Raw genomic sequence first — 57,671 nt, 5'->3', positions numbered from 1 at the left:
TTTCATTGATTTTTTGCTGAATCAGGCGCGGACGTTTATTTTTCAGACGGCCCTCCCGCCGTCAATTTGTGCGGCTTCGCATACGGCATTTGACATCATATCAGATATGCACGATACGCGCCGTGAGCTGCAGTCGTCTGTCAAAATGATAAAAACGCGTCTGGCCGATATGGGCTTTACCGTAAGAGGCGGAGATACACCGATTATCCCCGTTATCATCGGTGATGCAAAAACAGCGGTTTCAGCCGCTGCACTGCTGGAGAAAAAGGGAATCTGCGCCCCGGCCATCCGCCCGCCCGCCGTTCCGGAAGGCGAAAGCAGAATCAGGCTGACCGTTACGGCGGATCGCAGCTTACAGGATATAGACGAGCTGACAGAAGCATTTGATTCCATTAGAAAAGAGCTGAATATAAACAAATGAGAAGTTTTTTTGTTACAGGAACAGATACCGGCGTCGGAAAAACCATCGTTTCTTGCGGACTTGCCGCGGCATTCCGGCAGAAACAGGCGGATATCGGAGTGTTTAAGCCGTTTTTAAGCGGCGTGCCTCGGACTCATCCGGAAAGTGACACCTCGCTCTTGAAAGACATGTCACAAACCGCACTGTCTCATGAAGAAATCACGCCATTTGAATGGAAAGAGCCGCTTGCCCCGTACACGGCCGCCATGCTTGAGGGGAAATCCGTGAGCATGGCGGATGTCATGGCCCACTGGAGTAAGATCAAAAATCGTCATGAGTGTTTCATCGTTGAGGGGGCAGGCGGCATTTCCGTCCCGCTTGGTGAAAATTATTTAGTCAGTGATCTGATAAAAGCCATGGAATTACCGGCAGTGATTGTCACCAGGCCTGATCTCGGAACCATCAACCACACATATTTAACCGTTGAATATGCGAAAAACATGGGGATAGAGGTTCTCGGCATTATTATCAACGGCGTAAGGAGCAGGCCGGGGCTGGACGAAAAGACAAACCCGAGCATGATTGAAACATTATGCAAAGTTCCGATTTTGGGAATCACACCGAAGCTGGATCACGTTTCATCGGAAAACATTCAACACATGATTGAGAAACATATAGATGTTTCCTCTTTCATGAATCTGACACAAATGGGGAGATAAACATGAATCAATGGATGGATCTTGCAGAGAGAGTGCTGGACGGGGCGGAAGTAACGAATCAAGAAGCGCTGGCCATTTTAAATTGTCCTGATGAGGATCTTTTATTGCTGATGCATGCCGCTTTTCATATCAGAAAACGATTTTACGGAAAAAAAGTAAAGCTGAATATGATTATGAATGCAAAATCAGGCCTGTGTCCGGAAAATTGCGGGTACTGTTCACAATCTTCAATATCAAAAGCGCCGATTGAGTCTTATCGGATGGTGGATAAGCATATATTGCTTAAAGGGGCAAAACGCGCCCACGACCTGAATATAGGGACATACTGTATCGTCGCCAGCGGCCGGGGACCGTCAAACAGAGAAGTGGATCAAGTTGTTGATGCTGTCAAAGAAATTAAAGAAACGTACGGTTTAAAAATCTGCGCATGCCTCGGTCTGCTGAAGCCGGAACAGGCAGAGCGGCTGAAACAGGCAGGAGTAGACCGGTACAATCATAACATCAATACATCCCAAAGAAATCACTCAAACATTACGACCTCCCACACGTATGACGACAGGGTCAATACAGTGGAAACGGCGAAACAATCGGGGATGTCACCTTGTTCTGGTGTCATCGTCGGCATGAAAGAGACGAAACAGGACGTCATTGATATGGCGAACAGCTTAAAAGCGCTTGACGCCGACAGCATCCCGGTTAATTTTCTGCATGCGATTGACGGAACTCCGTTAGAAGGGGTAAGCGAATTACATCCGGTGTATTGCCTGAAAGTGCTCGCCTTGTTCCGTTTTATCAATCCGTCAAAAGAAATCCGTATCTCAGGAGGCCGGGAAGTCAACCTTCGTTCGCTGCAGCCGCTGGGACTTTACGCCGCAAATTCGATTTTCGTCGGAGATTACTTAACGACAGCAGGGCAGCAAGAAACAGAGGATCATCAAATGCTCCATGATTTAGGTTTTGAAGTCGAATCCGTTGAAGAAATGAAAGCCGGCCTGCAATCCGCCTGCAATACGGAGGTATAAGATGACGGCGGACCTATCGATTGCACATCCGTCTCTCCATGCGGATTCGGGTTTTTGGAATGACCCTTACCCGTTTTATGACAAACTGCGATCCATTGATCCTGTTTATAAAGGAACCGTATTAAAATATCCGGGCTGGTATGTCACCGGGTACAAAGAAGCGGCAGCGATTCTGAAAGACATTCGGTTTAAAAACCGCATTCCTCTTCCGGAAGCTTCAACGAAATATCAAAATCTATCGCATATCCAGCACGATATGCTGTTATTTAAAAATCAATCAGACCATAAGCGGATGCGGATGCTTATCGGTAAAGAATTTACCGCAAAGACGGCGGAATCACTTCGCCCTTGTATAAAAGAAACGGTTCATGACTTGTTGGATCAAGTCCAAATCAAAAAAACCGCGGACCTTGTTTCAGAGTTTGCCTTTCCATTGGCAAGCCTTATCATTGCGGAGATACTCGGAGTGCCGAAAGAGGAGAGATATCAATTCAGACAATGGACGGCAGACGTCATTCAGGCCATTGATCTTACCCGATCAAGAAAGACGTTAGTCAGAGCAAGCGACACCGCAGGCAGGCTGACGTCATATTTCAGAGATTTGATTCACAAGCGGGAAGCGCACCCTCAGCAAGACTTGATCAGCAGGTTTATTATGGAGGAACAGCTTTCAAAAGAGGAAGTGCTCGCGACATGTATCTTACTTGTCATAGCCGGACACGAGACGACGGTAAACCTCATAAGCAACGGTGTGTTTACTTTATTGAAACACCCTGAACAGCTTAGCGCACTGAGAGAAAACCCCTCGCTTATTGAAACTGCAGTTGAGGAATGTCTGCGCTACGACAGCCCCGCGCAGCTGACGGCACGCACCGCCTCAGAAGACTGCGAAATAAATGGGAAGACCATAAAAAAAGGAGAGCAGGTATATATCCTTTTAGGGGCAGCCAATCGCGATCCAAGCATATTCGATCAACCTCACAAAATGGATATCCAAAGAAAACCGAATCCGCATCTTGCATTCGGAAGGAACGCCCATTTTTGCATAGGCTCCTCATTAGCGCGCATCGAAGCACAAATTGCAATTCTCACACTGTTTGAGCGGATGCCTAAGCTTCGGCTGGCTGCACACCGCCTTGAATACCGCAAGCTCATTGGTTTTAGGTCGCTCAAAGAGCTCCCGGTTGTCATTGGCTGAATGACCATGCAGGAGGGCCGGATTTTATCGGTTCCTCTTGCAGGAAATAAATGAAAGAAAAAAGAATACATATTTATAAAGCAAAAATCCTCTCTGATCCATCTCACTATCCCTAAAAAAACTCACTGCTCAGCCAATCAATCTAATACAGCAAGAGTCTCCCTTTCTTTCGCCAAAACGGAACATTCATCATGATGCACATTTTTTCAGCCTCAGAAACTGTGCAAAACCGGCATGTTTTTTGCTTTATTTTCTCGATTTTTTGTAAGCGCTTACTAATATTAAGCAGAAAAGAGGGGGATTTGTGGACATTGTTATTATTTTATTGGCATTAGGCATGCTGATGTTTGCGGCTTACCGGGGCTTTTCAGTCATTTTATTCGCCCCGATTTGTGCGCTGTTTGCCGTGCTCCTGACAGATCCAAGCTTCGTACTTCCTTTCTTCTCGAATATATTTATGGAGAAGATGGTAGGATTTATTAAGCTGTATTTTCCCGTATTTCTTTTAGGGGCCGTTTTTGGCAAGGTTGTTGAAATATCCGGGCTCGCCGAGTCGATTGCAAAAACAATCGTCAGACTTGTGGGAGCAAAAAGAGCCATTCTCGCCATCGTCTTAATGGGTGCGATTTTAACGTACAGCGGCGTCAGTCTCTTCGTAGCGGTGTTTGCCATTTATCCGTTTGCTAAAAACCTATTTATTAAAGCTGATATTCCCAAGCGTCTGATACCCGGTACGATTGCATTGGGCGCCTTTACATTTACAATGGATGCGCTTCCCGGCACACCGCAAATTCAAAATGTCATTCCGACCGCTTTTTTTAAAACAAACATTTATGCCGCTCCCTGGCTCGGACTGATTGGTGCAGCATTTGTGCTTACGGCCGGAATGATTTATTTAGAATCCCGGCGCAAAAAAGCGGCCAATGCCGGAGAAGGCTATGCTGGATTTCAACCTGAAGTTTCCGCTGCAGAGGAATCCTCTAGTCTGGCTAATGAAACACATACGCCTGTTTTACCGCAACCCAGCCCCGCGCGGCAAGTGCTCGCCTTTGTTCCGCTTATCCTTGTGGGAGTCATGAACAAATGCTTCACGATGTGGCTCCCGCATTGGTACCCTGACGGATTTGATTTTGCGCCGCTCGGGCTAGAAGCGTTCGGGAAGATTGACCTTTCCTCCGTCACTGCGATCTGGTCAGTAGAACTCGCACTGTTCATCGGAATCATGACAACGATTTTGTTCGATTGGAAAAAAGTCCTCTTCAATTTGAAAGAAGGACTGAATGAGGGCATCGGGGGCGCCTTGCTGGCGTCGATGAATACAGGAGCCGAATACGGATTTGGCGGCATCATTGCGGCGCTTCCCGGCTTTAAAATGGTCAGCAGCGGCATATCGCAGACGTTTACAGATCCGCTCGTCAACGGAGCGGTGACGACCACTGCGCTTGCCGGGATTACAGGATCGGCATCAGGAGGAATGGGCATCGCTTTAAGCACGATGTCAGCAGCGTATACAGAAGCAATCAATACATTCCACATCCCGCCGGAGGTCATGCACCGGGTGATCTCGATGGCCTCCGGCGGGATGGACACTCTTCCGCATAATGGCGCCGTCATTACGCTGCTCGCGGTCACCGGGTTGACCCACCGCCAATCCTACAGGGATATCTTTGCCATTACCGTCATTAAAACAGCCGCTGTGTTTGTCATCATCGCCATTTACAGTCTGACGGGCCTTGTGTAGCCAAAACAGAAAGGGGAAACGAATATGGGAAAAGGAAAAGTGATGGACTCTTATCAAGATGCTGCTGCACTGATCAAGGACGGAGACACCCTCATCGCAGGAGGCTTCGGCCTGTGCGGCATTCCGGAACAATTAATTCTCGCGATCAGGGACAGCGGCGTAAAAAACTTGACCGTTGTCAGTAATAACTGCGGTGTTGATGATTGGGGGTTAGGCCTCTTGCTTGCAAACCGGCAGATCAAAAAAATGGTCGCATCCTATGTGGGAGAAAACAAAACCTTTGAACGGCAGTTTTTAAGCGGGGAGCTGGAAGTCGAATTGGTGCCCCAAGGAACGCTCGCAGAAAGAATTCGCGCGGGAGGGGCGGGCATTCCGGCGTTTTACACACCTGCGGGCGTCGGAACATCAGTAGCCGAGGGAAAAGAACATAAGACATTTGACGGACGCACCTATCTTCTGGAGAAAGGGATTACAGGGAACGCCGCCATCGTAAAGGCCTGGAAAGCCGATCCTCTGGGCAACCTGATGTTCAGAAAGACGGCGAGAAATTTCAATCCGCTCGCTGCAATGGCAGGCAAAGTGACGATTGCAGAGGCTGAAGAAATCGTCGATGCCGGAGAGCTTGATCCGGATCAAATTCATACGCCGGGTATTTTTGTGCAGCACGTGCTGCTCGGCGGGATTCATGAAAAACGGATTGAACGCCGCACCGTCCGGCAAGCATGATAAAGGAGGCTGACAGAATGAGAGATAGCAGAAAACGAATGATCAAACGGGCTGTAAAGGAAATTAAGGACGGAATGAATGTGAACTTGGGGATAGGGATGCCGACGCTTGTAGCCAATGAGATACCGAATGATTATAACGTCCTGCTTCAGTCTGAAAACGGCTTGCTCGGGATCGGGCCTTATCCGGCGGAAGGAACGGAGGACCCCGATCTGATCAACGCGGGAAAAGAAACCATCACCGAAGTAAAGGGAGCCTCGTATTTTGACAGTGCCGAATCCTTTGCCATGATTCGCGGCGGCCACATTGATGTAGCGATCCTCGGCGGGATGGAAGTGTCCGAACGGGGAGATTTGGCGAACTGGATGATCCCCGGAAAAATGATCAAAGGAATGGGCGGCGCAATGGACCTAGTTCACGGAGCAAAACGGATTATTGTCATTATGGAGCACGTTAATAAATATGGGGAATCTAAAGTGAGAACGGAATGTACGCTGCCTTTAACCGGCAGGCAGGTGGTCGATCGGCTGATCACAGATTTGGCTGTATTCGATTTTCATGATGGCCGTATGACGCTCACCGAACTGCAGGAAGGTGTAACAATGGAGGAGGTCTTTGAGAAAACAGAAGGTCATTTTACTGTCAGCCAGTCGTTAAAAAACGGGATCAGACCAAAATGAGGAGGTGCCGTCATGCATTCATTGCTTATTGAAAAAACAGCCGTTGTAACAGGTGCAGCAGGAGGAATCGGGCTCGAAATCGCAAAAGAATTCGCCCGTGAAGGAGCAGCCGTCATCATCTCTGATGTAAACGAACAAGCGGGGAAAGAAGCGGCGGCAAAACTGACAGATGAAGGCTGTGAAGCAGTCAGCATCACATGCGATGTAACAAATGAAAAGCAAGTGGCCGACATGCTCCAGACGGTCGAGAAACAATTCGGACGTCTCGATGTCCTTGTGAATAATGCGGGCATTCAGCATGTCGCGCCCATCGAGGAATTTCCCACCGAACAGTTTGAACGGCTCATTCGTCTCATGCTGACTGCGCCATTTATCGCAATGAAGCATGCATTTCCCATTATGAAAAAACAGCAATTCGGTCGAATCATTAATATGGCGTCTGTCAACGGACTGATCGGTTTTCACGGGAAAGCGGCATATAACAGCGCCAAGCACGGCGTCATCGGTTTAACGAAAGTCGGCGCACTTGAAGGCGCGGCTGACGGCATTACCGTCAATGCGCTTTGTCCGGGATATGTGGACACTCAGCTTGTCCGCAATCAGTTAAAGGACATTTCCGCAACAAGGAATGTACCGTACGAACGGGTGCTTGAGGACGTCATCTTTCCGCTCGTTCCCCAAAAACGGCTGCTGTCAGTGAAGGAAATCGCTGATTACGCCGTATTTTTGGCCAGCGACAAAGCAAAAGGGGTCACAGGTCAGGCCGTAGTCATGGATGGCGGGTATACCGCTCAATAGTTCTTATACTTTTTAAAAAAACAGCCGCTCTGAACGGCTGTTTTTTTATGCCTGAAAACCTTGCTCACTCAATAGGCCGATTTACTGCGTCAATCGGTATCCGGGCAGGGTCATTCGCATGTTCTGCGGCGTATTTCGTCCTTGCGGATTTTCCCCATCCAGATCCATCTCTTGCGCCACATTTATAAACAAGCGCAATCAGTTTACAATCCTTCACAGATATACAAATGATTTTTTACAATAAACAGAAAATATGTAATTTCTGACACAATAATGCCAATAGCCCTAAAACATATGAAACATGAAGAGCGTGTCCGAAGTGAAGAAGAGCCGGTAACAGGCTCCACCCCGGCTTTCATCATCTCTCTTTAAGACTGATTTTCGGTGAAACCCCCATGTTTTATTTTATGAATAAATATATCTAATTCGTTTGTGAAAACGAACAATAACTCCTCCGAAAGTATTCTATACACATTTGTTATAATCATGCTAGGATGTTAGATAAAGGGATATTTTGTAGGATATTGTATCCCCTGTTCAATATGATCGGAGGAATCTCATGAACAATCTTGCCTTTTTATTTCCTGGACAAGGGTCTCAATTTGTAGGAATGGGCAAACAATTTTGGAATGATTTTGTGCTCGCAAAGAGATTGTTTGAAGAAGCGAGCGATGCGATCTCCTTGGATGTAAAAAAACTGTGTTTTAACGGAGATATGAATGAATTGACAAAGACAATGAACGCGCAGCCCGCTATTTTAACGGTCAGTGTGATTGCTTTTCAAGTGTATATGCAGGAAATAGGGGTGAAGCCCCGCTTCCTGGCAGGCCATAGCTTAGGCGAATATTCAGCGCTTGTCTGTGCCGGCGCCCTTTCTTTTCGGGATGCCGTTACACTTGTAAGGGAGCGGGGAATTCTTATGCAAAATGCAGATCCCCAGCAGCAGGGGGCGATGGCCGCCGTGACTCACCTCTCTCTTCAAACGTTGCAGGAAATATGTTCGAAAATATCGACGGAAGACTTTCCGGCAGGTGTAGCCTGCATGAATTCAGAACAGCAGCATGTGATTTCCGGACACCGGCAAGCTGTGGAACGTGTCATCAAGATGGCGGAGGAAAAGGGTGCGGCATACACTTATTTGAATGTCAGTGCGCCTTTTCACAGTTCGATGATACGATCAGCCTCCGAACAATTCCAGACTGTATTACACCAGTATTCTTTCCGGGATGCCGCATGGCCGATTATTTCAAATGTCACCGCGCGCCCTTACAGCAGCGGAAATTCGATCAGCGAACATCTCAAGCAGCACATGACGATGCCGGTTAGATGGACAGAATCGATGCATTACTTGCTTTTACATGGAGTCACAGAAGTCATCGAAATGGGTCCGAACAATGTCTTAGCCGGTCTGCTGAGAAAAACAACGAATCACATTGTACCTTATCCCTTAGGACAGACATCTGATGTTCCCCCGCTTTCCAATTCAGCGGAAAGAAAGAAACATATTGTCCATTTACGCAAAAAACAACTGAATAAATTGATGATTCAATCCGTCATAGCGCGAAATTACAACAAGGATTCAGCGGCTTATTCCAATATGACGACGCCATTATTTACGCAAATCCAAGAGCTGAAAGAGAGAATGAAAAGGCATGAAGACGTGCTTTCAGAACAAGAACTCGAACATTCGATCCATTTATGCAAATTAATTTGTGAAGCTAAACAGCTTCCGGCTTGGGAAGAATTGCGGATTTTAAAATAAAGCGCCCAGGAGGGGACCTATGTATACCAGTCAATTCCAAACCTTAGTAGACGTCATTCGGGAAAGAAGCAATATCTCTGATCGCGGGATCCGTTTTATCGAATCCGATAAAAACGAGACGGTTGTCTCTTATCGCCAATTGTTTGAAGAGGCGCAAGGGTATCTTGGCTATTTACAGCATCTCGGCATTAAGCCGAAGCAGGAAATTGTATTTCAAATCCAAGAAAACAAATCATTTGTCGTTGCTTTTTGGGCTTGTATATTAGGAGGAATGATCCCGGTTCCGGTCAGTATCGGAGAAGATGATGACCATAAACTGAAGGTCTGGCGCATTTGGAATATATTAAATCATCCGTTTCTGATTGCCTCTGAAAAAGTATTGGACAAAATAAAGAAATACGCTGCAGAACACGATTTACAGGATTTCCATCATCAATTAAACGAAAAATCTGACGTCATTCAAGATCAAATCTACGATTACCCCGCTTCGTTTTATGAACCTGATGCGGATGAACTCGCCTTTATCCAATTTTCTTCCGGATCGACAGGAGATCCAAAAGGAGTCATGTTAACGCATCACAACTTAATACATAACACGTGCGCCATTGGGAATGCCCTACACGTTCATTCGAAAGACTCTTTCTTATCATGGATGCCTTTAACGCATGATATGGGGCTCATCGCCTGCCACCTTGTTCCCTTCATAACCGGAATCAATCAAAATCTAATGCCTACAGAGTTATTTATTCGCAGACCTATTCTTTGGATGAAAAAAGCTCATGAACACAAAGCCAGTATTCTATCATCTCCTAATTTCGGGTACAACTATTTCCTTAAATTTCTGAAAAACGAACCAGACTGGGATTTATCCCACATCAAGGTCATCGCAAACGGTGCAGAACCGATATTACCGGAGCTGTGTGACGAATTTTTGAAAAGATGCGCAGCATTCAATCTGAAAAGATCCGCCATTTTGAATGTTTACGGTTTAGCGGAAGCTTCGGTTGGCGCAGCGTTCTCTAAAATAGGTAAAGAATTCGTTCCCGTTTATTTGCATCGTGACTATTTAAATCTTGGTGAAAGAGCTGTAAAAGTCAGCAAAGAGGACCAAAATTGCGCTTCATTCGTCGAGGTGGGACAACCTATTGACTATTGTCAGCTTCGGATCTCCGATGAAACAAATGAAAGAGTAGAAGACGGAATCATCGGCCATATCCACATCAAAGGAGACAATGTGACGCAAGGGTATTATAACAACCCAGAGAGTACGGAAAAAGCGCTGACTTCTGACGGCTGGGTAAAAACGGGAGACCTCGGATTCATTAGTGAAAGTGGTAACTTAGTCGTAACCGGAAGAGAAAAGGACATTATTTTCGTGAACGGAAAAAATATCTACCCGCACGATATTGAACGGGTCGCGATTGAAATGGAAGAGGTTGACTTAGGAAGGGTTGCCGCCTGCGGTGTATATGATCAAAAGACACAAAGCGGAGAAATCGTGCTCTTTGTTGTTTACAAAAAATCACCTGAAAAATTCGCACCGCTTGTCAAAGAGATAAAAAAGCATTTGTACAAGCGGGGCGGCTGGAGCATAAAAGAAGTCCTTCCGATCCGAAAACTCCCTAAAACAACCAGCGGAAAGGTTAAACGCTACGAACTTGCCAGACAGTATGAGGCAGGGAATTTTTCAACAGAGTCTGCCGCTATCAATGAATGTTTGGAGAGCAGCCCGGAAACATCCGGACAGACACCCATTCATGAGATAGAAACGGAATTGCTGTCTATCTTTTCCGAAGTGCTCAACGGGAAAAAGGTTCACCTCGCTGACAGTTATTTTGATATGGGAGCAAATTCATTACAGTTATCGCAGATTGCCGAGCGCATAGAACAGAAATTCGGATGCGAGCTTGCCGTTTCAGATCTCTTTACGTATCCTTCTATCACTGATTTAGCGGCATATCTGTCTGAAAGCCGGGCTGAAATCAAACAGGACGCGGCAGCGAAACCAAGCCATGTGACACCGAAAGATATCGCCATTATCGGGATGTCGCTCAATGTCCCGGGAGCGTCAACGAAAAGTGATTTTTGGAATCTGCTTGAAAAAGGTGAGCACAGCATTCGAGAATACCCCGAATCCCGGCTGAAAGATGCGGCGGATTATTTAAAGTCCATCCAAAGCGAGTTCAATGAGAGTCAGTTTGTGAAGGGCGGCTATTTAGATGAAATCGACCGCTTTGATTATTCGTTCTTCGGTTTAGCTCCTAAAGCGGCTCAGTTTATGGACCCTAACCAAAGACTGTTTTTGCAGTCTGCATGGCATGCGATTGAAGATGCGGGCTATGCCGGCGGCAGCATGAACGGGAGCCGTGTCGGGGTATATGCGGGGTACTCGAAGGTGGGCTACGATTATGAACGTCTCCTTTCTGCGAATTATCCGGAGGAACTTCATCAATATATCGTGGGCAATCTCCCTTCCGTGCTAGCCAGCCGAATCGCTTATTTCTTAAATTTAAAAGGGCCGGCGGTCACAGTGGATACGGCATGCTCCTCATCGCTTGCCGCCGTTCATATGGCATGCAAATCTTTAATATCCGGCGATTGTGAAATGGCTCTTGCCGGCGGTATCCGGACATCGCTCTTGCCGATCTGTATCGGGCTTGATATGGAATCTTCGGACGGGTACACGAAAACGTTCAGCAAAGATTCAGACGGCACGGGCACAGGTGAAGGCGCGGCCGCAGTCCTGCTAAAACCTTTGCAGGATGCTGTTCGCGACGGAGACCATATTTACGGCGTAATCAAGGGAAGCGCGATGAATCAAGACGGAACAACCGCCGGGATTACAGCACCGAATCCGGCAGCTCAGACTGAGGTCATTGAGACGGCTTGGAAAGACGCGGGCATTGCCCCTGAAACACTGTCTTTCATCGAAGCGCATGGCACCGGAACGAAGCTCGGTGATCCGGTTGAATTTAACGGACTTTGTAAAGCGTTTGAAAAGTATACGGCAAAAAAACAATTTTGTGCGATTGGTTCTGTTAAATCGAACATCGGTCATTTGTTTGAAGCGGCAGGCATCGTCGGGCTGATCAAATCTGTCCTCATGCTGAATCACAAGAAAAATCCGCCGTTAGCGCACTTTAATGAACCTAATCCGCTCATTCATTTTCACTCATCACCATTTTATGTGAATCAGGAAGCTGCGGAGTTCACATCCGGTGATGAGCCGCTGCGAGGCGGAGTCAGCTCATTTGGCTTTAGCGGAACGAACGCTCATGTGGTATTGGAAGAATATATTTCTCAAAGTGAGTATGCGCCCGAGGATGAACATGGGCCGCACCTATTTGTTTTATCCGCTCATACTGAAAAATCACTCTATGAACTCGCACAGCAGTACCGGCAATATGTATCGGATGACAGCCAAGCCTCATTAAAGTCCATTTGCTATACAGCCAGTACGGGCAGGGCTCATTTGGATCATGGCATTGCCATGATTGTATCCGGTAAACAAGAACTATCGGATAAGCTGACCCGCCTGATTCAGGGAGACAGAAACCTTCCCGGTGTATACATCGGTTACAAGAATATGAAGGAAATGCTGCCTGCTCATAAAGAAGAGCTGAATCAACAAGCAGCCGCTCTGATTAAGCAGCGTTTACGTACGCAAGATGAACGGATCACATGGCTGAATCGCGCAGCCGAATTATTTGTGCAAGGAGCCGTTATCGATTGGCGCGCGCTTTATTCCGGTGAAACTGTACAAAAGACGCCATTGCCCCTGTATCCGTTTGAACGGAGCCGATGCTGGGCTGAAGCTGACCAATTGCGCTTAAACGAGGGCGAAAAGAAAGGAGGAGCAGCATTGAATATCAATCAATCGAAAGCGCACATTGAATCCTTCCTGAAAACTGTAATCAGCAATGCTTCAGGGATCAGAGCGGAGGAACTCGATCTGAATGCTCATTTTATCGGGCTCGGAATGGATTCTATCATGCTGTCACAGGTCAAAAAAGCCATTGCGGACGAATTTGGGGTAGACATCCCGATGGATCGTTTTTTTGATACGATGAACAACCTTCAAAGTGTCATAGATTACTTGGCTGAGACCGTTCCATCGTCCTTTGCATCCGCTCCGCCTCAAGAGAATGTTCCGGCGCAGGAAATACAGGTCATTTCAGAAGCGCAGTCTGAATCGGATCGCAGAGAAGGTCATCAAGAGCATATGCTCGAAAAAATAATCGCTTCTCAGAATCAATTAATTCAGGATACCTTGCAAGCTCAATTAAATAGCTTTAATTTGTTGAGAAACAGCGGACATCATTCCGATGAGAAAGAATACGCTAAAGCGCAAGAGAAATCAATTCCTTCTGTCAAGCAGGGGCATCCGACCGTCACTGCAGAAAAGAAAGCGGCTCAAGAAGCGAAACCCTATGTTCCTTTTCAGCCTCAGAACCTGAATGATCAGGGGCACTATACCGCACGGCAAAAACAATACTTAGAAGATTTCATCAAGAAATACGCCGATAAAACGAAAGGTTCCAAACAATATACGGACAACACCCGATTTGCTCATGCAAACAACCGCAATTTGTCCAGCTTCCGTTCGTATTGGAAGGAAATCGTATACCCGATTATCGCCGAACGTTCTGACGGTTCTAAAATGTGGGATATTGACGGAAATGAATATATCGATATCACCATGGGATTCGGGGTTAACCTGTTCGGGCATCATCCTTCCTTTATTACACAGGTTATCGATGATTCAACCCGTTCATCATTGCCTCCGCTCGGCCCGATGTCAGATGTCGCCGGTGAAGTTGCCGACCGGATCCGCACATGTACCGGAGTGGAAAGGGTCGCTTTCTATAATTCCGGAACAGAGGCCGTCATGGTTGCCCTGCGTTTGGCGCGGGCGGCAACAGGAAGAAAGAAAGTTGTGGCGTTCTCGGGATCTTATCACGGCACGTTTGACGGCGTATTAGGGGTTGCCGGCACAAAAGGCGGGGCTGCGTCTGCGAATCCGCTGGCTCCGGGCATACTGCAGAGCTTTATGGATGATTTGATTATTTTACATTACAACAATCCCGATTCGCTGGACGTGATCCGCAGTCTTGGTGATGAATTGGCAGCCGTACTGGTGGAACCGGTACAAAGCCGCAGACCGGATTTGCAGCCGCAGGCATTTTTGAAAGAATTGCGGGCGATCACGCAGCAATCCGGAACAGCTCTGATTATGGATGAAATTATTACCGGATTTCGGATCGGTCTTGGCGGCGCACAGGAATGGTTCGGCATTCAGGCTGATTTAGTGACCTACGGAAAAATCATCGGCGGCGGACAGCCGTTAGGGGTAGTTGCCGGAAAAGCTGAGTTCATGAATGCGATCGACGGGGGTACCTGGCAGTATGGGGACGATTCCTACCCGCAAGACGAGGCGAAACGCACGTTTGTGGCCGGCACCTTCAATACTCACCCGCTTACCATGAGGATGTCATTGGCCGTCCTTCGCCATTTACAAACCGAAGGAGAGCATCTGTATGAGCAGCTTAATCAAAAAACAGCCTACCTGGTCGATGAGCTGAATCGCTGCTTCGAACAAGCGCAAGTGCCTATCCGCATGGTTCGATTCGGTTCTTTATTCCGGTTTGTCTCATCGCTTGATAATGACTTGTTCTTTTACCATCTCAACTATAAAGGGGTCTATGTGTGGGAGGGACGCAACTGCTTCTTGTCTGCGGCGCATACCGCGGATGATATCGAAAATATTATTCAAGCGGTGAAAGACACGGTGGAGGATCTTCGCCGAGGCGGATTTATTCCGGAAGGCCCGGATTCCCCTGATGGCGGAGGCCGTAAAAAGTCCGGGACGCGCGAGCTTTCACCTGAACAAAAGCAGTTGGTTATGGCATCCCATTACGGGAATGAAGCTTCCGCCGCTTTAAACCAGTCCATTATGCTGAAAGTGAAGGGCGAACTGCAGTATACATCATTAAAACAAGCCGTCCGGCATATCGTTGACCGTCATGAAGCTTTACGTACGGTGATTCATCCCGATGACGAGGTACAGCAAGTGCTGGAACGGATGAATATAGATATACCTGTCATTGATTTTACCGGTCACCCGCATGAACATCGGGAGCCGGAAATCCAAAAATGGCTGACAGAAGATGCCAAGCGGCCGTTTCATTTCCATGAACAAAAGCCTTTGTTTAGAATCCATGTGCTTACATCGGCTCACAATGAACATCTGATTGTGCTCACGTTCCATCATATCATTGCCGATGGATGGTCAATCGCCGTTTTTGTTCAAGAACTGGAGAGCAACTACGCGGCAATAGTACAAGGAAAACCGATTTCACCGAAAGAGGCAGATGTTTCGTTTCGCCAATACTTAGACTGGCAGCAGGCACAGATTGACAGCGGCCATTATGAAGAAGGGGTCCGTTATTGGCGGCGTCATTTCTCTGAACCGATACAGCAGCCAATTCTGCCAAGCACAGCTTCTGTCCGTTATCCGAACGGGTATGAGGGAGACCGGTGTACCGTCAGGCTTGGACGGCCATTGAGCGAGGCTTTAAGGTCATTAAGCATTCAGATGAAAAATAGCGTATTTGTGACGATGCTGGGTGCATTTCATCTTTTTCTGCACCGGCTTACCAAACTGTCAGGCCTTGTGATTGGGGTCCCCGCAGCAGGTCAATCGCATATGAAACAGCATGATCTGATTGGAAATTGCGTCAATATGATTCCGGTGAAGAACACGTCTTCTTCAGAAAGCACTTTATCCGGTTATCTTGGCAGTATGAAAGAAAGCGTGAATCTTGCAATGCGGCACCAAGCCGTCCCGATGACACTGGTGGCCAGAGAGCTTCCGCACGATCAAGTGCCGGATATGCGTATTATCTTTAATTTAGACAGGCCTTTTCGAAAGCTGCATTTCGGAAAGGCGGAGGCGGAGCCCGTTGCATACCCGGTAAAATGCACCCTGTACGATTTATTTCTGAACATAACAGACGCGCATCAAGAATATGTTCTTGATTTCGACTTTAATACGAACGTCATCAGTCCGGAAATCATGAAAAAGTGGGGAACGGGTTTTACAAAATTGCTGCAAAAAATGGTTGAGGGAGATTCAATCCCTCTTAACGCCATGATGATGTTTTCCGATGAAGAACAGCATGATTTACAAGCACTTTACGCCGAACACCAGAAGCGGATCTCTTCAATAGGAAGCAATACGGCAAATTTTACTGAAGCCTATGAGGCGCCGGTAAATGAAACGGAACGGCAGCTGGCGCGGATTTGGGAGGAACTTTTCGGCCTTGAACGGGTTGGCAGATCAGATCGCTTCCTGGCTCTGGGGGGAAACTCACTCCAGGCAACGCTTATGCTTTCCAAAGTTCAGAAGACATTTCATCAAAAGGTTTCCATCGGACAATTTTTCAATCACCAGACTGTTAAGGAATTAGCAGGTTTCATTCAGAACGAAACGAAAGTCGTGCACCTCCCGATGAAGGCTGCCGAGAAAAAAGCGTATTACCCGACATCGCCGGCACAGCAAAGAGTATATTTCCTGCACCAACTGGAACCGGATCAGCTGGCGCAAAATATGTTCGGCCACATATCAATAACAGGGAAGTACGATGAGCAGGCCCTGATCTCATCTCTTCAACAAGTGATGCAGCGGCACGAAGCGTTTCGCACGTATTTCGACATTATAGATGGCGATATCGTTCAGAAACTTGAGAACGAAGTTGATTTTAACGTTCATGTCCGGACAATGAGCCGGGACGAATTTGATGCCTATTCAGACCGGTTTGTAAAACCGTTCCGCCTTGATCAAGCTCCGTTAGTTCGTGCGGAGCTGATCAAGATTGAAAACGAGCAGGCCGAACTGCTCATCGATATGCATCATATCATTTCGGACGGTTATTCCGTCAACATCCTTACAAATGAATTGCTGGCTTTATATCATCAGAAACCATTACCGGACATTGAATTTGAATATAAAGATTTCGCAGAATGGCAAAACCAACGGCTGAATGACGATGCCATGAAGCGGCAGGAGACATATTGGCTGGAACAATTTCAAGACGAAATTCCCATCCTTGACCTGCCGACAGACGGTTCAAAAGCGGCAGAACGGTCTTCTGAGGGACAGCGTGTGACATGCTCCTTACAGCCGGATGTCATCCGTTCGCTTCAAGACTTGGCGCAAAAGGCGGAAACGACTCTCTATACAGTGCTTCTGGCCGCCTATAATGTGCTGCTTCATAAATATACGGGACAAGAAGACATTGTCGTTGGCACGCCTGCATCAGGAAGAAATCATCCGGATATCGAAAAGATCATCGGTATTTTCATACAAACCATCGGAATCCGGACGAAGCCGCACGCCAATAGAACGTTTACGGATTATCTGGAAGAAGTAAAGCGGCAGACGCTTGACGCTTTCGAAAACCAAGACTATCCATTCGACCGGCTTGTGGAGAAATTAAATGTGCAGCGGGAAACAACCGGAAAGTCTTTGTTTAACACGATGTTTGTGTTTCAAAACATTGAATTTCATGAAATCCGGCACAATGAATGTACATTTAAAGTGAAAGAACGAAATCCAGGAGTCTCTTTGTATGATTTGATGCTCACGATCGAAGATGCCGGTCAACAGATAGAGATGCATTTTGATTATAAACCGGGACAATTCACAAAAGACACCATTGAACAGATTACCAGACACTATACCGCCATTTTAAACAGCCTTGTTGAGCAGCCGGAGATGACATTGTCTTCCGTTCCTATGCTGTCTGAAACCGAACGGCATCAACTGCTGACGGAGTGTAATGGCACAAAGACGCCGTATCCGCATAAGGAAACGGTATATCGGTGGTTTGAAATGCAGGCTGAACAGAGTCCCGATCATGAAGCCGTTATTTTTGGCAATGAGCGGTATACGTACAGACAGCTCAATGAACGGGCGAACCGATTGGCGCGGACGTTACGGACAAAAGGCGTACAAGCGGATCAATTCGTTGCCATCATCTGCCCGCATCGGATCGAGCTGATTGTCGGAATTTTGGCTGTTCTGAAAGCCGGCGGCGCATACGTGCCCATTGATCCTGAATATCCGGAAGATCGGATCCAATATATGCTGAGAGATTCAAGAGCGGAGGTTGTGTTGACACAGCGCAGCCTGCTGGATCAATTACCGTATGATGGTGACGTTGTGCTTTTGGATGAGGAAAACTCATACCATGAGGAGCACTCGAATCTTGAATCGGACAGCGATGCGCATGATTTGGCCTACATGATCTATACGTCAGGTTCCACGGGAAATCCAAAAGGTGTACTCATTGAGCATCAGGGGCTGGCTGATTATATTTGGTGGGCGAAAGAGGTTTATGTAAGAGGTGAGAAAACCAACTTTCCATTATACTCTTCCATCTCTTTCGATCTGACTGTGACCTCGATATTTACACCGCTGGTTACGGGAAATACCATCATTGTCTTTGACGGCGAAGACAAAAGCGCTGTGCTTTCTGAGATTATGCGGGACTCAAGAATAGACATGATTAAATTGACCCCGGCACATCTGCACGTCATCAAGGAGATGAATATCGCTGGCGGCACCGCAATACGGAAAATGATTGTCGGCGGAGAAAATTTAAGCACCCGTCTGGCCAAAAGTGTCAGCGAGCAGTTTAAAGGCCGGCTGGACATTTTCAATGAATACGGACCGACGGAAGCTGTCGTCGGATGTATGATTTATCAGTTCGACGCAGAACGGGACAAGCGGGAATTTGTACCGATCGGCACTCCGGCTGCCAACACGGATATTTATGTGGCCGATGCAAGCAGAAACCTGGTTCCGATCGGGGTAATCGGCGAAATATATATCAGCGGACCGGGTGTTGCCAGAGGGTATTGGAACCGCCCGGATTTAACGGCAGAGAAATTTGTTGAAAACCCGTATGTCCCGGGAGCGAAGATGTACAAATCAGGGGATTTGGCTAAGCGATTGAAGGACGGAAATCTTGTATATATTGGGCGCGTTGATGAACAAGTCAAAATCAGGGGACACCGAATCGAGCTTGGTGAAATTGAAGCAGCGATGCATAACGCGGAAGCGGTGCAAAAAGCCGCGGTTACAGTGAAAGAAGAAGAAGACGGCTTAAAACAATTATGCGCGTATTACGTAAGCGACAAGCCTATAGCGGCTGCGCAGCTTAGGGAACAATTGTCATCGGGGCTTCCGGACTACATGGTTCCGTCCTATTTTGTCCGTCTGGAGCATATGCCGTTAACATCCAACGGGAAAATAAACCGTAAGGCACTGCCTGCACCGGAAGCGAGTCTGCAGCAGACAGCTGAATATGTTCCGCCGGGTAATGAGACGGAGTCCAAACTGACAGATTTATGGAAGGAAGTGCTCGGAATAAGCCATGCGGGGATCAAACATAATTTCTTTGATCTCGGAGGCAACTCCATTCGAGCGGCTGCCTTAGCCGCCAGAATTCACAAAGAGCTGGATGTGAATCTGTCTCTCAAAGACATATTCAAGTTTCCTACCATTGAACAATTGGCTGACAAGGCGTTACACATGGACAAAAATCGATATGTACCGATTCCGGTTGCAAAGAAAATGCCATATTATCCGGTTTCTTCAGCTCAGAGGCGGATGTATTTGTTAAGTCACACAGAAGGCGGCGAGCTGACTTACAATATGACGGGTGCCATGAATGTGGAAGGGACGATCGATCCCGAACGGTTAAACGCCGCTTTCCGAAAATTAATCGCGCGTCATGAAGCGTTGCGTACCAGCTTTGATTTATATGAAGGCGAGCCGGCACAGCGTATTCATCAGAACGTCGACTTTACGATAGAACGAATTCAAGCTAGCGAAGAAGAAGCGGAAGACCGTGTGCTTGATTTCATCAAAGCGTTTGACTTAGCCAAACCGCCGCTGATGCGGGCCGGACTGATTGAAATTGAACCTGCGCGGCACGTGCTTGTGGTGGATATGCATCATATCATTTCTGACGGCGTGTCCGTCAATATTCTGATGAAAGATTTAAGCCGAATCTACGAGGGGAACGAACCGGACCCGCTCTCTATTCAATATAAAGACTTTGCAGTTTGGCAGCAATCGGACATTCAGAAACGGAACATCAAGAACCAGGAAGCGTATTGGCTGGATCAGTTTCACGGTGATATTCCTGTACTGGATATGCCTGCGGATTATGAGCGACCTGCCATACGCGATTACGAAGGCGAATCATTTGAATTTCTTATACCCGAACACTTGAAACAGCGTTTAAGCCAAATGGAAGAAGACACAGGAGCAACACTGTATATGATTTTATTGGCATCCTATACGATTCTTTTATCCAAATACAGCGGACAAGAAGATATTATCGTAGGAACGCCGTCTGCCGGGCGGACTCATTTAGATGTAGAGCCGGTCGTGGGAATGTTCGTCAATACGTTAGTCATTCGCAATCACCCGGCGGGCCGTAAAACATTTGATGCCTACTTAAATGAAGTAAAAGAAAACATGCTGAACGCCTATAAAAATCAAGACTATCCGTTGGAAGAATTAATTCAGCATCTGCATCTTCCAAAAGATTCAAGCCGCAATCCTTTATTCGATACGATGTTTGTGCTGCAAAATCTTGATCATGCTGAATTGACTTTCGATTCCCTTCAACTCAAGCCGTATCCATTTCATCATTCGGTTGCCAAATTCGATTTGACCTTGTCGATTCAGGCGGACCGCGACAACTATTACGGACTGTTTGAATATTCGAAAAAACTGTTTAAGAAAAGCAGAATCGAGGTTTTATCAAACGACTACTTACACATCCTATCGGCGATTTTGGAACAGCCAAGCATTCTAATCGAACATATCGGATTGAGCGGCAGCAATGAGGAAGAAGAGAACGCGCTTGATTCTATTCAATTGAACTTTTAGGGAAAAGCATTATTTCTTTAAAATATATAAAATGAGGTGCTCCAATGTCGGTATTTAAAAACCAAGAAACGTACTGGGAAAACCTGTTTGATGAAGAAGACGGCCTAAGCGCATTCCCTTACTTTAAAGCAGCGGATAAAGCGTCGTTGGCCCGTACCGGCTACCAGGAAAAATGCATCTGCCGTTCCTTATCTCCGGAAGTATCTCAAAGAATCATGACAATGGCGAATCATTCCGATATGGCGGCCTATCTGATTTTATTGGCGGGTATTGAATGCTTGTTATATAAATATACGGATCGAACGAGCCTGATTCTTGGCATTCCAACGGTATCGAAGCAAAAAGCTGGCCAGTCAGCCGTTAACAACATTGTCCTCTTAAAAAATACGCTTTCAAACGAGAGCACATTTAAAACCGTATTCGGGCAGCTGAAAGAAGCTGTTAATGATTCTCTGAAAAATCAAAACCTGCCGTTTAGAAAAATGGTCCGGCATCTGAGCGTGCAATACAATGACGAGCATATGCCTTTGATTCATACCGTCGTTTCGCTTAACGAAATTCATTCCTTGCAATGTAAAGAAGATACTGCAACCGATACGCTGTTTCACTTTGATTTGGAGAACAACGGGATTCATTTGAAACTTTTTTATAACGGCAATCTGTACGATGAGCGCTATATCAATCAAATTGTATCCCATTTGGATCAGCTGCTGTCTGTGATTCTGTTTCAGCCTCAAGCCGCGATCCATACGGCAGAGATCTTACCGGAAGCGGAAAAACAGAAGCTATTGTTTGATTTTAACGACACCGTCAGAGATTTCTCCGGGAGCAGAACAGTCTATCAATTATTTGAAGAGCAGGCAGAAAGAACGCCTGAGCATACGGCCGTCAAGTTTAAAAACGACCATTTGACGTACAGGGAACTGAATGAGAAGGCGAATCGTTTGGCAAGAACATTGCGTAATTGCGGGGTTCAACCCGATACGTTAGTCGCCATTCTCGCTGATCGTTCATTAGAGATGATCGTATCCATTATAGCTGTTTGGAAGGCAGGGGGCGCTTATGTGCCCCTGGATCCTGAATATCCAAAAGAGCGGCTTCAATATTTGCTTCATGATGCGGATGCAGACGTTCTCCTTGTTCAGCATCATTTAAAAAACAGCCTCGCCTTTGACGGCCCGGTGATTGATTTGAATGATGAAACATCATACCATGCCGATTGCTCATTGTTATCACCAGTAGCGGGACACAGCCATTTAGCCTATGTCATTTATACGTCGGGTACAACAGGAAAGCCGAAAGGGGTCATGGTTGAACACGGCGGCATTGTGAACTCGCTTCAGTGGAAGAAGGCGTTTTTCAAGCATTCTCCGGCGGATCGCGTACTTGTCTTGTACCCGTATGTTTTTGATGCGTTCATTTTAAATTTCTTCGGCCCGCTCATCTCAGGAGCAACTTTGCACCTTCTGCCTAATGAAGAGAATAAAGAAACTTTCGCCATTCAAAATGCCATAAAACAAGAAAGAATTACCCATTTTTCAACTTCTCCCCGTCTTCTGAAAACGATGATCGAACAGATGAACAGAGAGGATTTCATCCATGTTCAGCATGTTGTTGTAGGCGGTGAGCAGCTGGAAGCAGATACAGTTGAGAAGCTGCATTCTCTGCAGCCTCGCATTCGGATCAATAATGAATACGGACCGACAGAAAACAGCGTGGTATCTACATTTCACCCTGTTCAGTCCGCTGATGAACAGATCACAATCGGCAGCCCGGTGGCCAACCATCAAGCTTATATTTTAGGAGCGCACCATCAAATCCAGCCGATCGGCGTACCGGGAGAGCTGTATGTCGGAGGAGCGGGAGTGGCCCGCGGCTACCTCAATCGGCCTGAATTGACGGAGGAAAAATTTGTGGAGCATCTGCATGTCCCTGGTCAAAAGATGTATAAAACGGGGGATCTCGCCAGATGGCTGCCGGATGGAAGAATCGAATATTTAGGGCGGATTGATCATCAAGTGAAAATTCGCGGCTACCGGATTGAGATCGGCGAGGTAGAGGCAGCCATGTTCAATCTGGAAAACGTTCGTGAAGCCGCAGTCGTCGCGCGGGAAGACGCAGACGGGGCCAAACAATTGTATGCCTATTATGTCGGCGAGCCTTCTTTGACCGCTGCGCAGTTCAGAGAAGAATTATCCCGGGAACTGCCGAATTATATGATTCCCTCCCGCTTTATCCCTTTGGAACGCATTCCGCTCACTTCCAATGGAAAGATTGATCTGAAAGCTTTGCCTGCTGCTGACGAAAATACGCGGGCGGAAAACGAATACATAGCCCCGCGGAACACAATAGAAGAACTGCTGGCGTCTATCTGGCAAGAAGTATTAGGGGCAGAACGTATAGGAATTTTGGATAATTTCTTTGATTTTGGCGGAGATTCGATTAAATCAATTCAGGTGTCATCCAGATTGTACCAAGCCGGATACAAGGTTGATATGAAGCATTTGTTTAAACACCCCTCGATTGCTGAACTTAGTCAGTTTGTAGCACCGGTCAGCAGGGTGGCTGATCAAGGAGAAGTGAATGGCGGAACCAAGCTGACCCCGATACAGCATTGGTTTTTTGAGCAAAAAATGCCGCATGCACACCATTACAATCAGGCCGTCATGTTATATTCGGCGGAAGGCTTTAAAGAGGGCCCGCTTCGCCGGACGATGGAACGGATCGCGTCGCATCACGATGCCTTGAGGATGATTTTTGAAAAAACGCCGGATGGATACGCTCCGCGAATTACAGGAACAGATGAAAGTGAACTATTCCATCTGGAAGTGATGAATTATAAAGGGGAAACCGATCCGGCTCAAGCGATTGCCGATAAAGCGAATGAGATTCAAAGCAGCATGGTATTAGACAAAGGGCCATTGATGAAGCTCGGTTTGTTCCAATGTCCGGACGGAGATCATTTGCTGATTGCAATTCATCATTTGCTGATTGACGGTGTATCCTGGCGTATTTTGCTCGAAGATTTTGCAAGCGGTTATGAGCAGGCAGAACGCGGACAAACGATCCAGCTCCCGCAAAAAACAGACTCGTTTCCATCCTGGGCCGATCAATTGTCCAAATATGCGGCGGAAACCGATATGGAAGAGGAGATTGCGTATTGGACTGAGCTTTCAAGTATAAAGCCTCAGCCATTGCCTAAGGACACTATCAGCGAAGGATCGTTATTAAGAGACAGCGAAGAAGTGACGATTCAATGGACAAAAGAGGAAACGGAGCAATTATTAAAACAAGCGAACCGCGCCTACAACACGGATATCAACGATCTGCTGCTGACTTCGTTAGGGCTGGCTGTTCATAAGTGGACAGGCACGGAAGACATTGTCGTGAATTTGGAAGGCCACGGGAGAGAACCGATTATTCCGGATGCTGACATTTCCCGCACGATAGGATGGTTCACAAGCCAGTACCCTGTCGTCCTGAGGATGGAAGCCGGAAAAAACCTGTCGCAGCGGATCAAGATCGTAAAAGAAGGGCTGCGCCGTATCCCTGACAAAGGAATGAATTACAGCATCATCAAATATATATCCGGGCACTCGGAAGCCGACAGCCTGCAGCTGAATCCGGAGATATCGTTTAACTATTTGGGACAATTTGACCAAGACCTGAAGCATCAGGCTTTGCGCATCTCGCCTTTTTCCACAGGGTTATCAATGAACGAAAACCAAGAGAGAACGGCCGTGCTTGACTTGAACGGCATGATTGCCGAAGGGACATTATCACTGACTCTGAGCTACAGCAGCAAACAATACGAAAGATCTACTATGGCGCAATTTGCCCGGGGGTTGAAAGAAAGTCTGCAAGAAGTCATTGCACATTGCGTAAGCCGGCAGCAGACTTCTCTCACACCAAGTGACATCCTTTTAAAAGACATCTCAATCGACGAACTGGAACAGCTTTTGGAGCAGACGCGTGAATTAGGCGAAGCGGAAAATATTTATCCATTAACGCCGATGCAGAAGGGCATGCTGTTTCACAGCTTATTTGATCCGAATTCTGGTGCTTATTTTCAGCAAACGATGTTTGATCTGCATGGAGATCTGGAAATTGATTCATTTTCAAAAAGCTTGGACGGCTTATCGCAAAAATATGATATTTTCCGCACGAATTTTTACAGAGGCTGGAAGGATCAGCCGCTCCAAATCATATTCAAAACGAAAAAAATCGGTTTTCAATTCAATGACTTACGAGAGATGAAGGAATCTCAAAAAGAAGCGATGATTCAGCAGTATGCCAGAGAAGATAAGATGCGGGGGTTCGACTTAGAAAAAGGCGCGTTAATGCGGTTATTCATCCTTCGTACGGATGAAAAGACATACCGTTTTATCTGGAGTTTCCACCATATTTTGATGGACGGCTGGTGTCTGCCGCTGATTACAAAAGAAATTTTCGAGAATTACTTTGCTTTGCTTCAGCAAAAGCAGCCTGAACAATCGTCAATTACTCCGTACAGTCAATATATTGAATGGCTCGGCCGGCAAGATGCGAAAGAGGCCACGGCTTATTGGGATCAGTACTTGGAGGGATATGAGGAGCAAACCGGCCTTCCTAAGGATCACCATGCAGCGGAAGACGGACGATACGTTCCTGAAAAAGTGACGTGTGACATAAGCTCCGATCTCACTTCGAAAATGAAGCGGACGGCAGGCAAGCATCATGTCACGCTGAACACGCTGCTGCAGACGGCATGGGCGGTTTTGCTGCAGAAATATAACCGCAGCCGGGACGTTGTGTTTGGAAGTGTTGTATCCGGAAGACCTGCTGGAATTCCAAACGTGGAAACCATGATCGGCTTATTCATTAACACCATTCCCGTCCGGTTCCGATGTGAAGCCGGGACAACGTTTGCTGAGCTTATGAAAGAGGCGCAGGAAAGGGCTGTAGCGTCTCAACAATTTGAGACACACCCGCTGTACGATATTCAAGCGCGTACAACGCAAAAGCAAGATTTAATTACACATTTAATGATATTCGAAAATTATCCGGTTGATCAGTATATGGAAAGTATAGGCCGCCAAAACGGAACATCCATCACGATTTCCAACGTACAAATGGAAGAACAGACCAACTACGATTTTAATTTGACCGTTATACCGGGCGACGAGATGAACATCTCTTTTGAATACAATGCAAATGTGTATGATCGGGCAAGCATAGAGCGGGTTCGGGAACATTTCATGCAAATCCTGCATCAAGTCGTGACAGATGCGGATATCCGGGTGGATCAAGCGGAATTGTTAACGGAAGGCGAAAGAAGAACCCTTCTGCAGACGCTTAACGACACGGCCGCGCCGTTTCCGCAGACGCCGGTTCATCAATTATTTGAAGAGCAATCGCAGCGTACGCCCGATCAAGCAGCCGTCATTGATAAGGACAGGCAGCTCACGTACGGAGAGCTCAATAAGCGGGCCAACCGCCTGGCGCGAACGTTAAGAGCGAAAGGAGTGCAGACGGATCAGCCTGTAGCCATCATCACAAGAAACAGCATCGAATCGGTGGTCGGAATCCTTGCCGTTTTAAAATCAGGCGGAGCCTATGTCCCTATAGATCCGGAATATCCGCAAGACCGCATTCGGTATATGCTGGATGACTCCCAAGCCGGAATCGTTTTAATGCAGCGGGACGTCAGGAAACAGCTTGCCTATGAAGGCGTCACGGTTTTACTTGATGATGAAGGTTCTTATCACCAAGATGGCTCTGACCTTGCTCCGATAAATGATGCGAGCCATTTGGCATATGTCATTTATACGTCAGGTTCCACAGGCCGGCCAAAAGGCGTACTAATCGAGCACCGAGGCTTGACCAATTATATTTGGTGGGCGAAAGAGGTTTATGTAAAAGGCGAGAAAGCCAACTTCCCATTGTATTCGTCAATTTCTTTTGATCTGACGGTGACTTCTATTTTCACGCCGCTTGTCACAGGCAATGCAATCATCGTCTATGACGGAGAGGATAAAACAGCTCTGCTTGAATCGATTGTGCGGGACCCGAGGGTGGATATCATTAAATTGACCCCGGCCCATTTGCAGGTCTTGAAAGAAATGAACATTGCCGATCAAACGGCTGTCCGAAGAATGATTGTGGGCGGGGAAAACTTAAGCACCCGGTTAGCCCGCAGCATTCATGAACAGTTCGAAGGCCGGATTGAAATATGCAATGAGTACGGACCGACGGAAACCGTTGTCGGCTGCATGATTTACCGTTACGATGCCGCAAAGGACAGGCGGGAATCGGTACCGATCGGAACCGCTGCGGCAAACACGAGCATTTACGTTCTTGATGAGAATATGAAACCCGCGCCGATCGGTGTCCCGGGAGAGATCTATATCAGCGGCGCCGGTGTGGCAAGAGGATATTTGAACCGTCCCGAATTAACGGCGGAGAAATTTGTCGATGACCCGTTTGAACCCGGAGCGAAGATGTATAAGACCGGAGATTTGGCGAAGTGGCTGGCGGACGGAAACATTGAATATGCGGGCAGAATAGATGAACAAGTGAAAATCAGAGGCTATCGTATCGAATTAGGCGAGATCGAGGCGGCACTGCTTCAAGAAGAAGCGATCAAGGAAGCTGTCGTTACAGCCAGAGAGGATGTCCACGGGTTTAAACAATTGTGTGCATATTACGTGAGCGGCGGGCAAACAACGGCAGCCCGGCTCCGGAAACAATTGTCACACAGCCTGGCGGGTTATATGGTTCCGGCTTATTTTATCGAACTTGATGAAATGCCTTTAACTTCTAACGGAAAAATAAACAGAAAAGGGCTGCCGGCTCCGGATTTCGAGCTGCAGGACAGAGCAGAGTATAAAGCTCCCCGATCAAAAGCGGAAGAAATATTAGTTTCTGCCTGGGAATCGGTATTAGGCGCTGAAAACGTCAGTATTCTTGATAATTTCTTTGACCTTGGCGGAGATTCCATTAAATCCATTCAAGTATCCTCCAGATTAAATCAGCAAGGATACAAAATGGAAATCAAAGACTTGTTTCAATATGCAACAATTGCAGAATTGAGTCCGCATATCAAGCAGAATCTGCGTATAGCCGATCAAGGTGAGGTCAAAGGAAAAGTCAGCCTGACTCCTATTCAGCATTGGTTCTTTGATCATATAACGACAGATCAGCATTATTACAATCAAGCCGTCATGCTGCATGCGTCGGAAGGTTTTCAAGAAACGCAGCTTCGTCAAACCCTGCAAAAGCTTGCTGAACATCACGATGCGCTCCGCATGACGTTCCGGACTACAGAAAATGGCTGTGAGGCACAGAATGAAGAAATCGCCCAAAGCGGGCTGTACCACCTAGAAGTCATGAATCTGAAAGAAGATCCCGATCCGGGACGTACAATTGAAGCCAAGGCTGATGAGATACAAAGCAGTATGCGTTTAAGTGATGGGCCGTTAATGAAAGCCGGGTTGTTTCAATGCGCAAATGGAGATCATCTGCTCATTGCCATCCATCATTTGCTGATTGACGGAGTATCCTGGCGTATTTTACTCGAAGATTTTGCAAGCGGATATGAGCAGGCAGAACGCGGACAAACGATCCAGTTCCCGCAAAAAACAGACTCTTTCCAATTATGGGCTAAGAGACTGTCAGAATATGCGCAAAGTGAAACCATAAAACAAGAACAGGAATATTGGACAAAAATCGAACAAACCGAAGTCAAACCGCTGCCTAAAGATTTTCATGAAACCCATACAACTGCAAAAGACAGCGAAACAGCAGCTGTGGAATGGACGAAAGAGGAAACGGAGCTCTTATTAAAACAAGCGAATCGCGCTTATCACACGGAAATAAACGATTTGCTTTTAACTTCTCTGAGTCTTTCCATATCGCATTGGTCAGGACTGGAACAAATTCCGATTCATTTAGAGGGACACGGCCGCGAACAGATTATACAAGATATAGATATCTCCCGCACGGTCGGGTGGTTTACAAGTCTGTATCCGGTTGTGCTGCACGCGCAGCCGGGCAAAGAAATCTCTGATTATATCAAGACGACCAAAGAAGGATTGCGTCAAATTCCGCATAAAGGGATCGGATATGGAATAGCGAGGTACTTAAGCGGCGGAATGCCATCGAAACTAAATCCCGAGATCAGCTTTAACTACCTGGGACAGTTTGACCAAGATTTACAGCAGCATGGGGTTCAATTATCTTCTTATTCTTGCGGTTCAGACTCAAGCGGAAATCAAGAAAGACCGTATGTATTGAATATAAACGGAATGATCACCGAGGGCCGGCTGAAGCTTACGATCAGCTACAGCAGCAAACAATACGCAAAAGAAACGATCATGCGGTTATCGGAAACGATTCAAAGCCGCCTGCGGACAATCATTACGCATTGCGTTCATAAAGAACAATCGGAACTGACGCCAAGCGATATTTTGTTAAAAGGCATATCCATTGACGAATTGGATCAGCTCCTCATTCAACTGCCGCATGCAGGTGAGGTTGAAAACGTGTATCCGCTCACTCCGATGCAGAAAGGAATGCTCTTCCACAGCCTGCTGGACGAGGCCTCAAGTTCTTATTTTGAACAAGCATCGTTCGATTTGCAGGGAGAGTTAAAGATTGATTGGTTTAAAGCAAGCCTTGAACGATTATTTGAAACATACGCCGTGCTCAGAACCCGTTTTTACAGCGGCTGGAACGATACTCCTTTACAAATTGTCTATAAAACGCAAACACCGCAAATTCATTTTGCAGATTTGCGTGATAGAGAGGAGCACCTGAGAGAGGATGCAATCGCAGCCTATCAAAGAGAAGACAAGGCAAAAGGATTTGACTTGGCTCGGGATCCGCTGATGCGCATAGCGATTTTCCGTATGGAAGACCGCAAATATCATTTGATTTGGAGCTTCCATCATATTGTGATGGATGGCTGGTGCCTGTCTCTTATCACGAAGGAAGTGTTTGATCATTATAGCGCCTTAGAGGAAGGCAGGGAACCAGAACCGCCATCGGCAGCTCCTTACAGCGACTATATCGAGTGGCTTGACCGCCAAGATCAGGGAGCGGCAAAGCGGTACTGGAGCGGGTATCTTGAAGGATATAAAGGTGAAACCACGCTTCTTCATAAAATAGCGCAGCATGAACAAAAAGAATACGCCTATGCCAATGTGATCTGCCGATTTGATCACGAACAGACAAAACAATTACAGCAAATCGCAAATCAGCATCAGGTTACGTTAAATACGTTGATCCAAACGTTATGGGGAGTATTATTACAGAAATACAGCGGGTCCGCAGACGTTGTCTTCGGCAGTGTCGTGTCGGGAAGGCCGGCGGAAATTCCTGATGTGGAACAGATGATCGGCCTGTTCATCAATACGATTCCGGTTCGCATCCGCTGCGATGAGGACAGCACTTTTGCTGATACGATGCAAATGGTTCAACAAAACGCGCTGGCTTCCCAATCGTACGATACCTATCCTTTATACGAAATTCAGGCCCAAACGGAACAAAAGCAAAACTTAATTGATCATATCATGATCTTTGAAAATTATCCGATAGGGCAGCAAGTCGAAAAGGGTCATGATGCTGCGGATTTAAATATCGTGAATTTCCATATAGAAGAACATACCCATTACGATTTTAATGTAGTTGTCATCCCTGGCGAACAACTCACCATTCATTTTGATTTCAACCAAAATGAATATGGACAATCAGAGGCAGAGCGGATTCGCGGACATTTTGAACAGCTCATTCACCAAATTTTGCAGCAGCCGTCTGTCAAAATAGAAGAAATGGAACTTCTGACGCAGCAAGAAAAAGAACAGCTGCTCACTCCGCTTTCCGGGGGAACAGAGAAGCCTGAATACGAAACGATTCATACTATGTTTGAACGCCAGGCGGCACAAACGCCGCAAGAAATCGCAATTCAATACGAAGGGGCGGAGATTTCTTACAAAGAGCTGAACGAAACGGCCAATAAACTGGCGCGGATTCTCCGTAAGCGAGGTGTGAAGCATCAGGAGCCGGTGGCTGTGATCGCCGGGCGTTCACCATCATTAGCGATTGCTGTTTTAGGCATTTTAAAAGCGGGCGGTGCCATTGTTCCGATTGATCCGAGCCATCCTGCCGAACGAATCCGCTATATCATTGAAAACAGCAGCTGCACTCATGTTGTGACAGAGAAAGACCGGTCAGTCCCCGAGGCAGCAACGCAGATTGTCACATTCATAGAAGAAGCGGAGACAGAACCGGACGGGAGCAATGTGCAGACGATAAACACGGCGGAGGATCTGCTTTACGTTATTTATACATCAGGAACGACGGGGAAACCGAAGGGTGTGCTGCTTGAACATAGAAATATGGCCAATTTGCTGTATGACCAATTTACAAACTCAGGCATCGATTTCAAAACCAATGTGCTTCAATACGCATCTCCGGCATTTGACGTCTGCTATCAAGAGCTGTTTTCAGCCCTGCTCAGCGGCGGCACACTCCACATCGTGCCTGAATCAATAAAGCGGGACGCGGCTCAGCTGTTTTCGTTTATTAATAAACATCAGACGGACATCGTCTTTTTCCCGACTGCTTTTGCCAAAATGCTTTTTAACGAAGAGAGCTATGCATATTCATTTCCGCGCTGTGTGAAGCATTTGATTACAGCAGGAGAACAATTGACAGTATCCCGTTTATTTCAGCAAGTGCTCCGCACACACGGCTTGCATTTGCACAATCATTACGGTCCGTCAGAAACTCATGTAGTGTCGACGTATACCATTCAACCGGGAGATGATATTCCTGAATATCCGCCGATCGGCAAACCGATATGCCATAACAATATGTATGTCATCAACAAGAACAAACAGCTTCAGCCCTTCGGCATTGCGGGAGAACTGTATATTTCCGGAGCAAATACCGGGAGAGGCTATGTGAATAACCCGGCTTTAACGGGAGAGAAATTTTTACCTGATCCGTTCAGAGAGGGAGCCGTTATGTACCGCACCGGAGATTTGGCAAGGCTGCGTGAGGACGGGCAAATCGAATACATCGGCCGCATTGATGATCAGGCGAAAATAAGGGGCTACCGGATCGAACCGAAAGAAGTTGAGGTCATATTGGCCAATCACCCGGCGGTGAGAGAAGCAGCGGTCCTTATTCAAAAAAACGCTTTGGGTGAAAATGAATTGTGTGCGTACTGCAGCGTCTCAAAAGCGACTGATCCTTCAGCATTACGGAAAGATCTGGCCAAAAACCTTCCTGACTATATGATTCCTGTGAAATGGGCTTTTGTTGAATCGATTCCGCTCACGGCAAACGGAAAAGTCGACCGCAAAGCATTGCCAGAACCAGAAGGAGGCGTGCAAACAGGGATCGAATACGTTGCTCCCCGTACAGCGGCGGAAGCGCAGCTGGCGCATATCTGGCAAGAGGTGCTTGGACTTCCGCGTATCGGCGTGAAAGACAATTTCTTCGACATCGGCGGTCACTCGCTGCGGGCAACGACTCTGACAGCGAAACTGCACAAAGAGATGGGGGTCAGCCTGCCGCTGCGGGAAGTGTTCCGATCGCCAACAATTGAAGAAATGGCAGAAACGATTACCGGAATGAAACACACAGCATATACATCTATCCCGACCGTTGAAGCAAAAGAATACTATGCCGTCTCCTCGGCGCAGAAACGGCTGTACATTTTGAATCAGCTGAAAGGCGGAGAACTGAGCTACAACATGCCGAGTGTCATGAGAGCCGATGGAGCTCTGGATCGGAAACTTGTCGAGAAGGCGATCCGCAAGCTGATTCAGCGCCATGAAACGCTGCGTACCGGCTTTGAACTGATAGACGGAGAACCGGTGCAGCGGATCTATGACGACGTCCCATTTGCAGTGGAATTCACTCAAGCGAAAGAAGAACAGGCGGAAGCCCTCGTTCATGGGTTTGTGCGGGCATTTGACTTGGAGAAAGCGCCGCTGCTGCGGGTAGGACTGATCGAGCTTGCAAAAGACCGCCATTTGCTGCTGTTTGACATGCATCATATCATTTCCGATGGCGTATCTATCAAGAATTTGATTGAAGAGTTCGTTTCATTATATGAAGGAAAAGAATTGCCGCCATTAAGGGTTCAGTATAAAGATTATGCGGCGTGGCAGCTGTCGGATATGCAAAGCGAACGGATGAAGAAACAGGAAGCGTACTGGCTGGATGTGTTCAGCGGAGAGGTTCCGGTGCTGGATATGCCAACCGACTACGGAAGACCGGCTGCGCGGAGCTTTGAAGGAGGGCAAATCGAGTTTGTCATCGGACCGGAGTTGACGGAACAGCTGAAAGGCTTGGCGGTGAAGAGCGAAAGCACGCTGTACATGGTGCTGCTGGCTGCTTATACGACCATGCTGGCCAAATACAGCGGGCAAGAAGACATCGTAGTAGGCAGCCCGATTGCCGGAAGAACCCATTCGGATTTGGAAAGCTTAATCGGCATGTTCGTGGGCACACTGGCGATACGAACGAATCCGGTCGGGGAAAAAACATTCCGGGAGTACGTGCAGGAAGTCAAAGAGCATACATTAAAAGCGTACGAAAACCAGGAGTATCCATTCGACGAACTGGTGGACAAGCTGAATGTGTCCCGGGATTTCAGCCGCCATCCGCTGTTTGACACGATGTTCATATGGCAAAACACAGAACGGGGAGAATTGAGCCTCGATGATGTGCGTTTTACCCCTTATCCGGACAACCATGCGATGGCGAAGTTCGACCTGACGTTCCAAGCGGCAGAAAATGAAGACGGAATTACAGGTATGATCAGTTACGCGGCAGCGCTGTACAAGCAGGAAACTGCGGAACGCATGGCAAAGCACTTTATCCAATTGATCGAGGCGATTGCGAATGACCCGCAGACGCCGCTTTCATCGCTGGAGATGATCACCGCGAAGGAGAAAGAGCAGATTGTGGAGAGATGGGGCCAACCGGCGATAGACTGCCCAAGGGACAAAACAATTCACCAATTGTTCGAGGAGCAGGCGGAGCGCACGCCGGAACATACAGCCGCAGTTTACGAGAAAAGCCGATTCACATACCGTGAGCTGAATGAGCGGGCCAACCGCCTGGCGCGGATTTTAAGAAGCGAAGGCGTGCAGCCTGACCAGCCTGTGGGTATTCTGGCAGAACGTTCTCTGGAAATGATCGTGGGGATTATGGCGATCCTGAAAGCCGGGGGCGCGTATGTGCCGATGGATCCGGACAGCCCGCAGGAACGCATCCGCTATATTCTGGAGGATTCAGGAGCAAAGGTTCTGCTGGCACAGCCCCATTTACAAGATCGTGTATCCTTTGCCGGAGAGATTTTACTGCTGAATGACGAACGAATGAACAGCGGGGACGGCTCGAATCTGGTGACGGCAGCCGGACCGGATCACTTGGCGTATGTGATTTACACATCAGGCACAACCGGCAAGCCAAAAGGCACGCTGATTGAGCATCGCCAGGTCCTTCATTTGATGGAGGGGCTCCGCGGACAAGTGTACGGTGCTTATGATTCGGGATTGCGTGTGTCTTTGTTGGCACCGTACTATTTCGACGCATCGGTCAAGCAAATTTTCGCGGCACTGTTAGGGGGACATGCACTGTATATCGTCCCTAAAGCGTCAGTATCAGACGGTTATGCCTTGTCAAACTATTATCGCACCCACCGCATTGACGTAACAGACGGAACACCGTCACATTTGCAATTGCTTATCGCTGCAGACAGCCTTCATGGGGTAACGATCCGGCACATGCTTATTGGAGGAGAGGCGCTCCCGCAGGCGACGGTGGCGCAATTGCTTGAATTGTTCGCTTCGAACGGGTCATCAATGCCGCTCATAACCAATGTATACGGTCCGACGGAAACCTGTGTGGATGCATCGGTCTTTCATATCGTACCGGAGACATTGGCATCCGCTGACGACGGCGGTTACGTGCCGATCGGCAAGCCGCTGGGCAACAACCGTGTGTATATTGTTGATTCCCATGATCGGATGCTGCCTATAGGTGTAAAAGGTGAGCTGTGCATCGCCGGAGACGGAGTAGGACGGGGGTATCTGAACTTGCCTGAATTAACGGGCGTAAAGTTTGTGGCCGATCCGTTTGTAATCGGAGAGCGGATGTATAAAACAGGCGACCTTGCCCGTTACCTGCCGGATGGAAACATTGAATATGCCGGAAGAAAGGATCACCAGGTCAAAATTCGCGGTTACCGGATCGAACTTGGCGAGGTGGAAGCCGCTCTTCTCAACATCGAGCATGTACAAGAAGCGGTGATCCTGGCCAGAGAAAATGCAGAGGGGCAAAGCGATTTGTATGCCTATTTTACAGGGGAGAAGTCACTGCCGATCAATCAGCTTAAAGAAAAACTCTCCGATCAAATACCAGGCTATATGGTTCCTTCATACTTGATGCAACTGGAGCAAATGCCGTTAACCTCCAATGGAAAAGTGAATCGCAGCGCGTTACCGCTGCCTGAAGCAGGCTTGCAGACCGGGATTGACTATGTTGCTCCAAGGACAAGACCGGAAGAGCAGCTGGTTCACATCTGGAAAGAAGTATTGAAGGTAGAACAAGTCGGCGTGAAAGATAACTTTTTCGATCTCGGCGGGCATTCGTTACGGGGGATGACGCTCGTTACCAAGATCCATAAGCAATTCGACAAAAGCATTTCATTGAGAGAAGTGTTTCAATACCCGACGATTGAAGAAATGGCGAGGGTCATTGCAGGCGCGGAAACCAGCGGACCGGATGAAATCCCTGTTGCAGAAGCCAAAGATATTTATCCTGTATCTTCTGTGCAAAAGATGGTTTACCTGTCTACACAAATTGAAGGCGGAGAACTAAGTTACAACATGCCGGGGATTTTGACATTGGAAGGCAGGATGGACATGAATCGTTTACAATCTGCGTTCCAAAGTCTGATCCAGCGCCATGAATCACTACGAACCGGATTTGAAATGATGCGGGGAGAGCTGGTGCAAGTGATCAAGCCGCAGGCGGATTTCTCTATAGAAAGGTACAAAGCAGCTGATGAAGAGGTCGAGGAGCTGTTCCGCAATTTCGTGCGGCCTTTCGATCTCAGTCAGGCTCCATTGCTTCGGGCCGGACTCATCGAATTAGAACAGGACAGACATGTTTTCATGTTTGACATGCATCATATCGTTTCAGACGGCGCTTCTATGAATATTTTTGTTGAAGAACTGATTCAATTGTATGACGGCAAAGAATTAACCCCGCTTCGGATTCAATACAAAGATTACACTGTATGGCAGCAGCAGGCGGAGCAGAGGGAACGCATCAAGAGGCAGGAGAACTATTGGCTGAACGTATTTCATGAGGAACTCCCGCCATTTGAGCTGCCGAAAGATTTTGCCAGACCGCGAATTCGAAGCTTTGAAGGAAAGCAATACAATTTCGCTCTCGATGAGAACGTGGTCCAGGGTATAAAACAGATGGAAGAATTGACCGGATCGACCGCTTACATGATCTTGCTGTCAGCCTATAACATACTGCTGGCCAAATACAGCGGTCAGGAAGATATCGTCGTCGGTACGCCTATTGCGGGAAGAATGCATGGAGATTTACAGCATATTATCGGGATGTTTGTGAATACGCTGGCCATCCGTACGGCCCCGGCTGGAGAAAAGACTTTTATGGACTATGTAACGGAAACAAAAGAAACGATGCTGAAAGCTTATGAAAATCAAGAGTATCCTTTTGAAGAATTAGTTGAGAAACTGGGAGTGAAACGGGACTTAAGCCGTAATCCGTTATTCGATACGATGTTTGTTCTGCAAAATACGGAACAAACGGATATCGAATTGGACTCTCTCGCGGTCAGACCATATGAACAAACAAATACGGCGGCCAAATTTGATTTGCAGCTGACCTTCGTGATGAATCCGCACGAGATTCAAGGAAGCTTTGAGTATTGCACGAAGCTGTTTAAACAGAAAACCATCGCTACGCTGAGCAAGGATTACGCCATGATTCTGTCGGCGATCATAAAAGACCCATCGATTCCTTTAAAAGAAATTCAATTAAGTGAGAAAGTAAACAAAAGTGAACACTTTGCAAGCGAAATCGAATTGAATTTCTAAAAACGGCCCAAACCGGCTGTCCCCGGCATGATGTTTTTACGGGGACAGCGGTCAGCCGGCTAAAACTTACTTGGAGGGATATTAATGTCAGAATTTAAGCAACAGGAGTTGTTCTGGAGCAGCATGTTCGATGCGGAAGATCGTCCCAGTGCAATCCCTTCGTTTCAAATGTCGGACTCAACAATAGAGCACGATGCGTCGAGTGCACCCAACCGTATTCACAGTTCATTGAGTTCCGATGTATCCCTGCGCATCATGAAGATGACGAATAAATCGCCAATGGCCGTTTATATGGTTCTCCTGGTCGGAATCGAGTGTCTTTTGTACAAATATACGGGGGAAGAGGGCGTTGTTGTAGGTGTTCCGACCTTTGAAGACGAAACCGATGAAGACCTTCGTTTAGATCAAGTCATGTTAATCAAACAAAACATAAATGCGGACAGCACATTTAAATCCATATTTAATGAATTCAAACACAAGCTGAACGGAGCCATCTTACATCAGCACGTTCCTTTCGATAAAATGGCCGGTCCATTAAATCTGAACTACGATTCAAATCATTTGCCAATGATCCATACGATCGTATCACTAGATCAGCTGCACCCCATTCGTTTTATAGAAACGGCTGCTGCTGATACATTATTTCAGTTTTCCATAGAAAATGATTCGATTCATTTAAAGTTAACTTATAATGAACAAGCTTATGATCGTCAGTATATGATGCAAGTGATCGAACATGTAAACCGGATTTTTTCGATTTTGTTATTCCAACCCGACCTTATGATCCGCCAGCTTAATATTCTGTCAGACTCAGAGACAAATCAACTCATCGCCTATAATCAAACGGCTGCAGAGTATCCAAGAGAAAAAACGATTCATCAATTTTTGGAGGAACAAGCGGAACGTACCCCTGATCAAACGGCTGTTGTCTACGAGGATAGCCGTCTGACGTACCGGGAATTGAATGAAAGGGCGAATCAACTCGCTCGGACACTGCAATCTGAAGGCGTGCAGCCGGATCAGCCGGTCGGGATTATGGCCGAACGCTCCCTGGATATGATTGTAGGGATCTTCGGGATCTTGAAAGCCGGCGGGGCGTATGTACCGATTGACCCGGGCTATCCCGAGGAACGGGTTCGATACATATTGGAGGATTCGGATACGAAGTTGTTGCTCGTGCAGAATCAATCGCAAGAGAGAGTACCTTTTACGGGAAAAGTGCTGGATATGAAAGATCCGCAAAACTTTTGTGAAGACGGGTCGAATGTAGAGCCGGCTGCTGGCCCGGATCATCTGGCCTATGTTATTTATACATCGGGTTCAACGGGCAAGCCGAAAGGGGTTATGGTTGAGCACCGGTCGGTCATCAATCGGCTGGTGTGGATGCAGGAAAAATACCCTCTCGATGAGCGGGATGCGATTCTGCAAAAAACTGCGATCACCTTTGATGTATCAGTGTGGGAACTGTTCTGGTGGACGATATCAGGTTCCAGATTGGTTCTGTTGCCAAACGGAGGAGAAAAGAATCCCGAGCTGATTTTAGATACAATTGCACAAAAAGGTGTCAGCACAATGCATTTTGTACCGGCGATGCTGCATGCCTTCCTGGAATCCATGGATCAGAAGCCAAGCGGGATGTTGAAACAAAAATTAGCGTCATTAAGACATGTGTTTGCAAGCGGTGAGGCTTTGAAGCCTGTACATGTCGCAGGCTTCAAACGCATCATAACGTCGGTGAGCCAGGCTCAAATCATCAACTTGTACGGACCGACTGAGGCAACAATTGATGTATCATACTTTGATTGCCAGACGGAAGAAACGTATGCATCGATTCCGATAGGCAAACCGATTTCCAACATTCAATTGTATATATTACATGCTGATTTGGAACATATGCAGCCGATCGGTGTGGCGGGAGAACTGTGCATAGCGGGCGATGGGCTTGCAAGGGGCTACTTGAATCGTCCCGAACTGACGGCCGAGAAGTTTGTAAACCATCCGATTGCATCAGGAGAACGGATATACCGGACGGGAGACTTGGCAAGATGGCTGCCGGACGGCAATATCGAGTATTTGGGCCGGATTGATCACCAGGTGAAAATCCGCGGTTACCGCATTGAAATCGGCGAAGTCGAAGGCGCTTTTTTTCAGCTGCCGGCGATCAAAGAAGCCATCATTATCGCCCGGGAAATCGATGGGGAAACATCCTTGTGCGCCTATTATACCGCACAACATGCTTTAACTGCAGGCGAGCTCCGTGAAGAGCTGTCCCGCCAGCTTCCATCCTATATGATACCTGCGTATTTCGTTCAGCTGGAAGAGATGCCGCTTACTTTCAACGGGAAAATAGACCGTAAATCCCTTCCTTCTCCAAGAGAGAATCTTACAGGCATGAACTATGAAGCTCCTCGAACAGAACTGGAAAAAATACTGGCCGCGGTGTGGGAGGCGGTCTTAGGCTTAGAACGGGTCGGAATCTCAGATCATTTCTTCGAATTGGGGGGCGATTCCATTAAGTCGATTCAAGTGTCCTCAAGATTATACCAAGCCGGGTATAAGTTTGAAATCAAACACTTGTTTAAATACCCAACGATCTCCGAGCTTGTTCCATACGTAGAGCCGGTAACCCGAATCGCAGAACAAGGAGAAATCAAAGGCCGGGCGCTGCTGACCCCGATACAGCATTGGTTTTTTGACCAGAAATACCCGGAATTACACCATTACAATCAAGCGGTTATGCTTTATTGGAAAGAGGAACTGGATGAATCAAAGCTTCGGGACGTCATGAAGAAGATCACAGAGCATCACGATGCTTTGCGCATGGTCTATGTTCCGACAGAAGATGGATATGAAGCCCGAAATCGCGGGATCGATGAAGGTGATCTGTTCAGCCTTGAAGTGATCTCATTACGCGAAGAAAAAAATGTGTCCCAGACGATAGAAACCATTTCTAATGAGATTCAGCAATCCATTCATTTACCCGAAGGACCGCTCATGAAACTGGGATTGTTCCGGTGTCAAGAGGGAGATCATTTGCTGATTGCGGTTCATCATCTGGTCATCGACGGCGTATCGTGGAGGATTTTACTTGAGGATATAGCGGCAGCTTATGAGCAGCTTCAAAACGGCGAAGCGATCCGGCTTCCGAAGAAAACGGACTCTTACCTGTTATGGGCTGAACAGTTGAATCGTTATGCAGAAAGTCAGGAATTCGAAGCGGAAAATCAATACTGGTTCAGACAGAAACATAATCCGCAACTTACATTGCCAAAGGACAATGAACAGGAGACCGGTCTGGCCAAAGACCGGGAAACGGTCATCGTTCAATGGACCGTTGAGGAAACCGAACGTTTATTAAAAAACGCTCACCGGGCTTATTCGACCGATATGAACGATTTATTACTGACCGGTCTGGGAACTGCTATTCATCGTTGGACCGGATATGAAGACATTCTCATTGATCTTGAAGGACACGGCAGAGAGTCTATCATTCCGGATCTCGATATTTCGCGTACGGTGGGATGGTTCACAAGCCTATATCCGGTTTCGCTTCAAATCAAGGCTGATCAGGATATCCCGCAGCGGATTAAAACAGTGAAAGAAAATTTGCGTCAGATCCCCCAAAAAGGAATAGGTTACGGCCTGATCAAATATTTGTCCGATCACCCGAAGGCACATGAATGGACCGGACATCCGGAAATACGTTTCAATTATTTGGGTCAATTTGATCAAGATGTCCGGAACGGCAAGATGGAGGTATCCCCTTACTCAAGCGGGAAAACAGCCAGTGACAATCGTCCCTTGACCTATACACTTGATATCAACGGCATGATTTCAGACGGCCGATTGTCGCTGGCCATCAGCTATTGCGGTAAACAATATCAAAGAGAAACAATGGAAGCCTGTGCCGATCTCTTAAAAAGCAGCCTGCAGCAAGTCATCGCACATTGTGATGCTCAAGATCAAATTCACCTGACGCCAAGCGATATTTCGTTAAAAGGTATAACGATCGGTGAACTGGATCAATTTGTGCAGCAAACGAGTCATCTCGGTGACATTGAAAATATATACCCATTAACCCCGATGCAGAAAGGAATGTTGTTCCACAGCTTGATCGATTCGGCCTCCGAAGCTTACTTTGAACAAGCCGCTTTTGATCTGAAAGGTTTCTTGGATATCGATGCATTCAAGATGAGTTTGGCGCATCTGGCCGAAAAATATGACATTCTTCGGACTCTTTTTTATACAGAATGGAAAGATCAGCCTTTGCAGATTGTATTCCGGCAAAAGCCGATTGAAACGGCCGTTGAAGATATTCGCAGCATGAACAGTCATCAGCGCAGCGAGTTTATTGCCGATTTTGCAAGAAGAGATAAGGCGCGGGGATTCAATCTCACCCGGGATGCTTTAATGCGCGTATCGATCCTGCGGACAGAAGAAGACCAAGCGCGATTGATTTGGAGCTTTCATCATATTTTAATGGATGGCTGGTGTTTGCCTCTTGTTACGAAAGAAGTGTTTGAAACCTATTATGCGATACTTGAGCAAAGACAGCCGAAGCGGGGAGCCGTCACCCCATACAGCCGATATATCGAATGGCTGGATCAACAAGATCACAAGCAGGCGTCAGCCTATTGGCGTAACTATTTAGAAGGTTATGAAGGGCAGACTGTTTTGTTACAAGAACAATCTTCCGACCGGGCGAAAGGATACGAAAAAGGTGAGCATGAGTTTCGTTTAGGAAAGCGGCTCACAGACGAAATAAAACGGGCCGCAAGCCGCCAGCAAGTCACCGTCAATACATGGATACAAACCGCATGGGGCTTATTGCTGCAAAGATACAACGGGAGTCAGGATGTCGTCTTCGGCACTGTCGTATCCGGCAGACCGGCAGAAATTCCGGGAATTGAAACCATGGTCGGTTTATTTATCAATACCATTCCCGTACGTATTCATACGCAGCCTGAAATGACAGCTGCACAAGTATTGAAAATGAACCAGGAGCGGGCACTGGCTTCTCAAAAATATGATACATTTCCGTTGTATGACATTCAGGCTCAAACTGAGCAAAAGCAGCAGTTGATCAATCATATTATGGTATTTGAGAATTACCCGGTTGAAAAACAAATAGAACATATGAAGCAGGATGACAACGCATTAGACATTCTCGATTTTCATATGGAAGAACATACTCATTACGATTTTACTTTTATAGTGATGCCGGATGGAGAAATTGACATTCGTTTTGTATACAATCGAGATGTTTATGACCAAGCAAGTGTCGAACGGATGCAGACGCATTTCATGCAAATTATGAAGCAAATGGCGGACGATCAGGAAATTCGCGTTCAAGACCTCGATATCGTAACAGCGGATGAGCGATCGCTCCTGATAGATAAGTTCAACGATACGGCGGCTGAGTATCCGAAGGAAAAGACGATTCATCAATTGTTTGAAGAACAAGCGGAGCGAACGCCGGAGCAAGCAGCGATTGTTTTTGAAGATAAGAAGATGACGTATCGGATAGTAAATGAACGCGCCAATCAGCTGGCCCGAACCTTGGTTGCCAAAGGACTTCAGGCCGAGGAGCTTGTCGGCATTATGGCGGAACGTTCACCGGAGATGGTGATAGGCATCCTTGCTATTTTGAAAGCTGGGGGCGTTTACGTACCGATCGATCCGGATTACCCGAAAGAACGCATCCATTATATGCTTGAGGATTCTAACGTCTCTATCTTATTATTGCAGCATCATCTTCTGGAAGGTACCGATTATCAAAGTCATACTGTCTTCCTTGACGATCCGTCATCATACGGCGCCGAAGCATCTAATCTCAAACTGAACGTGATGCCAAATCAATTAGCCTACGTTATTTATACATCAGGAACAACGGGGAATCCGAAAGGCACGCTCATTGAACATAAAAACGTGGTTCGTCTGTTATTTAACAACAAAAATGTTTTTGATTTTAATGCATCGGACACATGGACTTTGTTTCATTCCTTCTGCTTTGATTTTTCAGTATGGGAAATGTACGGAGCGTTGCTGTATGGGGGCAAATTAGTGATTATTCCGAAACAAATAGCAAAAAACCCGGAAAGGTATTTGCAATTGTTAAAATCGGAAGCTGTGACTATTTTAAATCAAACGCCGAGTTATTTCTATCAACTGATGCAGGAGGAGAGAGCAGATCCCGAATCCAATTTAAACATCCGAAAGATCATATTTGGCGGAGAGGCGTTAAATCCATCCTTCTTGAAAGACTGGAAGCTTAAATATCCTTTAACCCAATTAATCAATATGTACGGCATCACCGAAACCACCGTTCATGTCACATATAAAGAAATCACGGAACGGGAAATCGACGAAGGCAGAAGCAACATCGGACAACCTATTCCTACTCTGCAAGCGTATATTTTGGACGAATATCAGCGCATTCAGGTAATGGGCATACCGGGCGAGCTCTATGTGGCAGGAGAGGGACTGGCCAGAGGATATTTGAACCGACCTGAATTAACGGGCGAGAAATTTGTTGAACACCCGTTTGCCGCAGGCGAAAAAATGTACAAAACGGGAGATGTCGCCCGGTGGCTGCCGGACGGCAATATCGAGTATTTGGGAAGAATTGATCATCAGGTGAAAATACGGGGCTACCGGATTGAAATTGGCGAGGTCGAAGCGGCTTTATTGCAACTGGAATCTGTCAAAGAAGCGGTCGTCATCGCAATTGAAGAAGAGGGCTCAAAGCAGCTGTGCGCCTACTTGTCAGGAGACGATTCATTAAATACGGCGCAGCTGAAGCATCATTTACTGAACAAACTGCCCGCTTATATGATACCGGCTTACTTTGTACAAATGGAGAAGATGCCGATAACCGCAAATGGAAAAATCGATCGAAAAGCTTTGCCGGCCCCTGAGGGAAATAGGCTCACCGGAACCGAATACGAAGCGCCCGGAACGTTAATTGAAAAGCAGCTGGCCGAGATATGGAAGAACATTTTAGCTCTCAGCGACCCGGGAATTAAAGATAACTTCTTTGACGTTGGCGGCCATTCGCTCAAAGTATTGCAAGTTATTCATCAAATCAACGACCGTATGGGAATCAAAATGCATTATCAAGCCGTATACGATTTTCCTACCATCGAAACAATGGCACGCGCCATTCAAGCGGCAGTTTTCGAGTCCAAGACGGATAACGTATTCGTCAAGATGAATCAGAACGGTTCAATCCCTGTGTTCTGTTTCCCGCCTTTAATCGGATACGGGCTGGTCTATAATGAAATGGCGAAAAGACTTGACGGCCGCTGCACCGTCTATGCCGCTGATTTCCTAGAAGAGCCGTCTTACGAAAAAGAGATCGTTGACCGGTATGCAGAAAGCATGATAGGCATTCAGGAACAAGGGCCCTTTGTTTTACTTGGTTACTCCTCGGGGTCGAATTTGGCTTTTGAGGTTGCCAAAGCCTTGGAGAAGCGCGGACGCATCGTATCGGACATTATGATGCTTGATTCTAAAAGAGCCGTTTCGGTGAATTATTTTTCGGAAGAGGAAACCGAAGAGATCATTCATCGGAATCTGGATATCATTCCGGATTATTATAGAGAATTATTAACCATTCCTTCCATTAAGGATAAAATCAGAAGCTATCTCACATATCACAATAAACTGATCAATTCCGGCGCGGTGAACGCCAACATTCATCATTTTCTATGCGGCGAGTTGACCGATAGAGGATGGAAGCAATCAACCGCACAGCATTACCTTGAGTACAAATTAAAAGGAGACCATGTGACGATCTTTGACCCTCACAATATTGAAGAAAATACGGATACAATTCGATCTATTATCAAAAGGATTGAAGAACGGCATCATCACGGACTTGTTCTTGAAGAACAACTGTCAATGGGATCGTTTGCGGGGGACGCAAAGTTTGACAAAATGTAAATGATCAAGTGTAAAACGCCGCTGGCCTGGCACTCAGCGGCGTTTTTATTAAAAAGGCGAGAGTCATACTCCTGTGTTCGCAAGGTTTACTCCAGAGCCGTTCTCCATGACCAGTTGTCATCAAATGGTAAAAAAATCATCATACATTTTAAGGAAAAAGGAGGATGTCAAGTTATTAGAAAAAAGTGTAGCGTATGTTTATGGGTACTAGCTCTATTATTGAGTTGCTTAACTGCGGAGTCTGCTTTTTACTGCCGGTACTGCAATTTGTTCCCAAATGGTAAAAGTTGCCTAAATTTTTAAAAAAAGGAGGAGCGTTAAGTTATGTGTAAAAAATGTTGGGTATGCCTATGGGTCCTTGCTTTATTATTGAGTTGCTTCACTGGGAAGTCTGCGTATGCTGCCAGCACTCCAATTGCAAAACATGTTGGGAATTCAAATCCGCTTATCGACCATCATTTGGGCGCAGATCCGTTTGCGCTGACCTATAATGGAAGAGTCTACATCTATATGTCAAGCGATGACTATGAATATAATAGCGACGGCACGATTAAGGATAATTCATTTGCCAATTTGAATAAAATATCCGTCATATCTTCAGCGAATATGGTGAACTGGACAGATCACGGAACGATTCCCGCAGCGGGTGCCAATGGGCTGAATGGCGGCCGGGGGATTGCCAAATGGGCAGGAGCATCATGGGCCCCGTCAGCCGCGGTGAAAAAGATCAATGGTAAGGATAAATTTTTCCTTTATTTCGCAAACGGCGGCGGAGGTATCGGGGTTCTCACCGCAGACAGCCCGACCGGCCCATGGACAGATCCGATCGGAAAAGCGCTGGTAACGCCAAATACGCCAGGAATGTCCGGTGTTGTATGGCTTTTTGATCCGGCAGTATTCGTAGATGATGACGGTACCGGTTACCTATATGCCGGCGGAGGCGTTCCGGGCGGTTCAAATCCCGCACAGGGGCAATGGGCCAATCCTAAAACAGCAAGAGTCATGAAATTAGGTCCTGATATGACCAGTGTTGCCGGAAATGCGTCTACGATTGATGCGCCTTTTATGTTTGAAGATTCGGGAATGCATAAGTATAACGGAAAATATTACTATTCCTATTGTATCAATTTCGGGGGCGCGCACCCGGCCGATAAACCTCCAGGTGAGATCGGTTATATGACCAGCTCAAGTCCTATGGATTCTTTTTCGTATAGAGGGCACTTTCTGAAAAATCCGGGAGCATTTTTCGGAGGCGGCGGGAACAATCATCATGCTGTTTTCAATTTTAAAAACGAGTGGTATGTGGTGTATCATACTCAAACTGTCAGCTCCGCTCTTTACGGGGCCGGCAAAGGTTACCGTTCTCCCCATATTAATAAGCTTGTGCATAATCCAGATGGCTCCCTGCAAGAGGTAGCGGCAAATTTTGCAGGTGTCAAACAGCTATCCAATTTGAATCCATATCACCGCGTAGAAGCGGAAACGTTTGCCTGGAACGGACGGATTTTGACAGAGGCATCCTCAGCACCCGGCGGCCCGGTCAATAATCAACATGTCACAAACATTCATAACGGAGACTGGATTGCTGTTGGAAATGCAGACTTCGGCTCAGGCGGTGCCAGGACGTTTAAAGCAAATGTAGCGTCCGCTCTTGGCGGGAAAATAGAAGTGCGGCTAGACAGTGCAAACGGTAAGCTTGTCGGAACCTTGAATGTCCCTTCCACAGGCGGAACGCAATCTTGGAGAGAAATAGAAACTGCGGTAAGCGGCGCATCCGGTGTTCACAACGTATTCTTTGTATTTACCGGAACTGGTACAGGAAACTTGTTTAATTTTGATTACTGGCAGTTTACACAAAGATAAGCAAAGGGAGACAAAGGTACGTTTTCTAAGTCCATAAACGACATATGAAGGAGAGGAAAAAATGATGTCGAGCGTAAAAAAAACAATTTGTGTATTATTGGTATGTTTCACAATGCTGTCCGTCATGCTCTTAGGACCGGGAGTTACTGAAGTTTCAGCAGCAAGTGATGCAACAGTTAATATATCTGCAGAAAGACAAGTGATTCGCGGTTTTGGAGGAATGAACCACCCGGCTTGGATTGGAGACTTGACTGCGGCTCAACGGGAGACCGCTTTTGGCAATGGACAGAATCAGTTAGGTTTTTCGGTCTTAAGAATTCATGTAGATGAAAATAGAAATAATTGGTACAAGGAAGTGGAGACTGCAAAGAGTGCGATCAAACATGGAGCAATCGTTTTTGCTTCCCCTTGGAATCCGCCAAACGATATGGTTGAGACTTTCAATCATAATGGTGACACAACAGCTAAGCGGCTGAGATACGATAAGTACGCCGCATACGCGCAGCATCTTAACGATTTCGTTAATTTCATGAAAAGTAATGGTGTGAATCTGTATGCGATTTCTATGCAAAACGAGCCTGATTACGCTCACGAATGGACATGGTGGACGCCCCAAGAAATCCTGCGTTTCATGAGAGAGAATGCCGGTTCCATTAATGCTCGTGTGATTGCGCCGGAATCATTTCAATACCTGAAAAATATATCGGACCCCATTTTGAACGATCCGCAGGCGCTTAGGAATATGGATATCCTCGGAACCCACCTGTACGGCACTCAGGTCAGTCAGTTTCCTTATCCTCTTTTCAAACAAAAAGGAGGAGGGAAAGAGCTATGGATGACGGAGGTATACTATCCGAATAGTGACAACAATTCAGCGGATCGCTGGCCTGAGGCTTTAGGTGTTTCAGAGCATATTCATCATTCAATGGTAGAGGGAGATTTTCAAGCTTACGTGTGGTGGTACATCCGCAGATCATACGGCCCTATGAAAGAAGATGGGATGATCAGCAAACGCGGATACAATATGGCTCATTTCTCAAAATTTGTGCGCCCTGGCTATGTAAGGATTGATGCAACGAAAAATCCTGAACCGAATGTTTACGTGTCAGCCTATAAAGGAGACAATAAGGTCGTGATTGTTGCCATTAATAAAAATAACACAGGGGTCAACCAAAACTTCGTATTGCAGAATGGAACTGCTTCGCAAGTATCCAGATGGATCACGAGCAGCAGCAGCAATCTTCAACCTGGAACGGATCTCAAAGTAACGGACAATCATTTTTGGGCCCATCTGCCGGCTCAAAGCGTGACAACATTTGTTGTAAAGCGTTAAAGGCATCAGCATCGCAATAAGCCAATTTTCTTACTCAAAAAAGAAAATTGGCTTATTTTCTGTGGGAGAGAAGTGTTGATTTTTTTAACGATACACAGACATTGGGTATAATAATGACAATGACTTCAAGGAGTGATCAATATATGTCACGGCTTCACAGCAAAGTATTAATCATAGACGACGAAAAAGAAATTTTGGAACTGATCAAAACCGTATTAATAAGAGAAGGCATTGATCGCGTAGTGACCGCTTCGACTGCCCGTGACGGATTGGCTCAATTTCATCAAGAAAATCCCGATCTGGTGATATTGGATATCATGCTGCCAGACGGTGAAGGCTATGATATCTGCAAGCAAATAAGAGACATTTCACACGTTCCTATTATCTTTTTGTCTGCAAAGGGGGAGGAAACGGATAAAATTGTAGGGCTTGCCATCGGCGGGGACGACTACATTACAAAACCCTTCAGCCCTAAGGAAGTTGCATATCGAGTCAAAGCGCAGCTGAGACGGGTCTCTTACTTACAGCCTTCTCAAACCGGAACCATAATAAAAAAAGGGCCATTTGAGTTAAACCAACAACAAGCCGAGCTCACCAAAAATGAAGCGGCTATTGAGTTAACACCTAAAGAACTTATGCTTATGACCTATTTTCTGCAGCATCCCAATCGGGTGATCAGTAAAGAAACACTCTATCAAGCTGTATGGGGAGAAGATTTCTTCGGTTCTGACAACACGGTGATGGTTCATATACGCAGGCTCCGTGAGAAAATAGAAAACACCCCATCAAAACCAGACTTTCTCGTCACTGTGAAAGGGTTAGGCTACAAATTTGTTGTAAAGGATGCGTAAGGATGAATTGGCGATTAACAGGCAGATATATGGTCTCTGTCATTATCGTGACCATCATTACAGTTTTCATTAATTTATTTATTTTTATGTTTTGGCTCGTTTTCCAGGCGAACAGCCAACATGACGAAGAAAGTACACCGGAAACTTTCACAAGATCATTCCGACAATATGTCACGTTATCGAACAATGGTATCACAGTAAACAAAGAGGGCCAAAAAGCTTTAAAAGAGCAGAATGCATGGATTCAAATATTAGATGAAAACGGACAGGATGTTTATCATGATAGAGAACCTAAAGGACTGAAGAAAAAATATACGCCTATTGAAATTGTAAATTTACATAAATATAAGGATGAACGATTATTATCAACCATTTACGCCGGCGGAAAAAAAGTAAACGGCAAGGAGTACAGTTACTTTATAGGGTTTAAAAATCCCTCTCTCGGAAAATATGTCCTCTCATATGATACCAAGGAATTTGTGACGAAGTTCAATGCAGGAACCATCATATTATTATCAATAGATGCATTGATCGCGTTACTCATTGGCTATCTATTCAGCCGGCAGCTCACAAAACCGCTCGGCCGTGTCATTCAAGGAATCCAGCGGTTAGCTAATGGAGATTATACGATCAAAATGAAATCCAAAGGCATTTATAAAGATGTCTTCTATAATGTCAATCATTTATCGGAACAACTATCTTCAAGCAAAAAAGAAAAAGATAAATTAGAGCAAATGCGTGAAGAGTGGATCAGTCATATTTCTCATGACATTAAAACACCATTAGCATCTATTCAAGGCTATGCAGAAATCATCCAAGATCCAAATTACCATCTAACAGCCGAACAGATCAGAGAGTACGCCCAGATCATTGAGAGTAAATCCCTCTATATGAAAGATGTGATGGAAGATTTAAATTTAACGACAAGGCTGAAAAACAACGATGTGATGTTACATACAGAACGGGTAAACCTTGTATCGCTGCTGCGGGAAACGTTAATTGATATGTTAAACGATTCTAGATATGCGGATAAGTCCATTGAGCTTCAAACGAACGTGGAAAAGCTGATGCTGAACCTTGATGCGATATTGATTAGGAGAGCGGTCACGAATCTCATTTTAAATGCCCTCGTTCACAATGATCCTGATGTGAAGATCGTTGTACAGCTTGAACAAAAAGAACGGACTCATGTGACAATTAAGGACAACGGCAAAGGGATAGAAGAAGAGGAGCTGGAAAAAGTGTTTGATCGCTATTACAGGGGCACAAATACAGAAACGACGCATGCAGGCTCTGGTCTTGGAATGGCCATAGCAAAGGATATTATCCAAAAGCACGGAGGGGACATCACCATTCACAGCACCGCGGGAGAAGGGACAACGATAGATATACAATTATGATAATGGCTATACAAAAAACGGTTCTGTTGATTAATAACAGAACCGTTTTTTCCTATTGTTCCGAAAACACTTTGATTCCTTTGACAATGTTCCAAATGAAAAAATAGATCGCCACAAGGAATGTTACAGCATACGTCGCAAGCAGGAAAGGCCCGGCGTGCTTGATGTCATTCATACCAAGTAAACCTGAAGCGATGATGCCAATTCCAAAAATCAAATAAGGAATCAGATGCGTCCACAAAGATTTTTTCGCATGATATTTCACATCGTCCTGGCCTAAGAAATAGACGATAATCGGAAACAGAAACGGCGCAAAAAATATACTGAAGTAACATAATGAAGACAAAATTTTATTTTCTCTCAAACCTTTTCACCTCTATGATTTATTGAAGGGGGAATTCTTCTGGCTGAATCCCTCACTGAAGTACAATCTTATTGTACAACTCCAACCTTAACCCGTATTAATCCGAACCTTACATCAACCTTAAATTAACAGGACGGGCAAGGGCTCGTCTTCTTACAGCAATCATAAGATTCAATGCCGTATTGAGACTCATCACATTCAGCTTGACTGCGTTGGAAATACATTTAATTTTTCGATTCGATTGAAAAATGACGTGTATAGTCCCGATTCAGTCCGGTTTTCTTTGTTCTATATGTGTCAGGTGTGTCTTATTCAATAGAGATAGAGCAAATTAACAGGCTTTTACACCTCCCAAAAACAAGAAATTAGGTTGATAGACAATCATGAGAAAGATTTTTACAATGAGTTCGAGCTCATAAGAAAGAGCCAAAATGATGCGAAGGAGGAAAAGATCAGATATGAAACGGTCAATTTCTATTTTTATTACGTGTTTATTGATTGCGGTATTGACAATGGGCGGCTTGCTGCCTTCGCCGGGATCAGCAGCAGGGACAAAAACGCCAGTAGCCAAGAATGGTCAGCTTACCCTAAAAGGTACACAGCTCGTAAACCGAGACGGCAAAGCGGTACAATTGAAAGGGATCAGTTCACATGGATTGCAATGGTATGGCGATTTTGTCAATAAAGACAGCTTAAAGTGGCTGAGAGACGATTGGGGCATCACCGTTTTCCGCGCGGCGATGTATACGGCAGATGGCGGTTATATTGACAACCCGTCCGTGAAAAACAAAGTAAAAGAAGCGGTTGAAGCGGCAAAAGAACTTGGGATATATGTCATCATTGACTGGCATATCTTAAATGACGGCAACCCAAACCAAAATAAAGAGAAGGCAAAAGAATTTTTCAAGGAGATGTCAAGTCTTTACGGAAACACGCCAAACGTCATTTATGAAATTGCAAATGAACCAAACGGTGACGTGAACTGGAAGCGTGATATTAAACCGTATGCAGAAGAAGTGATTTCCGTTATCCGCAAAAATGATCCAGACAACATCATCATTGTCGGAACCGGTACATGGAGCCAGGATGTGAATGATGCTGCAGATGATCAGCTAAAAGATGCAAACGTCATGTACGCGCTTCATTTTTATGCCGGCACACACGGCCAATTTTTACGGGATAAAGCAAACTACGCACTCAGCAAAGGAGCGCCTATTTTCGTGACGGAATGGGGAACAAGCGATGCGTCTGGAAATGGCGGTGTATTCCTTGACCAATCGCGGGAATGGCTGAAATATCTCGATAGCAAGACCATCAGCTGGGTGAACTGGAATCTTTCTGATAAGCAGGAATCATCCTCGGCTTTAAAGCCCGGAGCATCTAAAACAGGCGGCTGGCCGCTTACAGATTTAACTGCTTCAGGAACATTCGTAAGAGAAAACATTCGCGGCACTAAAGATTCAACGAAGGACGGCCCTGAAACGCCAGCACAAGATAACCCCACACAGGAAAAAGGCGTTTCTGTACAATACAAAGCAGGGGATGGGCGTGTGAACAGCAATCAAATCCGCCCGCAGCTTCACATAAAAAATAACGGCAATGCGACGGTTGATTTAAAAGATGTTACTGCCCGTTACTGGTATAACGTGAAAAACAAAGGCCAAAACTTTGACTGTGACTACGCGCAGATGGGATGCGGCAATCTGACCCACAAGTTTGTGACGCTGCATAAACCTAAGCAAGGTGCAGATACCTATCTGGAACTGGGGTTTAAAACAGGAACGCTGTCACCGGGAGCAAGCACAGGGAATATTCAGCTTCGTCTTCACAATGATGACTGGAGCAATTATGCACAAAGCGGCGATTATTCCTTTTTCCAATCAAATACGTTTAAAACAACGAAAAAAATCACATTACATCATCAAGGAAAACTGATTTGGGGATCAGAACCCAATTAGTTAAGCTTTAGGCGGACATTAGCAACGATGTCCGCTTTTGTCATCTTAAACAGCAATACAAGGAGGTTTACGTGGCGGATGAAACTCTGAAACAGTATATGGGCCTGTACAAATGTTGTTAGCAATCTCAAGAAAGCCAAGGAGTAGATATGATTCACTGAACATATGATGTAATCGTTTCACAGTTTTGAAAAGCGTTTATAGCGCAATGTGTGTATTTCACATCCGCCACTTTTATTACGTAAGGGGGAACAAGAGAATGAAAAAGTATGACGCGTTTCCGGAGCCAATTGGCGGCTATACTGTCGGCCGAACCCAGATGGATTTTGAGTACACGGCATCAGATCATACAAAAAGAGAACTGACGGCGTTTGTGTATTATCCGTCCGACAGCAGCGAAGGGAAGACTACATCAACGTACATGTTTCCTGAAGTCTGCGAAATGCTTGATGAGCAGCCGCTTCTCTCTGCGTTGAAAGATGCTTACTCTATAGATATCAAGACCCAATGTTACGACGACCTTGCTCTCTCCGGGAAGGAAAAACGCTATCCGGTGTTATTCTATGTTTGCGGCGGGGGCGGTTCTCCAGAATGGGGTACAGTGATCTGTACAGACTTGGCAAGCATGGGATATGTTCTAGTAAGCATCGGCCATCAAAATAGCACGATGTATAAGCGTAAAGATGGGCGCCTGTTTAATGTATCAAAGGATTTTTCGGGTGTCATTATGGCGTTTTCTGAAGATCCGGAGATGCTGGCTTTGGCTGGTAAGATGGAGATGCGGCCCGACGATGAAACTGCCATTGAGATGTGCCAAAACGTGCTTACACTGCCGATACTTGACAAGTTAACAGAGTATAGTGAATTACAGGCAGAAGATGTAAGGTATGTAGCCGATTATCTTGTCAAATTGGACTCTGGAGAGCTGAATTCCATCTTTAAGGACAGATTGTTGCTTGACATCGGTATGGGCATAGTCGGACATTCTTATGGAGGGGCTACGACGGCGATTGTTTGCCGGGACGACGAACGGTTCGCCTGCGGGATTGGCTTGGATAGCGGTGCGTTCGGCCTTCAGGGCAGCGACCTTAAGAAACCCTTTTTGCTGCTGTTTTCTGAACCGAACTATAACATGAATGCGATCATTGGCGCTAACAATAGCATGGATACCTATTATTTCTCTGTTGATCGTGCTGCGCATTTAGATTACTGCGACATCGTGTTTACCAGTGTGAATGAGGAACTTAGAGGCGAACGGGATGCCATGGAGATGCGAAATCTTGTTACAGACTATACGAAGAACTTTTTTGATCATTACATACTGCAGAAGGCTGCAAGTGTGGAAAGTCTTGCATACGATGGCGTGGACTTGATCAAGAAGACCAGCAACAAGTGACATAACCGATTAAAATACTCAAACTGAAAAACCTTTATGACCAATTTAATTTATTAAGGTCGTAGAGGTTTTTTAATATTACCTTATAAAAAGGGGATGCTCTTAGAATATGGATCCACTTTTATATTCTCTTCATCATTCCTAGTTTACATAATATATATTCTAGGAAGTAAAATCTTCAATGAAAATCCTGTCTCGTTATCTTAAGTATACTTAGTTGATGAGACAGAATTAAAAAATAGGATGTTTTACGATTTGTATTTATTTCTTACTGCTTTACATAGCATCGATCTTTATAAATTGTTTCACACTTTACTTCTTCCACATCAACTTTGCCATCGGATAATCTTGTGTAAACATAAACCCATTTTTCATTTCCGTTTTTAATAAACATGTCGAATTTAAAAGCGTCAGTATATTTGTCCATGACCCAGATCAATCCCGGAAGAGTTTCTGCTTTTGCTGGCGACACGGAAACCAATAATGCTCCAGCAATTACAGCCGCACCGGCTATTTTTTTAATTTTACTTTTTAACATTAATATTGCCCCCTTATGATTTATTGCCTGCTGCTTTCTCACTTAGCAGGTAATCTGATTTTACCATCTTGAACAAAGGGAATTTGTCATATTTTGTAGATCGGATACTTACTTTCACTGAAAATACATATATTGGAATGAATTTTATCCGAATAAGATCTCTTCTTTTTTGAAAGCGTACACAAAAATAAAATCAGGTCTGGTAATACTTTGCCGCATCTTCCCTGCATTTTTCCGGCGATTTTTTCGCATCGGCTCCCCACATATGAGCAAGTATGACAGCCGCCAGCCCGAGCACCCCCGCAAAATAAAATCCGGCTCTGAGCCCCAGCCAATCATTAAAAATCCCTCGGCTAAAGGTTCTCCGAAAATACCGAGTGCACAAAGCGCCTGGTACACCCCCATCGATGTTGCTCTCATGTCTTCCGGAACAGACTCAATCGACATTCCAAGCAGCAAAGGAAAAATAATGCCCGAGTGAAAAACCTATTAAAACCTGGACCAGATAAAGCGCCATCGGGCTGACGGTAAAAGGAATGATAAAAATAAAAACGGCTGCGAGTAAGTAAAACAGCTTTAATGTTACCCGTTTCCGCACCTGCGAACTAATGTTCCTATCACTAGCAGAGCCAGTGCGTGCTTAGTCATAAACGAAAAGACAACAAGCTGATTTCTTTCTCGCCATTGTGAAGCCAAACATTGCTGTCATTTTCATTTCGCGAATCATGAAAGACAGGCAAAGACCGAGGCCGCTCCCGATCCAAAATGCCGCGTGCCATCCCCATTCACTGACAACATAACCGCTCATGCTCATCCCTGACAGCTGAGCTAACACGAGAATAAATGAGATCCAGCGCATGACTCCTTTCGTGTCATCCGCCGCAAAATAGCTCGCAAATAAAGTAGATGAGAAAAAGCCGCCTGATGAACAGACGGCGCTGCAGCTAGTTATTTGCTTCGGTTACCTGCGGAAGCATGAGTGATCCGATAATGCACAGTTAAAAATTTCAGTCCGAACAGCCACATATGATGAACGGCCTTCAGGCTGGTTTCGCTCTGGGCTGAAATAAGAAATGTCTCTGCCAGCGGAAGATGACACGTCCCCCATTTCGTCTGCAGATAAATCCCTTCATCACCCGCTCCGCTTTTTCGCCGTCTGCTTGTCAAAACAAGATTTTGCTTACGCGCATAAGGTTTTAAAATGCCCGTCATTTGGCCGTACGGCAGCGGAAGAGAGATATTCATGTATCCTTCCCCTTTTGCCCTGTACGCTGAATACAGCGCAGTAAAAACGGTTTCCTGCTTTTCATTTGTTCTGATCCACGCACGGACATTTTTTCTGCCGTCTTTGTCAGAGTCAACTCCTATAATATCACTGTGCATGATATACCAATCCGGATTCATGGACAGGTGAATCTGCCCCGCTCTTCTGCTGAACGGCTCGTACACGCGCGCGAACGGACGAAACCATCTGCTCCACGTCACTTTTGCCATGATGTCATAATCAATTGTCTCTTCATAAAAGGAATTAACGGCCGGCGCCAGTTTTTCAGTTGAAAAGTCTTCAGAATGCAGTTCTCTCATCTGATCCAGAAGGCCGGTATAATGGGTGTCATTTGCTGCATGAATATCAGTCAAAAATTCTTTGCCTATCGTTCTCTTCCCGTAAATACGGCTGAACGTTCTTTCACTGCCCTCATCAAACGGTCTCGGATTTTCCAACCTCCACCCCGCCAAAGCCGGCAGGATAACGCCGAATGCATTGACGGCCCCGTGAATCCAAATCATCTGGCTGATCGTGAGCGTTGCCTCCTCGCGGTAGACACCGTACGAATATATCAAAGAAAAAGCAATTGTGATCATTAACACAGCCGAAGAACTCCTGATCAAGATCCTGCCTGTTTTCGTAACAAACGGCGCCGTAAAGACGAGATAAGCATTTACATACAGACCCGCCAGATACAGAGCGACAGCAATCACATCAAGTGTCTTTGAAAATGTAATCCCCAGGGCAATAAGGATCGGCGAAATCAAAATAATGACCGTGCTCCATCTGTAAAGAACCCGTTTCTCCCGTATGATCCTGCCGAGCAATCCGTTAAAGATCGGAATGAGGAAAGCGGAATAGTGAAAGTGCACCGCCGTCAGCAGAACGATAAGCGGGCCGAAATTCATGACGGGAATCTCAAGGACATATGCGAAGAACCAGAATCCGCCCCCGGCCAAATAAATGAAACCCGCCATAACAGACATCTCTTCTGTTCTATGAATATTTGTTTTCATCAGCCGCCGGACAGCATACAGTGCCAGCCCAAGCGTATAAACGAGCCATACAACGGCAAAAAAACTGAAGTCTGTGACAAGCGCAAGCACCGCACATAAAGCGGCAACAGGATAACTCCGTAATAACACATTCTCTAAGGTGTTTGACGGCCGAAAAGCAAAATCGAATACAGCGGGAACGAAAAAAAGTACGGAAAATAAAACAAACGTCTCAGCAGTTGATATATGCGGAGCTTCAGCCGCCGCAAATCCCAAAAAGCAAATCACGCATACCATGAGATGACGCTTCAGCATGTTTCTCCCTCTGTTTCCCGGAAAGTCCCCCGGTAAGAGAAAAGCGTGCCGAGTATCCGATTTTTCACATGAACCTTTATGCTGAAGCAATTCATTTCCTCATCATAAGCCTCATAAACGGTTGAACTGCCGCACAGCCATGCCGGAAGCGGGATTTTCTTTCCGCCTATCAGGAGCCACTGCCTTCCGGATGTAATAACAAGCCCTCCGTCTGAAGACGCTTCTAAATGCAGTTCAGACAGTAGGATGCGGGGTTTGCCGAAGTAATCAAGAATTCTGTTTTCCCGCTCATCATAT

General features: G+C 46.1%; 22 protein-coding genes and 1 pseudogene (2 of these 23 only partly in view). 18 read left to right on the top strand and 5 right to left on the bottom strand.

The features are described from left to right. The 16 genes from bioF to ACKTRM_RS09195 all read left to right on the top strand — a co-directional run. Positions 1-421, top strand: partial view of an 8-amino-7-oxononanoate synthase gene (bioF, locus tag ACKTRM_RS09270; protein WP_012117686.1) — the end only. It extends 740 nt beyond the left edge of the window; the window shows 421 of its 1,161 coding nt (coding positions 741-1,161); the start codon falls outside the window, past its left edge; it ends in the stop codon at positions 419-421. Continuing rightward, entirely contained in the window at positions 418-1,119 is a 702-nt protein-coding gene (gene bioD / locus ACKTRM_RS09265) for a dethiobiotin synthase (RefSeq protein ID WP_012117685.1), read from the top strand. The genes bioF and bioD overlap by 4 nt, the downstream gene beginning before the upstream one ends. 2 nt (positions 1,120-1,121) lie before the next feature. Continuing rightward, positions 1,122-2,141, top strand: coding sequence for a biotin synthase BioB (bioB, locus tag ACKTRM_RS09260; RefSeq protein ID WP_007410132.1), 1,020 nt, complete (start codon positions 1,122-1,124; stop codon positions 2,139-2,141). A gap of 1 nt (position 2,142) precedes the next feature. Then, a complete protein-coding gene (locus tag ACKTRM_RS09255; protein WP_012117684.1) occupies positions 2,143-3,339 on the top strand; it encodes a cytochrome P450 in 1,197 nt (398 codons plus the stop codon). A 304-nt stretch (positions 3,340-3,643) separates the two neighbouring features. Next, positions 3,644-5,080: a GntP family permease gene (locus tag ACKTRM_RS09250; protein WP_012117683.1), complete on the top strand. Its 1,437-nt coding sequence runs from the start codon at positions 3,644-3,646 to the stop codon at positions 5,078-5,080. A 24-nt stretch (positions 5,081-5,104) separates the two neighbouring features. Beyond that, on the top strand, positions 5,105-5,806 hold the full coding sequence (locus ACKTRM_RS09245; protein WP_007410135.1) for a CoA transferase subunit A: 702 nt from the start codon (positions 5,105-5,107) through the stop codon (positions 5,804-5,806). A gap of 17 nt (positions 5,807-5,823) precedes the next feature. Then, positions 5,824-6,486, top strand: a complete 663-nt coding sequence (locus ACKTRM_RS09240) for a CoA transferase subunit B (protein WP_012117682.1) — start codon at positions 5,824-5,826, stop codon at positions 6,484-6,486. 12 nt (positions 6,487-6,498) lie between these two features. After that, positions 6,499-7,284 carry a 3-hydroxybutyrate dehydrogenase gene (locus ACKTRM_RS09235; protein WP_012117681.1) on the top strand — a complete coding sequence of 262 codons (786 nt, stop codon included), beginning with the start codon at positions 6,499-6,501 and terminating at the stop codon, positions 7,282-7,284. Between the two features lie 559 nt (positions 7,285-7,843). After that, positions 7,844-9,046, top strand: coding sequence for a bacillomycin D biosynthesis malonyl-CoA transacylase BamD (gene bamD, locus ACKTRM_RS09230; protein ID WP_012117680.1), 1,203 nt, complete (start codon positions 7,844-7,846; stop codon positions 9,044-9,046). A 19-nt stretch (positions 9,047-9,065) separates the two neighbouring features. Beyond that, positions 9,066-21,014, top strand: a complete 11,949-nt coding sequence (gene bamA / locus ACKTRM_RS09225; RefSeq protein WP_012117679.1) for a bacillomycin D hybrid PKS/NRPS BamA — start codon at positions 9,066-9,068, stop codon at positions 21,012-21,014. Between the two features lie 44 nt (positions 21,015-21,058). Then, entirely contained in the window at positions 21,059-37,150 is a 16,092-nt protein-coding gene (gene bamB, locus ACKTRM_RS09220) for a bacillomycin D non-ribosomal peptide synthetase BamB (RefSeq protein ID WP_012117678.1), read from the top strand. An 84-nt stretch (positions 37,151-37,234) separates the two neighbouring features. Beyond that, positions 37,235-45,094: a bacillomycin D non-ribosomal peptide synthetase BamC gene (gene bamC / locus ACKTRM_RS09215; protein ID WP_012117677.1), complete on the top strand. Its 7,860-nt coding sequence runs from the start codon at positions 37,235-37,237 to the stop codon at positions 45,092-45,094. Positions 45,095-45,418: 324 nt separating this feature from the next. After that, positions 45,419-46,957 (top strand): glycoside hydrolase family 43 protein, encoded by a 1,539-nt coding sequence (locus ACKTRM_RS09210; protein ID WP_012117676.1) that lies wholly within the window; start codon positions 45,419-45,421, stop codon positions 46,955-46,957. A gap of 61 nt (positions 46,958-47,018) precedes the next feature. Then, positions 47,019-48,290, top strand: coding sequence for a glycoside hydrolase family 30 beta sandwich domain-containing protein (locus ACKTRM_RS09205; RefSeq protein ID WP_012117675.1), 1,272 nt, complete (start codon positions 47,019-47,021; stop codon positions 48,288-48,290). Between the two features lie 143 nt (positions 48,291-48,433). Then, entirely contained in the window at positions 48,434-49,141 is a 708-nt protein-coding gene (locus tag ACKTRM_RS09200; protein ID WP_023356935.1) for a response regulator transcription factor, read from the top strand. A 2-nt stretch (positions 49,142-49,143) separates the two neighbouring features. Then, positions 49,144-50,541, top strand: a complete 1,398-nt coding sequence (locus tag ACKTRM_RS09195; RefSeq protein WP_012117673.1) for a sensor histidine kinase — start codon at positions 49,144-49,146, stop codon at positions 50,539-50,541. A 52-nt stretch (positions 50,542-50,593) separates the two neighbouring features. Here ACKTRM_RS09195 and ACKTRM_RS09190 read toward each other — a convergent pair whose 3' ends face one another. Beyond that, entirely contained in the window at positions 50,594-50,905 is a 312-nt protein-coding gene (locus tag ACKTRM_RS09190; protein ID WP_012117672.1) for a DUF4870 domain-containing protein, read from the bottom strand. Positions 50,906-51,363: 458 nt separating this feature from the next. Here ACKTRM_RS09190 and ACKTRM_RS09185 point away from each other — a divergent pair, with 458 nt between their 5' ends. Together ACKTRM_RS09185 and ACKTRM_RS09180 are read left to right on the top strand one after the other, a co-directional pair. After that, positions 51,364-52,863 carry a cellulase family glycosylhydrolase gene (locus tag ACKTRM_RS09185; protein ID WP_012117671.1) on the top strand — a complete coding sequence of 500 codons (1,500 nt, stop codon included), beginning with the start codon at positions 51,364-51,366 and terminating at the stop codon, positions 52,861-52,863. 259 nt (positions 52,864-53,122) lie between these two features. Further along, positions 53,123-54,259 carry an alpha/beta hydrolase gene (locus ACKTRM_RS09180; RefSeq protein ID WP_023356933.1) on the top strand — a complete coding sequence of 379 codons (1,137 nt, stop codon included), beginning with the start codon at positions 53,123-53,125 and terminating at the stop codon, positions 54,257-54,259. Positions 54,260-54,527: 268 nt separating this feature from the next. Here the strand turns inward: ACKTRM_RS09180 and ACKTRM_RS09175 are convergent, their stop codons facing one another. The 4 genes and pseudogenes from ACKTRM_RS09175 to ACKTRM_RS09160 form a co-directional block, all read right to left on the bottom strand. Continuing rightward, entirely contained in the window at positions 54,528-54,797 is a 270-nt protein-coding gene (locus tag ACKTRM_RS09175) for a hypothetical protein (protein WP_014418037.1), read from the bottom strand. Between the two features lie 640 nt (positions 54,798-55,437). After that, positions 55,438-55,656: a hypothetical protein gene (locus ACKTRM_RS09170; RefSeq protein ID WP_012117666.1), complete on the bottom strand. Its 219-nt coding sequence runs from the start codon at positions 55,654-55,656 to the stop codon at positions 55,438-55,440. Between the two features lie 89 nt (positions 55,657-55,745). Continuing rightward, positions 55,746-57,374: a YndJ family protein gene (locus tag ACKTRM_RS09165; RefSeq protein ID WP_023356929.1), complete on the bottom strand. Its 1,629-nt coding sequence runs from the start codon at positions 57,372-57,374 to the stop codon at positions 55,746-55,748. Beyond that, positions 57,368-57,671 (bottom strand): annotated as a pseudogene (locus ACKTRM_RS09160) (DUF4166 domain-containing protein); its annotated part runs 53 nt beyond the window's last position; the annotation flags it as partial. The gene ACKTRM_RS09165 and the pseudogene ACKTRM_RS09160, both read right to left, overlap by 7 nt.

The sequence above is a fragment of the Bacillus sp. D7-8 genome (genome assembly GCF_052055895.1).
Classification (GTDB): Bacteria; Bacillota; Bacilli; order Bacillales; family Bacillaceae; genus Bacillus; species Bacillus velezensis.
The sequence above is the reverse complement of the archived record's forward strand: the minus strand, read 5'-3'. Positions and strand labels throughout refer to the sequence as shown.

Coding starts and splice junctions, on each gene's coding strand:
- ACKTRM_RS09195 (WP_012117673.1), top strand. CDS start 49,144: ATGAATTGGCGATTAACAGGCAGATATATGGTCTCTGTCATTATCGTG.
- ACKTRM_RS09210 (WP_012117676.1), top strand. CDS start 45,419: ATGTGTAAAAAATGTTGGGTATGCCTATGGGTCCTTGCTTTATTATTG.
- ACKTRM_RS09205 (WP_012117675.1), top strand. CDS start 47,019: ATGATGTCGAGCGTAAAAAAAACAATTTGTGTATTATTGGTATGTTTC.
- ACKTRM_RS09245 (WP_007410135.1), top strand. CDS start 5,105: ATGGGAAAAGGAAAAGTGATGGACTCTTATCAAGATGCTGCTGCACTG.
- ACKTRM_RS09180 (WP_023356933.1), top strand. CDS start 53,123: ATGAAAAAGTATGACGCGTTTCCGGAGCCAATTGGCGGCTATACTGTC.
- bioD (WP_012117685.1), top strand. CDS start 418: ATGAGAAGTTTTTTTGTTACAGGAACAGATACCGGCGTCGGAAAAACC.
- bamA (WP_012117679.1), top strand. CDS start 9,066: ATGTATACCAGTCAATTCCAAACCTTAGTAGACGTCATTCGGGAAAGA.
- ACKTRM_RS09170 (WP_012117666.1), bottom strand. CDS start 55,656: ATGCGCTGGATCTCATTTATTCTCGTGTTAGCTCAGCTGTCAGGGATG.
- ACKTRM_RS09175 (WP_014418037.1), bottom strand. CDS start 54,797: ATGTTAAAAAGTAAAATTAAAAAAATAGCCGGTGCGGCTGTAATTGCT.
- bamD (WP_012117680.1), top strand. CDS start 7,844: ATGAACAATCTTGCCTTTTTATTTCCTGGACAAGGGTCTCAATTTGTA.
- bamB (WP_012117678.1), top strand. CDS start 21,059: ATGTCGGTATTTAAAAACCAAGAAACGTACTGGGAAAACCTGTTTGAT.
- ACKTRM_RS09255 (WP_012117684.1), top strand. CDS start 2,143: ATGACGGCGGACCTATCGATTGCACATCCGTCTCTCCATGCGGATTCG.
- bamC (WP_012117677.1), top strand. CDS start 37,235: ATGTCAGAATTTAAGCAACAGGAGTTGTTCTGGAGCAGCATGTTCGAT.
- ACKTRM_RS09235 (WP_012117681.1), top strand. CDS start 6,499: ATGCATTCATTGCTTATTGAAAAAACAGCCGTTGTAACAGGTGCAGCA.
- ACKTRM_RS09240 (WP_012117682.1), top strand. CDS start 5,824: ATGAGAGATAGCAGAAAACGAATGATCAAACGGGCTGTAAAGGAAATT.
- ACKTRM_RS09200 (WP_023356935.1), top strand. CDS start 48,434: ATGTCACGGCTTCACAGCAAAGTATTAATCATAGACGACGAAAAAGAA.
- ACKTRM_RS09185 (WP_012117671.1), top strand. CDS start 51,364: ATGAAACGGTCAATTTCTATTTTTATTACGTGTTTATTGATTGCGGTA.
- bioB (WP_007410132.1), top strand. CDS start 1,122: ATGAATCAATGGATGGATCTTGCAGAGAGAGTGCTGGACGGGGCGGAA.
- ACKTRM_RS09165 (WP_023356929.1), bottom strand. CDS start 57,374: ATGCTGAAGCGTCATCTCATGGTATGCGTGATTTGCTTTTTGGGATTT.